This is a genomic window from Acinetobacter haemolyticus (genome assembly GCF_900406815.1).
GTDB classification, from domain to species: Bacteria; Pseudomonadota; Gammaproteobacteria; order Pseudomonadales; family Moraxellaceae; genus Acinetobacter; species Acinetobacter haemolyticus_A.
Genome location: NZ_OVCN01000010.1, coordinates 57672 through 115342 on the forward strand (window position 1 = coordinate 57672; position 57671 = coordinate 115342).

Annotated in this window: 60 protein-coding genes, 4 tRNA genes and 1 pseudogene; 41 read left to right on the top strand and 24 right to left on the bottom strand. The window is 39.4% G+C overall.

Features of this window, described 5'->3' with window-relative positions:
- The first annotated feature begins 30 nt into the window (after nt 1-30).
- The 9 genes from lptC to DK207_RS08680 all read left to right on the top strand — a co-directional run bounded on the left by lptC (nt 31) and on the right by DK207_RS08680 (nt 9173).
- Complete coding sequence (gene lptC / locus DK207_RS08640; RefSeq protein ID WP_109440817.1) at nt 31-579, top strand: LPS export ABC transporter periplasmic protein LptC; 549 nt, start codon at nt 31-33, stop codon at nt 577-579.
- On the top strand, nt 563-1111 hold the full coding sequence (gene lptA, locus DK207_RS08645) for a lipopolysaccharide transport periplasmic protein LptA (protein WP_109440818.1): 549 nt from the start codon (nt 563-565) through the stop codon (nt 1109-1111). The genes lptC and lptA overlap by 17 nt, the downstream gene beginning before the upstream one ends.
- Complete coding sequence (gene lptB / locus DK207_RS08650; RefSeq protein WP_109440819.1) at nt 1111-1857, top strand: LPS export ABC transporter ATP-binding protein; 747 nt, start codon at nt 1111-1113, stop codon at nt 1855-1857. The genes lptA and lptB overlap by 1 nt, the downstream gene beginning before the upstream one ends.
- A 189-nt stretch (nt 1858-2046) precedes the next feature.
- A complete protein-coding gene (locus DK207_RS08655; protein WP_109440820.1) occupies nt 2047-3579 on the top strand; it encodes a TolC family protein in 1533 nt (510 codons plus the stop codon).
- Nucleotides 3576-5699, top strand: a complete 2124-nt coding sequence (locus DK207_RS08660; RefSeq protein WP_109440821.1) for a type I secretion system permease/ATPase — start codon at nt 3576-3578, stop codon at nt 5697-5699. The genes DK207_RS08655 and DK207_RS08660 overlap by 4 nt, the downstream gene beginning before the upstream one ends.
- Nucleotides 5700-5711: 12 nt before the next feature.
- Nucleotides 5712-6914 carry an HlyD family efflux transporter periplasmic adaptor subunit gene (locus tag DK207_RS08665; protein WP_109440822.1) on the top strand — a complete coding sequence of 401 codons (1203 nt, stop codon included), beginning with the start codon at nt 5712-5714 and terminating at the stop codon, nt 6912-6914.
- Nucleotides 6915-7007: 93 nt separating this feature from the next.
- A complete protein-coding gene (locus tag DK207_RS08670; RefSeq protein WP_109440823.1) occupies nt 7008-7607 on the top strand; it encodes an IMPACT family protein in 600 nt (199 codons plus the stop codon).
- Nucleotides 7600-8214: an acyltransferase gene (locus DK207_RS08675; protein ID WP_109440824.1), complete on the top strand. Its 615-nt coding sequence runs from the start codon at nt 7600-7602 to the stop codon at nt 8212-8214. The genes DK207_RS08670 and DK207_RS08675 overlap by 8 nt, the downstream gene beginning before the upstream one ends.
- A 116-nt stretch (nt 8215-8330) precedes the next feature.
- The gene (locus tag DK207_RS08680; protein ID WP_109440825.1) at nt 8331-9173 is read left to right on the top strand and encodes a universal stress protein; all 843 of its coding nucleotides are present in this window, start codon (nt 8331-8333) and stop codon (nt 9171-9173) included.
- 119 nt (nt 9174-9292) lie between these two features.
- Here DK207_RS08680 and DK207_RS08685 read toward each other — a convergent pair whose 3' ends face one another.
- From DK207_RS08685 to mutS, 6 genes are all read right to left on the bottom strand, one after another.
- Nucleotides 9293-9961, bottom strand: a complete 669-nt coding sequence (locus DK207_RS08685; RefSeq protein ID WP_109440885.1) for an O-methyltransferase — start codon at nt 9959-9961, stop codon at nt 9293-9295.
- 134 nt (nt 9962-10095) lie between these two features.
- A complete protein-coding gene (locus tag DK207_RS08690; RefSeq protein ID WP_109440826.1) occupies nt 10096-10803 on the bottom strand; it encodes a D-Ala-D-Ala carboxypeptidase family metallohydrolase in 708 nt (235 codons plus the stop codon).
- A 126-nt stretch (nt 10804-10929) separates the two neighbouring features.
- Nucleotides 10930-11259, bottom strand: a complete 330-nt coding sequence (gene fdxA / locus DK207_RS08695) for a ferredoxin FdxA (protein ID WP_004639922.1) — start codon at nt 11257-11259, stop codon at nt 10930-10932.
- Nucleotides 11260-11507: 248 nt separating this feature from the next.
- The gene (locus DK207_RS08700; RefSeq protein ID WP_109440827.1) at nt 11508-12047 is read right to left on the bottom strand and encodes a GNAT family N-acetyltransferase; all 540 of its coding nucleotides are present in this window, start codon (nt 12045-12047) and stop codon (nt 11508-11510) included.
- A gap of 50 nt (nt 12048-12097) precedes the next feature.
- Entirely contained in the window at nt 12098-12274 is a 177-nt protein-coding gene (locus DK207_RS15765; protein WP_162540214.1) for a hypothetical protein, read from the bottom strand.
- A gap of 144 nt (nt 12275-12418) precedes the next feature.
- Nucleotides 12419-15076 (bottom strand): DNA mismatch repair protein MutS, encoded by a 2658-nt coding sequence (gene mutS, locus DK207_RS08705; RefSeq protein ID WP_109440828.1) that lies wholly within the window; start codon nt 15074-15076, stop codon nt 12419-12421.
- Nucleotides 15077-15692: 616 nt separating this feature from the next.
- Here mutS and DK207_RS08710 point away from each other — a divergent pair.
- Nucleotides 15693-15911, top strand: coding sequence for a hypothetical protein (locus tag DK207_RS08710; protein WP_109440829.1), 219 nt, complete (start codon nt 15693-15695; stop codon nt 15909-15911).
- A 352-nt stretch (nt 15912-16263) separates the two neighbouring features.
- Nucleotides 16264-16491: a hypothetical protein gene (locus tag DK207_RS08715; RefSeq protein WP_109440886.1), complete on the top strand. Its 228-nt coding sequence runs from the start codon at nt 16264-16266 to the stop codon at nt 16489-16491.
- A gap of 161 nt (nt 16492-16652) precedes the next feature.
- On the opposite strand, the gene DK207_RS08720 is transcribed toward DK207_RS08715, so the two are convergent.
- Complete coding sequence (locus DK207_RS08720) at nt 16653-16883, bottom strand: hypothetical protein (protein WP_004639899.1); 231 nt, start codon at nt 16881-16883, stop codon at nt 16653-16655.
- Between the two features lie 293 nt (nt 16884-17176).
- Between DK207_RS08720 and DK207_RS08725 the strand changes: the two genes are divergently transcribed.
- Together DK207_RS08725 and DK207_RS08730 are read left to right on the top strand one after the other, a co-directional pair.
- A complete protein-coding gene (locus DK207_RS08725; RefSeq protein WP_109440830.1) occupies nt 17177-17788 on the top strand; it encodes a LexA family protein in 612 nt (203 codons plus the stop codon).
- Nucleotides 17789-17792: 4 nt separating this feature from the next.
- Nucleotides 17793-19091: a Y-family DNA polymerase gene (locus DK207_RS08730; protein ID WP_109440831.1), complete on the top strand. Its 1299-nt coding sequence runs from the start codon at nt 17793-17795 to the stop codon at nt 19089-19091.
- A gap of 59 nt (nt 19092-19150) precedes the next feature.
- On the opposite strand, the gene DK207_RS08735 is transcribed toward DK207_RS08730, so the two are convergent.
- From DK207_RS08735 to DK207_RS08745, 3 genes are all read right to left on the bottom strand, one after another.
- Nucleotides 19151-19615 (bottom strand): SRPBCC family protein, encoded by a 465-nt coding sequence (locus DK207_RS08735; RefSeq protein ID WP_109440832.1) that lies wholly within the window; start codon nt 19613-19615, stop codon nt 19151-19153.
- Nucleotides 19605-19952 carry an ArsR/SmtB family transcription factor gene (locus DK207_RS08740; RefSeq protein ID WP_017394480.1) on the bottom strand — a complete coding sequence of 116 codons (348 nt, stop codon included), beginning with the start codon at nt 19950-19952 and terminating at the stop codon, nt 19605-19607. The genes DK207_RS08735 and DK207_RS08740 overlap by 11 nt, the downstream gene beginning before the upstream one ends.
- 142 nt (nt 19953-20094) lie before the next feature.
- On the bottom strand, nt 20095-21195 hold the full coding sequence (locus DK207_RS08745) for an MBL fold metallo-hydrolase (RefSeq protein ID WP_109440833.1): 1101 nt from the start codon (nt 21193-21195) through the stop codon (nt 20095-20097).
- Nucleotides 21196-21703: 508 nt separating this feature from the next.
- Between DK207_RS08745 and DK207_RS16085 the strand changes: the two are divergent.
- From DK207_RS16085 to DK207_RS08775, 6 genes and pseudogenes are all read left to right on the top strand, one after another.
- A pseudogene (locus DK207_RS16085) lies at nt 21704-22111 on the top strand (hypothetical protein); the annotation flags it as partial.
- A 17-nt stretch (nt 22112-22128) separates the two neighbouring features.
- The gene (locus DK207_RS08755) at nt 22129-23094 is read left to right on the top strand and encodes a 2-hydroxyacid dehydrogenase (RefSeq protein WP_109440887.1); all 966 of its coding nucleotides are present in this window, start codon (nt 22129-22131) and stop codon (nt 23092-23094) included.
- A 101-nt stretch (nt 23095-23195) separates the two neighbouring features.
- Complete coding sequence (locus DK207_RS08760; protein WP_075315272.1) at nt 23196-23783, top strand: 1-acyl-sn-glycerol-3-phosphate acyltransferase; 588 nt, start codon at nt 23196-23198, stop codon at nt 23781-23783.
- 154 nt (nt 23784-23937) lie between these two features.
- Complete coding sequence (locus tag DK207_RS08765) at nt 23938-25350, top strand: M48 family metalloprotease (RefSeq protein WP_416224666.1); 1413 nt, start codon at nt 23938-23940, stop codon at nt 25348-25350.
- Nucleotides 25351-25392: 42 nt separating this feature from the next.
- Nucleotides 25393-25758 (top strand): GFA family protein, encoded by a 366-nt coding sequence (locus tag DK207_RS08770; RefSeq protein ID WP_109440836.1) that lies wholly within the window; start codon nt 25393-25395, stop codon nt 25756-25758.
- 36 nt (nt 25759-25794) lie between these two features.
- A complete protein-coding gene (locus DK207_RS08775; RefSeq protein ID WP_109440837.1) occupies nt 25795-26154 on the top strand; it encodes a hypothetical protein in 360 nt (119 codons plus the stop codon).
- A gap of 75 nt (nt 26155-26229) precedes the next feature.
- Here DK207_RS08775 and DK207_RS08780 read toward each other — a convergent pair whose 3' ends face one another.
- Together DK207_RS08780 and rpsU are read right to left on the bottom strand one after the other, a co-directional pair.
- Nucleotides 26230-26676 carry a GatB/YqeY domain-containing protein gene (locus DK207_RS08780; RefSeq protein ID WP_004639869.1) on the bottom strand — a complete coding sequence of 149 codons (447 nt, stop codon included), beginning with the start codon at nt 26674-26676 and terminating at the stop codon, nt 26230-26232.
- Between the two features lie 29 nt (nt 26677-26705).
- Nucleotides 26706-26921 carry a 30S ribosomal protein S21 gene (rpsU, locus tag DK207_RS08785; RefSeq protein ID WP_005084707.1) on the bottom strand — a complete coding sequence of 72 codons (216 nt, stop codon included), beginning with the start codon at nt 26919-26921 and terminating at the stop codon, nt 26706-26708.
- A gap of 144 nt (nt 26922-27065) precedes the next feature.
- On the opposite strand from rpsU, the gene tsaD reads away from it, so the two are divergent.
- Together tsaD and DK207_RS08795 are read left to right on the top strand one after the other, a co-directional pair.
- Nucleotides 27066-28073: a tRNA (adenosine(37)-N6)-threonylcarbamoyltransferase complex transferase subunit TsaD gene (tsaD, locus tag DK207_RS08790; protein WP_109440838.1), complete on the top strand. Its 1008-nt coding sequence runs from the start codon at nt 27066-27068 to the stop codon at nt 28071-28073.
- A 197-nt stretch (nt 28074-28270) separates the two neighbouring features.
- Nucleotides 28271-28774, top strand: a complete 504-nt coding sequence (locus DK207_RS08795) for a hypothetical protein (protein WP_109440839.1) — start codon at nt 28271-28273, stop codon at nt 28772-28774.
- A gap of 96 nt (nt 28775-28870) precedes the next feature.
- Here the strand turns inward: DK207_RS08795 and DK207_RS08800 are convergent, their stop codons facing one another.
- The 4 genes from DK207_RS08800 to DK207_RS08815 all read right to left on the bottom strand — a co-directional run bounded on the left by DK207_RS08800 (nt 28871) and on the right by DK207_RS08815 (nt 32639).
- Nucleotides 28871-29794 (bottom strand): DMT family transporter, encoded by a 924-nt coding sequence (locus DK207_RS08800; protein ID WP_109440840.1) that lies wholly within the window; start codon nt 29792-29794, stop codon nt 28871-28873.
- Nucleotides 29791-30369, bottom strand: a complete 579-nt coding sequence (locus DK207_RS08805) for a TetR/AcrR family transcriptional regulator (protein WP_109440841.1) — start codon at nt 30367-30369, stop codon at nt 29791-29793. Before DK207_RS08805 ends, DK207_RS08800 begins: the two co-directional genes overlap by 4 nt.
- Nucleotides 30370-30555: 186 nt before the next feature.
- The gene (locus DK207_RS08810; RefSeq protein ID WP_109440842.1) at nt 30556-31650 is read right to left on the bottom strand and encodes a DUF6670 family protein; all 1095 of its coding nucleotides are present in this window, start codon (nt 31648-31650) and stop codon (nt 30556-30558) included.
- Nucleotides 31651-31748: 98 nt separating this feature from the next.
- Entirely contained in the window at nt 31749-32639 is an 891-nt protein-coding gene (locus DK207_RS08815) for an ATP-binding protein (protein ID WP_109440843.1), read from the bottom strand.
- Nucleotides 32640-32820: 181 nt separating this feature from the next.
- Between DK207_RS08815 and DK207_RS08820 the strand changes: the two genes are divergently transcribed.
- The 6 genes from DK207_RS08820 to DK207_RS08845 all read left to right on the top strand — a co-directional run bounded on the left by DK207_RS08820 (nt 32821) and on the right by DK207_RS08845 (nt 35833).
- Complete coding sequence (locus DK207_RS08820; protein WP_109440844.1) at nt 32821-34329, top strand: DUF3336 domain-containing protein; 1509 nt, start codon at nt 32821-32823, stop codon at nt 34327-34329.
- Nucleotides 34304-35128, top strand: coding sequence for a protein kinase domain-containing protein (locus tag DK207_RS08825; RefSeq protein ID WP_109440845.1), 825 nt, complete (start codon nt 34304-34306; stop codon nt 35126-35128). The genes DK207_RS08820 and DK207_RS08825 overlap by 26 nt, the downstream gene beginning before the upstream one ends.
- A 106-nt stretch (nt 35129-35234) precedes the next feature.
- Nucleotides 35235-35319 (top strand) — tRNA-Leu (locus tag DK207_RS08830).
- Between the two features lie 68 nt (nt 35320-35387).
- A tRNA-Trp gene (locus DK207_RS08835) sits at nt 35388-35461 on the top strand.
- A gap of 149 nt (nt 35462-35610) precedes the next feature.
- Nucleotides 35611-35695, top strand: a tRNA-Leu gene (locus tag DK207_RS08840).
- A gap of 64 nt (nt 35696-35759) precedes the next feature.
- Nucleotides 35760-35833 (top strand) — tRNA-Trp (locus tag DK207_RS08845).
- A 378-nt stretch (nt 35834-36211) separates the two neighbouring features.
- Here DK207_RS08845 and DK207_RS08855 read toward each other — a convergent pair.
- Nucleotides 36212-37024, bottom strand: coding sequence for an IclR family transcriptional regulator (locus DK207_RS08855; RefSeq protein ID WP_109440847.1), 813 nt, complete (start codon nt 37022-37024; stop codon nt 36212-36214).
- 266 nt (nt 37025-37290) lie between these two features.
- Between DK207_RS08855 and DK207_RS08860 the strand changes: the two genes are divergently transcribed.
- The 14 genes from DK207_RS08860 to DK207_RS08925 all read left to right on the top strand — a co-directional run bounded on the left by DK207_RS08860 (nt 37291) and on the right by DK207_RS08925 (nt 50725).
- The gene (locus DK207_RS08860) at nt 37291-37596 is read left to right on the top strand and encodes a non-heme iron oxygenase ferredoxin subunit (RefSeq protein ID WP_005084771.1); all 306 of its coding nucleotides are present in this window, start codon (nt 37291-37293) and stop codon (nt 37594-37596) included.
- Nucleotides 37597-37621: 25 nt separating this feature from the next.
- Entirely contained in the window at nt 37622-37921 is a 300-nt protein-coding gene (locus DK207_RS08865) for a recombinase-like helix-turn-helix domain-containing protein (protein WP_004639801.1), read from the top strand.
- Between the two features lie 17 nt (nt 37922-37938).
- Nucleotides 37939-39006, top strand: a complete 1068-nt coding sequence (locus tag DK207_RS08870) for an aromatic ring-hydroxylating oxygenase subunit alpha (protein WP_109440848.1) — start codon at nt 37939-37941, stop codon at nt 39004-39006.
- On the top strand, nt 38999-39763 hold the full coding sequence (locus tag DK207_RS08875) for an SDR family oxidoreductase (protein WP_109440849.1): 765 nt from the start codon (nt 38999-39001) through the stop codon (nt 39761-39763). The genes DK207_RS08870 and DK207_RS08875 overlap by 8 nt, the downstream gene beginning before the upstream one ends.
- Before the next feature lie 12 nt (nt 39764-39775).
- On the top strand, nt 39776-40708 hold the full coding sequence (locus DK207_RS08880; protein ID WP_109440850.1) for a VOC family protein: 933 nt from the start codon (nt 39776-39778) through the stop codon (nt 40706-40708).
- A gap of 27 nt (nt 40709-40735) precedes the next feature.
- Nucleotides 40736-41947, top strand: a complete 1212-nt coding sequence (locus tag DK207_RS08885; protein ID WP_109440851.1) for an NAD(P)/FAD-dependent oxidoreductase — start codon at nt 40736-40738, stop codon at nt 41945-41947.
- A gap of 41 nt (nt 41948-41988) precedes the next feature.
- Nucleotides 41989-43212 carry an MFS transporter gene (locus DK207_RS08890; protein WP_109440852.1) on the top strand — a complete coding sequence of 408 codons (1224 nt, stop codon included), beginning with the start codon at nt 41989-41991 and terminating at the stop codon, nt 43210-43212.
- A gap of 33 nt (nt 43213-43245) precedes the next feature.
- Complete coding sequence (locus tag DK207_RS08895) at nt 43246-43767, top strand: cupin domain-containing protein (protein ID WP_004639794.1); 522 nt, start codon at nt 43246-43248, stop codon at nt 43765-43767.
- 33 nt (nt 43768-43800) lie between these two features.
- Nucleotides 43801-44613, top strand: a complete 813-nt coding sequence (locus DK207_RS08900; protein WP_109440853.1) for an alpha/beta fold hydrolase — start codon at nt 43801-43803, stop codon at nt 44611-44613.
- A 19-nt stretch (nt 44614-44632) separates the two neighbouring features.
- A complete protein-coding gene (locus tag DK207_RS08905) occupies nt 44633-45427 on the top strand; it encodes an SDR family oxidoreductase (RefSeq protein ID WP_109440854.1) in 795 nt (264 codons plus the stop codon).
- A gap of 9 nt (nt 45428-45436) precedes the next feature.
- The gene (locus DK207_RS08910; RefSeq protein ID WP_109440855.1) at nt 45437-46228 is read left to right on the top strand and encodes an aspartate dehydrogenase; all 792 of its coding nucleotides are present in this window, start codon (nt 45437-45439) and stop codon (nt 46226-46228) included.
- A gap of 11 nt (nt 46229-46239) precedes the next feature.
- Nucleotides 46240-47706, top strand: a complete 1467-nt coding sequence (locus DK207_RS08915) for an aldehyde dehydrogenase (RefSeq protein ID WP_109440856.1) — start codon at nt 46240-46242, stop codon at nt 47704-47706.
- A gap of 39 nt (nt 47707-47745) precedes the next feature.
- The gene (locus DK207_RS08920; protein ID WP_109440857.1) at nt 47746-49386 is read left to right on the top strand and encodes a thiamine pyrophosphate-binding protein; all 1641 of its coding nucleotides are present in this window, start codon (nt 47746-47748) and stop codon (nt 49384-49386) included.
- A gap of 145 nt (nt 49387-49531) precedes the next feature.
- Nucleotides 49532-50725, top strand: a complete 1194-nt coding sequence (locus DK207_RS08925) for a hypothetical protein (RefSeq protein WP_109440888.1) — start codon at nt 49532-49534, stop codon at nt 50723-50725.
- Between the two features lie 68 nt (nt 50726-50793).
- Here DK207_RS08925 and purB read toward each other — a convergent pair whose 3' ends face one another.
- The 7 genes from purB to DK207_RS08965 all read right to left on the bottom strand — a co-directional run bounded on the left by purB (nt 50794) and on the right by DK207_RS08965 (nt 57531).
- Nucleotides 50794-52182 carry an adenylosuccinate lyase gene (gene purB / locus DK207_RS08930; RefSeq protein WP_109440858.1) on the bottom strand — a complete coding sequence of 463 codons (1389 nt, stop codon included), beginning with the start codon at nt 52180-52182 and terminating at the stop codon, nt 50794-50796.
- A 54-nt stretch (nt 52183-52236) separates the two neighbouring features.
- Complete coding sequence (gene hflD / locus DK207_RS08935; RefSeq protein WP_109440859.1) at nt 52237-52968, bottom strand: high frequency lysogenization protein HflD; 732 nt, start codon at nt 52966-52968, stop codon at nt 52237-52239.
- Nucleotides 52969-52986: 18 nt separating this feature from the next.
- The gene (mnmA, locus tag DK207_RS08940; protein ID WP_109440860.1) at nt 52987-54120 is read right to left on the bottom strand and encodes a tRNA 2-thiouridine(34) synthase MnmA; all 1134 of its coding nucleotides are present in this window, start codon (nt 54118-54120) and stop codon (nt 52987-52989) included.
- Nucleotides 54121-54124: 4 nt separating this feature from the next.
- A complete protein-coding gene (locus tag DK207_RS08945) occupies nt 54125-54613 on the bottom strand; it encodes an NUDIX hydrolase (protein ID WP_109440861.1) in 489 nt (162 codons plus the stop codon).
- 578 nt (nt 54614-55191) lie between these two features.
- Nucleotides 55192-55737: a gamma carbonic anhydrase family protein gene (locus tag DK207_RS08955; RefSeq protein WP_109440862.1), complete on the bottom strand. Its 546-nt coding sequence runs from the start codon at nt 55735-55737 to the stop codon at nt 55192-55194.
- Nucleotides 55738-55834: 97 nt separating this feature from the next.
- Nucleotides 55835-56983, bottom strand: a complete 1149-nt coding sequence (gene dacC / locus DK207_RS08960) for a D-alanyl-D-alanine carboxypeptidase PBP5/6 (RefSeq protein WP_109440863.1) — start codon at nt 56981-56983, stop codon at nt 55835-55837.
- A gap of 152 nt (nt 56984-57135) precedes the next feature.
- Nucleotides 57136-57531, bottom strand: coding sequence for an MCR_0457 family protein (locus tag DK207_RS08965; RefSeq protein ID WP_109440864.1), 396 nt, complete (start codon nt 57529-57531; stop codon nt 57136-57138).
- Nucleotides 57532-57671: the final 140 nt, after the last annotated feature.

Genomic DNA, 57671 nt, shown 5'->3' on the forward strand with positions numbered 1-57671 from the left:
CGATATGCTCAAGGTTAGGTAACCCTGTTTATGGATACCAAAGTTTTATATGTTATCGCTATAGCCGTTGCAAGTGTCAGCGGTGGTTTTTATTATTTTAGCGGTAAAGCAAAGAAGTTAGATGTGGATGCTGCTAAGAATATGACTTATTCGGCGCACGGCGTTCATTTAACTCAAACGGATGAGCAAGGAAACTTGTATGTCCGTGCTGAAATTAAACAATTACAGCAAGATATGCAGCAAAAAACCTCTCAGATTGATCAACTGAATGCCGTCATGTACAAGCAGGGTAAAGCTGATGCGACTTTTTCGGCTCGACAGGCCAATGGCTATGACGATAACCATAAAATCGTATTGGCAGGTGATGTGGTTGTAACCAATTTGACTGATCAAGGTAACATGGAGTTTCGAACAGATGAAATTACAGGTTATCCAAAAACTAGAGAGTTAGAAACACAACATCAAGTGATTGTTCAATCGCCATCGTCTGAGTTTATCAGTCAAGGTTTAAAGGCAAATTTGAACGATGGACAATATGAGTTTTTTAAAGTTCGAGGAAAGTATGCGCCAAACTCTTAATTTTAATAATCGCTTTACTTCCTTAAAGCAATTCGCATGTATGGCAGCCATCGCTTTATCTTCAGCTTCAAGCTTTGCTTTGCCTTCTGATCGTAATCAACAACTGACTTTGGTTGCGGATCGTGCGACTTATAATGATAAAACAGGTATTACCACCTATACGGGTAATGTTGTGATTGAACAAGGCACGATGAAGTTGCAAGCCGATTCAATCGTGGCAACATTAAATAGCAAAAGAGAAATCCAAACAATTACTGCCAAAGGTCAACTTGCTAAATTTCAACAGCAAATCGATGCGAAGCGTGGTTTGGCACGTGGTGAAGCTCAACAGATCGTTTATAACGCTGACACTGGTATCCTTACTTTAACGGGTCGTGCGTATTTGTATCAGGATGGCTCTAGTATTCGTGGTGAGAGTCTAAAATATAGTATGAATAAAGGTGACGTGGAAGCTCAAGGTTCTTCATCTAATCGAGTGCAAATTATTATTCCACCATCAAGTTCAAAAAGTTTTCCAGGGGCGCGTGATTAATGGAACAATCGCTGCAACAACCACAAACCTTATGTATTAAGCATTTAGCGAAAAACTATAGTAAACGTTGGGTGGTAAAAGATGTGTCTTTTACCATGCAGAGTGGACAAATCGTTGGATTATTAGGTCCGAATGGTGCTGGTAAAACGACAAGCTTTTATATGGTTGTTGGTTTAGTACGAATGGATAAAGGTGAGATACATTTAGACGATCTCGATTTATCTGATCTAGCCATGCATGAGCGCGCACGTAAAGGTATTGGATATTTACCACAGGAAGCTTCGATCTTTAGAAAGCTAACTATTGCTGAAAATATTATGGCAATCTTGGAAACCCGAAAGGACCTGAATAAACAGCAACGTCAGCAACGTTTAAATGAGTTGTTGAGTGATTTTAAAATCAATCATATTAAAGACTCATTGGGTATGAGCGTGTCGGGTGGTGAGCGTCGTCGTGCTGAAATTGCGCGAGCATTAGCTGCGGATCCAAAATTTATGTTATTGGATGAACCATTTGCAGGGGTCGATCCAATTTCTGTGGGTGATATTAAAGATATTATTCAAACATTGAAAGATCGTGGAATTGGTGTGCTAATTACAGATCACAATGTTCGTGAGACTCTAGCAATTTGTGAGAAAGCTTATATCGTAAGCGAAGGCTCTGTGATTGCAGAAGGAACACCACAGGAAATCTTAGACAATGAACAGGTACGTAAGGTTTACCTAGGTGATGATTTTGTGGTTTAAGTCAGCACAAATGTGTATGAAAAGAACCTGAAAAGGGTTCTTTTTTTCATAAAATCCAATTAAAAGTGTGATCTAATTTACAAAAAATAAACATTTATAACTGGCTGAATTTCCACCTAAAACGTGGTGTTTACTACAAGAATAAGAGTAGAATGGTTTTGCTTTAGGCGATAATTACATGACAAGAATATGAGCATTAATAAAGATATAGATGAGGGAACACGTAGAGCTTGTATGGATTTCAAGTGGCTATTTTGTGTAGCAACTTTATCTGTGCCAGTGACGCATGCCTCAACCCCGAGTGAACAGTACCATTCTTTAAAGAATAACTTATCTCAATTACTCTCACCTAAGGGTAATGATGAGTTCAAAACAGCAAATATGCAAAAGTTGAGTAACTTTTCGGTTAATTCAACTGTAACTGAATTACCTGTTGTTGGAGCTGCACGTCCTATGGACACCTCGGCACCAGCGGTCGTATGGCAGAATCAAAATAAGACTTTAAAGGATGCAATACAACTTGCGGTTCAGCGCAATCCTGAAATTTCTCAAACCTTAGCAACACTCGCTGCTCAAAATGCCAACATTGATGTCGCAAAAGCAGGCTATTACCCTCAGATATCAGGTGGTGTAAATACAGGAGACTTGACTCGAAAAGGTGAAAGAGGGCGGCAAGTTTTAGCTTTGAATGCGACCCAGATGCTTTATGACTTTGGAAAAGTTAAATCTGGTGTATCCACTGAAGAAGCTAAACTTTTGATGGAACAGGCCAATGTGCTAGTTAAGATTGATGATGTTTCATTGGATGTGGCACAAACGATTATCAATATTCAACGCCAACAAAGGTTGATGAGAATTGCAAATCAGCAAATTGCTGGAATTAAACGTATCCAAGAAATGGCAAACTTGCGTGCCAATGCGGGTATTAGTAGCCAAGCAGATCCTGTGCAAGCTCAATCATATGTGCAATCAGCTCAATCCGCCTTAATTGCGCAACAGTCGATTTTAAGTCAATTGCAACAGCGATTATATACATTGTTGGGTTTTGACGCTCGCAGTGTGCAATGGGCAATTCCACAGGATTTTGTTCAACAATCAGATTTATATGTCGAGCCTGAGTTTAATACGATTCCTCAAATGATCGCTGCATATGCGGGGATTGAGGTAGCAAAGAACCAAAAGCGACAAACTCTGGTGAGTAATTATCCCACTTTATCGGTAAAGGGTGAAGTCAGCCAAGCCTTACACGGCCGAAATCCGAATAATGATAAGAGGGGTGGTTTTGATAGTGCGATCATGTTGGAGGCAAGCAGCCAGTTTTATCAAGGCGGTGCCACCACTTCAAGATTACGTGCTGCGAGTTTTGCAGAAGAAGCAGCAAAAGCTCAAGTAAATGCGGTATATTTAAGAGTATTGGATCAGATCAGAACCAGTCGAGAACAAATCGAGAGTAAGCAGCGTCAATTGCAGGTATTAGCGGGACAACAAGCTACGACTGTACGGACCAAAGAGCTTTATCAAGAACAATATAAATTGGGAACTCGTACACTTGTCGATTTATTAAATGCTGAGCAAGCTATTCATAGTGCAAATTCAGAAGTAGAAATAGCACGTTATGATATTTATAGCAGCATTGCCCAATATATTGCCGCCACAGGGCGTTCTCGCCAAGCCTATGACCTGAATAATATAAAAATTCAAGGTTTCGAGGTACAACCATAATGACAAAAGTAGATTATCAACCTTGGTTACAGGCAATACTGACGATTGCGAAACATTACCGTATTGAACCCTCTGAAGAGCGGGTGCGATTGCAATTGGATTGGAACCAGAATCAAAATCTTGATGAAGTTTTGACCTTGATTGGTCGCCAAGTCGGTTTAAGTATACGACGAGTAAAATTTAGCAATGATGTTATCAATCCTTGGCGTTTGCCTGTTCTTGTTGAACTGGCTGATGGACAAGTGGGCGTAATTGATAAAGCAGATGGTACCGGGCATGTCAGTATTCAACTGAGTGGCGATCAAGGATTAGCACAAAAATTTGCAGTCGGTGCTTTAAAACATATTGTTAAAAATGTATTTATTTTACGGCCAGAAAAGTCAGTCCCTGATGCCCGTATCGATGAATATATTAAGCCTTATCAGCCAAGCTGGTTTTGGTCGATTGTTTTAAGTGATTGGAAGCGTTATATCGACATTATGTTTGCATCCATGATTGCAAACGTATTGGCCTTGGCAACGATTGTGTTTTCGATGCAAGTCTATGACCGTGTCGTTCCTTCGCAGTCGATACCTACGCTTTGGGTGTTGGCTGGCGGTGTGTTGATTGCAGCGATTTTTGAGTTTGTACTTCGTATTTCACGAGTTTATATCTCAGATATTATTGGAAAACGTGCCGATCTGCGTATATCGGATCGCGTGTTTGGTCATGCGCTTAGAATTAAAAATAGTGAACGTTCAAAATCAACAGGTACTTTCATCTCTCAAATCCGTGAGTTAGAAGGTGTTCGTGAGCTTGTGACGTCGACGACCTTAGGGGCAATTGCAGATCTTCCATTCTTCTTCTTATTTTTATTTATCTTCGCAATCATTGGTGGAAACTTATTCTGGGTAATGTTGGCAATTGTACCTTTAATGATTTTACCAGGAATCTTGGTACAGAAAAAATTAGCTAAGCTTGCACAAGAAGGTATGCGTGAATCTTCAATCCGAAATGCCATTTTGGTTGAGGCTGTACAGGGAATTGAAGATATTAAACTGTTACGTGCAGAGTCTCGTTTCCAAAACCAATGGAATCACATGAATGAAGTTTCTGCAGATATTAGTATGCAGCAACGTAAAATTGTTGGTGTGCTCACGGCCTGGACCCAAAAGCTACAAGGGCTTACCTATGCGATTGTGGTTTTAGTGGGATGTTTTGCGGTTATGGAAGGCGAAATGACGACAGGTGCACTAGTCGCATGTTCTATTTTGTCCTCACGTATGTTGGCACCTATTTCTCAAATCACAGGCATTTTGGGACGTTTTCAACAAGCAAAAGTTGCCAAACAAAGCTTGGATGAGTTGATGCAGCGTCCAGTAGATCAAGCGGATCATGCCCATCTTGTACATAAAGAAGTATTACATGGGGATTATGAGCTTAAAAATGTGGTATTCCAATATGGGGAAGATGATCCACGCCCAAGTTTGATGATTCAACATTTAAAAATTCGTGCAGGTGAACGTATCGCGATCTTGGGACGAAATGGTGCCGGTAAGTCGACTTTATTACAAATCTTGTCTGCAATGCAGATGCCAAACTCTGGTTCAGTGCATCTAGATGAGTTGGATATCAGCTTGATTGATCCAGCAGATGTACGTCGTGATATGGGGTTATTAAATCAAAATGCGCACTTATTTTATGGAACAATCCGTGAAAACTTGACCTTGGGTGCACCCTTGGCTCGTGATGAAGACATTTTAAAAGCCTTAAAAGTCACAGGTGCATTAAGTTTTGTGCATGAAAAGAAAGAAGGATTGGATCATTTAGTGTTAGAAGGTGGCGTTGGTTTCTCAGGGGGACAACGACAAGCCTTGCTATTAGCACGTTTACTTATTCGTCAGCCAAATATCTTACTACTGGATGAGCCAACAGCCGCCATTGATGATGTCGCAGAAAAACAATTGATTGATCATTTAAGAAGTTGGCTGGGCTATCGTACTCTCATTGTAGCAACACATCGACGTGCGGTACTGGAGTTAGTTGACCGTATCATTGTCATGAATGATGGAAAAATCGTCATGGATGGGCCGGCGGATAAAGTATTACAACAAACAGCTGCGAAACAAAAAACAGTTTAAAGAGGAAAATTCATGAGTGATCAAGAAAAAACTAGCAGCCGTCCCATGAATGTGACTTATAAGGAGCCAAAATTACCGAGTTCATCCATCATTGTATGGTTGATTGGGATTGGTTTAGTGATATTGCTCATTTGGGCATGGCTATTTAGTTTAGAAGAAGTGTCAACAGGTACGGGTAAAGTTATTCCTTCTTCGAAAGAACAAATCATTCAATCACTTGAGGGGGGGATTTTAACTAAGCTTGATGTCAAGGAAGGGGATATTGTCGAAAGCGGACAAATCTTAGCACAGTTAGATCCAACGCGTTTTGCTTCAAATGTAGGTGAATCACAATCCTTGCTAATGTCAGCTATGGCAACAGCAGCACGTTTGCGTGCGGAAGTAAATGGTACAGCGCTTACTTTCCCTGAGGAGGTACTAAAAGAACCTAAATTGGTGAAAGAAGAAACAGCGCTTTATTATTCACGTCGTGCAAATTTAGAAGAATCAATTGAAGAATCAATTTCTGGTAATCAACAAGCACTGAGATTAGTGCAACAAGAATTGGCGATGACTGAACCTCTGGTTGCTAAGGGTGCTGCAAGTGAGGTTGAAGTGCTTCGATTAAGACGAGAAGCCAATGACTTACAAAATCGAATCAATGACATTCGAAACCAATACTATGTGAAAGCCCGTGAAGAACTTTCAAAGGCGAATACAGATATTCAGACCCAACAACAAGTCGTCAAAGGTCGAAGTGACAGCTTACAGCGTGCAGTTTTCAAAGCGCCTGTTCGTGGTATTGTGAAAGAAATTGATGTAACAACTTTAGGTGGCGTCGTACCGCAAAATGGTAAGCTTATGACCATTGTGCCTCTAGAAGATAAGTTATTGATCGAAGCGCGTATTTCTCCTAGAGATATTGCTTTTATTCGCCCAAACCAAGAGGCTTTAGTTAAAATTACAGCTTATGATTATGCGATTTATGGTGGCCTAGAAGGTAAAGTGACAGTGATTTCGCCAGATACGATACGTGATGAAGTAAAGCAAGACCAATTCTATTATCGTGTTTATATTCGTACTGATTCTGATCGTTTGTATAACAAAGCAGGAAAAGAATTTAGTATTACACCAGGTATGGTTGCAACTGTTGATATTCGTACTGGACAAAAAACGGTATTGGATTATCTGTTGAAACCCTTTAATAAGGCGAAAGAAGCATTACGCGAACGTTAATTTACTTTCTCTGTCCGAAACCTCGCTTAGGCGAGGTTTTTTATTTACAGGAGAAGCAGTTATAATTACGTTTTGAATTTGTATTCTAGTTTTATGTCTTTCACCCTTGCCACTTCGGTAACTTTTGAAGAAGAAATTAAAAAAAGTCGTTTTCAAGCGATTGCTGCAATTGTTGAAAATGAACAACAAGTTAAAAACTTTTTGGAAGAGAATAAAGATCTATCTACGACGCATCAATGTTGGGCATGGAAGATCGGGCACAATGTCCGATTTAATGATGATGGTGAGCCTTCTGGAACCGCAGGACGACCGATTCTTGCCACCATTGAAGGAAATGATTTAACCAATGTGATTGTATTGGTCAATCGTTGGTATGGTGGTATTAAGTTAGGTACAGGTGGTTTGGTTCGTGCATATGGTGGTTGTGCTGGTCAATGCCTGATGCTGGCTGAAAAGATTGAGCTGATTCAGAAAAAGCAGATTCAATTTACTTGTTGGTTTAATGAGTGGGCAATTATTCAATATGAATTAATTCAGCAACAGATTGAATATCATGAAAGTTATAATGAAACAGGTGTATCGATTGAAGCGCGTTTGCAAATCCACCAAATCGATGCTTTAAACATTAAACTTCAGGATATTACGCGTGGACGTGAGCAATTAAAAATAATAGAGGAACACAATGATGCATGATCCTTTATTAAAATACCGAGAGCAGCATAAACAACGCTTAAATTATATGCCATGGTTATATTGGACATTGAAGCCGAAACATCGCGAATGGGCAGAGGCATGGCAAGCGGAATATCAGGCTTATTTAATGGAGATGGAAACAGTTGAAATCGGAAAAAACTGTTTCATTTCTCCTTTAGCGCATATTTTTGCTGAACCTGGAAGAAAAATTAGTATCGGTGATAATACCTTTATTGCAGCAGATTGTACTTTGCATGGTCCTTTAGAGATTGGCAATGAAGTGGCGATCAATCACCACTGTATCTTGGATGGGGGGCGTGCCGGAATTAAATTACATGATCAGGTTAGAATTGCAGCTTACAGTCATTTATATGCATTTGATCATGGTATGGATTTGGATCGGGCCATCTACCAACAACCTGTTACTTCGAGAGGCATTGAGATCGGTCGGGATGTATGGTTAGGCGCACATGTGGGAATTAAAGATGGAATAAAAATAGGTCACCATGCCGTAATCGGAATGAATAGCATGGTCACTAAAGATATTGAGGATTTTGCGGTTGTAGCAGGGAATCCAGCAAAATTAATTCGCTATCGAACTGAATAAAAAGCATTAAATATCGTGTGAGATTCGATACATAAATTTAACCTATCATACTTTTTTCTGTGTTAAGTTAAAAATAAGTAAAAGACCTAAGGTGCTAAACCTAAAGAGAGGCGAACATGAAGCGCGTAATCGCATGTATTGATTCTTCACCCTGTATTGATGCGGTTGCTGAAGCTGCAGTATGGGTTGCAAAGCAAACACAAAGAGAATTGGTACTGTTGCAAATCTTGGATTATTATCCTGCAAGCTATCATTTAGGTGAAATCAGTGGTGTCATTGGTTTTGAGAGCAACGCAATGCTGCTCAAGGAACTGGCTGAATTAGAACAGAAACAAAGCGAATTGGCTCTGGATTATAGTAATAATTTACTGAATCATATTTCTGATTTAATTGAGAAACAATATGGTCTAACCAGCAGTAAGATTCAGGAAAAAGGTGATTTTCTTGAACAAAGCTTTAACCTATTGAATGAAAACGATGTGGTGATTATTGGGCGTGTGGGGGAGCGTGCGGCAGAGAAGAATAAGCCGATTGGAAGCAATGTCGAAAATTTCATTCGAGGTGCAAACTGTACTGTGATCACAGTAGGTGAACATTTTGAACCGCCAAAACGCTTTATTTTTGCTTATGAATATTCACCTACTTGCCAAAAAATGTTGCAACGGATTGCGCAGAGTGATTTATTAAAACAATTGCAATGTCATTTGCTCTATGTTGGTGATCATCCTGAAATGTTAGCTGAGCCTGAGAAGTATTTAACTGATGCAGGTTTAGAAGTCATGTCGATCTATCGTTATGGCGATGTTGCACAAAATATTTTGGAATATCAAAGAGAACATAACATACAGTTAATTGTCTTAGGTGCGTTTAGCCATAGTAAAATTCATCAATTTTTCTTAGGTAGTATTACGACAACGATTTTCCGTAATGCCAATGTTCCCTTACTTGTCGCTAAGTGATTCATTTTACTCCATATAGTTATCCGCAAATACTGTGGATAACTATATGGAAAAGCACTATGGATAAAGATAATTTATTGATATTTAAAAGTTAAATTGGTTAGGTTGTTTTTTAATCTCTATTTTACGATGGCAATGGCAAAGCCATCATGTCCTTTAGAACCGACAGTTTGCAATGCCGTGCATGATAAAAGTTTCGGATGATTTTTAAGCGCAGCAAAGGTTTCACGAATGCCTTCAATACTTGGTTTTTTGTTGTTTTGATCCAAGATATCGCCTGCGCGAATCACATTATCAAGAACAAGAATCGTACCGGAATGAGACAATTGTAAGCTAAGTTCTAAGTATTCTGGGTAGCTTTGTTTATCTGCATCAATAAAAATAAGATCAAATGGTTCACTATTTTCAGAGATGAGTTGAGTCATCACATCAGCGCCACGACCTTTTTTAAGTTCAATATTGGTGGGCATATTAGCAAAATCGATATTTTCTTGCGCAATAATCACATGGGTATCTCGACCTTCGACTGTCAATAAATAACCATCTTCAGGTAAGGCTTTTGCTAGCCAAATCGTACTATATGCAGCAAAAGTTCCAAGCTCCAGTACGCGTTTGCATTGATTCATTTGAATCAACATCTGTAAAAACATACCTTGATTAGGGGCAACAGCCAAATGATTAGAAAATCCTTGTGTATCCGTATTATCTAATGCGTGTTGAAGTCTTGGATCTGTGGGAATTAAATGCGAATTGATATAGTCATCAATGTCAGTCCACAACTGTTGCATAATCAGTTTTACCTTTGAATCTGTTAGCTGCATTTTAAACATTTATATTCAGAGTGCAATTTGATTGCTAAATAATTCTGAGCAATTCGCATGAAAAAGAGATCATATGATCTCTTGAACTCTAAGATTTTAAGTTAGAGGTTACACATGGAGCTATTTCGGCTCAGATCTGGTCCCCATGTTCGATAGCCTTGAGTATCAATATGAATTTGACCTGAGCGATATAGTCCGATCCCTAGATTTAGACTTGGACCATGTTGTACCCAAAATTGACAGAGCTTAAATTTCGTCTGTTCAATATAGGCATAATCCTGTGGCTGAGGATATTGAGGACCAATACGGAAATCGATTGCGGAATTAAACAAGTGTCGTGATGAACTTGCTCCACCAGCACATTCGTTGAGGGGGAGGTCACGATAGACGGAGGTCACCTCAAAATCAGTTAAGATTTTCGCTGAGATGAGATATTTGAAAACACGTAATGTAGAGAGAGAATTTCCCCATAATTCACGATTTGGGACAGCATATTCTGAGCGACCACATTTTTGCCAATCACGTGCAGTACGTAATAATTCAAAGCTTGGAATAATATGTGCGACTTGATTTCGAGCTAGGTATTGTTCATATTCGCGAACACGTGCGTAATTGTCGCCTTGTGCTAGCCACTGACGATAAGATGCAGGTTCGACTTTATCAGGAACGGGACGTGTTAAAGTGACTTGTTCCTGAGGAATATAAATTCTTTTAGCTTGATTTACTTGTGTTTTTGAACTCACACAACCGACCATCATCACAGGGACGATAAAGAATGATAGAAAACCCTGTAATTTTTTTCGCAACATATACGGCAATTCACAATCTATAGGCTTATTATTTTAATGCAAAATAGCCCATATATAATGGAGCAATTGCAAAGAAATGTGTGCTTCGAGTATTAAAAAAGACCAGATTAACTGGTCTTTTTTAAATTATTTTTCTAGATATTGCAATTTGTTTGGTTTGCCATTCCATTCTTCACGATCAGCAGGTTGTTCGCCAATTTGAGTAATGTTGTTACCTGCCCATTTTTCAGATAACTCAGCATTGAGTTCGATAAAGACTTCTTGACCTTCAGGTAATTCATCTTCAGAGAAAATTGCATTTGCAGGGCATTCTGGTTCACATAATGCACAATCAATACATTCATCTGGATTGATTACAAGGAAATTTGGACCTTCATAGAAACAGTCTACAGGACATACTTCCACACAATCTTGATACTTACATTTAATACAATTTTCAGTGACAACAAAGGTCATGGCGACAGCTACCTAAAAATACGGTTTTTGTTTGGAATAGGCTATTGTAGGCAAAAATAGGGGAAACAAACAATTGCTTTTATTGATATTGTTTATTTATACATGTGAAAAATATAGTAACTGATTGATAAATTTAAAGATGTTGTGCTGGTGCATTGATTTTAAAGACATAATATACAGAAGTATTGATGATGAATTGGTTTATCTTTTGCTTTAAGGGTTAATAAAGAATTATTTTTGATCAATGCTTATATTGAATAAATAAGGTGAATATCTTCTGGTTCTAATTCCCATAGATGATGATCAGGTTGTGGTAATAATTTGGCACCATGTCTGAGGTAAAAGTCCACAGTACGTTTACTTGGTGTTGCTGAAATATAGAGTTGTTTTGCACCCAACCGTTTCGCTGACGTTATAGCAGCATACATCAATTGTGCTCCAATTCCTTGACCTTGGTGATCTGCATCGACATAAAAATATTGCAATAATTTTGCGTCTGGATAATCTACGATCGTTTGGTTGGAAACAACTTGTACGCCAACTAACTGGTGATCTGAGTTAAATGCTCCGATACATAATCCACCTTGTTGGTCGATTTGTTTTAACAATGGTGGATCATTCTCTAGATGATAAGCATCCCAATTTTCAACATCATAAAAACAATCAATTAAATCTAAATCTTGCGCATGTTGAACGTACATTTGAGTGATCAATTCACGGCGGTTAATCTGCTGCCAAATTAAATTAAGTTCTGAAATGTGAAGTTCTCTAAGCACAATATTAAGCATTTGTTCCTTCGATTGATGTCTTCGTCTATTTTATAGATCATATAAGAAAATTAATGACCAGATTTATTTTTCTTCTTTAGTCCTCCACCATCTTGTTTATTCACAGTCGCCCACGCAATGCGTTCAGCATCTTCTTGTGAACGCCCTTGTTCTAATTCACTTTCTTCTATGTGCTTAGCCTGTCTTTTTTGTTTAGCGGTATAAGCAGATTTATCTCCACGAGGCATAATCTTTTACTCCACATTTGTTATTCACTTTCTAAGTCTAAGTGATAACGCAGGCATAGATTAAAGTGGGTGAGCAATTGTCAAATTTAAGAAAAAATATGTAAGCAAGCTCTAATCTATCAGATTAGAGCTTGCGCGGAGTATTTAACTTTCAAGTGTTTGAGAAGTCTTAGATAATGCTTTGAGCTGATATAATTGCTCAAGAGCCTGTCGTGGCGTGAGATCATCTACATCAATCTTTTGTAACAATTCTAGTGCGGGTGAAAGCACTTCAACTTCAACAATTTTTTCAACGACTTGAGTTTCTATCTCATGCTCAATTGAGCTAAACAAATCATTCTGAACCGTGTTTTGTAAATGTTGATATTGCTGTTTTTCCAGAATTTTCAGTCTTTTTTGGGCTTCTTTAATGACGTTTGCTGGAATACCTGCCAGTTTTGCCACCTGTAAGCCATGACTTTGACTTGCTGGTCCTTGTTGAACTTTGTGAAGTAGGATGAGATTGCCATTTAGCTCTTGTGCGGTTACATGATAATTATCAATCCCCGTTTCGCTACTCAGTTCAGTCAGTTCAAAATAATGCGTGGCGAAAAGGCATAAACATTTCACCCGTTTAGTCAAATCGAGAACACATGCCCAAGCCAAAGACAATCCATCATAGGTACTGGTTCCGCGTCCAACCTCATCCATCAGGACTAATGATTGACTGGTGGCATGATGTAAGATTTGTGAGGTTTCGGTCATTTCAACCATAAAAGTCGATTTACCCGTTGATAGATCATCAGCTGAACCGATACGAGTAAAAATTCGATCAATTGAACCCAATTTTGCTGATTTTGCAGGAACGTAACTTCCACAGTATGCCAAAAGACTAATTAACGCCGTTTGACGCATAAAGGTTGATTTACCTCCCATGTTTGGCCCTGTGATAATCGCCATACGATGTTGAGGGTCAAGAAAGGTATCATTTGGTGTAAATGGTGCTTTGTTTAAAGCCTCTACGACAGGATGACGTCCCGCTTGAATTTTAATACAGCTCTCAGGTGTAAACTCTGGTCTTGCCCAATTATTTAATCTGGCTTGATGAGCAAAATTAGCCAATACATCAATATGAGCAATGGCCGCACTCATCATTTGCAGTTGAGCAATATTTTGACGGAGTTCATCCAATAATGATTCGAATAAAAGTTTCTCACGGGCGAGGGCACGCGATTCACTCGATAACACTTTATCTTCAAAGCTTTTTAGTTCTGGTGTGATATAGCGTTCGGCATTTTTCAATGTTTGACGACGGATATAATCGGCAGGTGCCTGTTCTGCTTGAGCACGACTAAGTTCGATATAGTAGCCACTCACGCGGTTGTAGCCGATTTTTAGCGTATTAATGCCTGTGCGTTCGCGTTCTTTAATTTCTAAATCAATTAAGAATTGTCCTGCATGATCACGAATTTTACGCAATTCATCCAGTTCATCATCATAGCCTTCTGCAATTACATTGCCATCACGTAATAATACAGGAGGACTTTCTACAATTGCCGCCATCAAGTGTTCATGTAGATTTTTAAAATCTCCAAGTTCTTGATCAAGCTGAAGAAGTAACTTAGATTGCTGGGTTTTTAGAACAGGGGCTAAGGCATGGCGTAAAAATGGAACTTGTGCGCAGGCTTGACGAAGCTGAACCAAATCTCTAGGGCGTGCACTGCCTAACGCAACACGACTGAGGACACGTTCAATATCTCCAATCTCTTTCAATACTAAACGGACTGGAGATTCATGGTAGCCTTTGAGCAATTGTTCTGTTGCATCCAAACGTGCGTCAAGAATTGCAGTATCACGAATGGGTTGCATAAGTGTGCGACTGAGTAAACGTCCGCCCATGGCAGTTTGACAGTCATTGATCAATTGAAATAAAGAGGTTCCATGTTCGAACAAAGGTTCAATAATTTCTAAATTGCGACGTGTGATCGGGTCGAGTGCAATAAAGTCAGTACTTTGTTCTATTTGAATTGAACGGATATGAGGCAGAGCTGTTTTCTGAGTTTCTTTCGCATAGTGAATCAATGCGGCGGCAGCGGCTTTGGAGAGCGGCAATGAATCCAAACCAAAACCAGACAAGGTCGAAACCGAGAACTGGTCACATAAAGTTTTTTGGGCATTATTTAGGTTGAAATCAACATTTGGGCGTTTGGTAATCGGGCAATCTAGATTTTTCTTAATATGTTCAATAATATTTTGATCAATTAAATCTTCATCAATCAAAATTTCACTTGGCATTAAACGAGCCAGTTCAATTGCAAGTTGTTCAGGTTTATAGTCTTGTTGTTGTACTTTAAATATACCCGCACTGAGATCGAGCAAAGCAAGCCCGATTTGATTTTGTTGGATGCAAAGCGCTACAAGATTTGAGGATTGATAACTTCCAAGTAAAGCATCGTCAGTGAGTGTACCAGGCGTTAGAACACGTACAACTTTTCGTTCAACAGGACCTTTACCTGTAACTTCGCCAACCTGTTCACAAATCGCAACAGTGCGGCCCGCTTTGACTAAACGTGCCAGATATCCTTCTGCTGAGTGATAGGGCACACCAGCCATTGGAATAGGTTGACCATTGGCTTTGCCACGATGCGTCAGTGTGATATCTAAAAGTTTGGCTGCTTGATGGGCATCTTCAAAAAACAATTCATAGAAGTCACCCATACGATAAAACAATAGCGCATGTGAATATTCCATCTTGACCTTGAGGTATTGCTGCATCATCGGCGTGTGGGATGAAAGATCAGCCATAACTGTGTCACTATTCATGCGTACTAAATCCTTAAAAGTGAAACGTAATATAGGTGTATGAAATTTTTGGTTTCTCATAAACGTGAATAAATTTTATGTGCATCTGAATGAAAACAACAAAAAAATTATACGTTTTAGTGTACCTGTTTTATGTCAAAAAACTCTTTAACAGTGTATGAGAAATGAGGTCACTTTCTCATGTGGGACATCTTAGCAAATCGCTTTGGATTCACAAAAAGGAATCCTAATATAGCTGAGGAAATAAGCAGCAAAAGGATAGATGAGATGAAAACTATTTAGAAAATAGCGGCATAATTGAAACGTTTGCCTGTATTTTTAAAACAATTTCTCATAAAGTGTACAGAAGAGTTTTTCATTTAAAATATTGATTAATATTAATTTTAATTGTTTTTACATTTTTAGTTACAAGGCTTTTGTCGACAAACTTACTGTATATTTGTCATATTTTGCTAGCAAAAACTTAGCGCATCATTTTTTATTGATAGCGATGTGCTCTTATAACGCATAACTGCTTTTACGGTAACATTCTTACTTTGCCATACATTTTGCGGCAATTACACCATTTAAACTCAGTGCAGTTATGTTTTTTTAATTTAAAAAAGGAAGTGTTTCAATGAATAACATACAAATTAAAGTGAAGGACCAATTTGAAACCGAAAATATCGCCGTTGCGTTTATCAAAAAAGTGAATGAACAAGATATTCCTTTATTCAAACGCATAGAACATATTGAAATTGAAGGGGAAATCTTGAAACCAAATATGGAATTACTTTTCGAAAATCAGAAAGATGGACGTATTTATCAATTTGTTGATGTGGTTGAGATAAATTAATTTCTGATACATTCAAAATCCCATCTGTATAAGGATGGGATATTTCCAAAATTTTGAAAAATCTCTTTTAAAAGCTGAAGAGAACTCGGTAGAACCTAAAGACTTTTAATTACGTAACTCATAGGTTTGACTGAATCATTTTGAAATCTTTCTCTATTCTTTGTAACACGATAGCTAAATAAAGATACAAGATATTTTATTTTAAATTAATAAAATTCAAAAACTTATATTGTGTAGCAATAAAAATATAATACATATAACTCTTGTTACAACGCTAGAGTCGACAAGCCATCGAAATTTTTACATAGTTCTATACAGATAAAATTGGGTATTGGGAGAATTAAAAATGAACATGAATAAGGTCACGGTAAGGGTAAAAGATCAAGAAGAAAATGAATCAATTGTGACCGCACAATTGAATGAAATTGAGGATCATGACGTACCTTTTTTCAAAAGAGTAGAGCATATTGAAATAGAAGGTCGTACGATCTTTCCCAATATAGATTTACTGTTTGAAGATGAGTTTGATGGAAAAATTTATAAACTGGTTGCTTTAGTAAATGACAAAAGACTAGCGTAATGATGGGATGAAGTATTGGGTTCCAGCATTTTTTTAAAAATGCCCACTGATATGTCTAAGATCAGTGGGCTTTAATTTTTATTCAACTCAATTGATTCGTTATTGTTGTCGTTATGAATTATTTAGAAACTCGTATTAAGGGAGTATTACACTACTATAGCCTAAGTAATTGGGTTCAGTCCTTTCACAATGTCCTTAAACTCCGAACCATTTAGCCAAAAAGATTTCTTTAAAAATAGCGTCGTCATAATACTTTCAGCAGCTTCACTATTTTCGTTCTCACAGAATATTCCATAGCTATTACCGAGAACAGTATTGTTCTCAATTAGACGAATAAAAAAAGCATGTTGTTCGTCAGCATAACCAAGAATAGCATCGCGTTGATTGTTCATTTTTCATGTCTCCACATCAAAAATATTTGCATAAAAGCTTACTATTTAGAGATCAAATATATTCGTGAATTAGATCAATAACTTAATGGGTATGATACGAATGCAAGATATTAAGTTATTCATTTAAAACAGTAATTTAATTTGTTCAACATCCTTGTCTCGTTTGAACAAGCTAAAATCTGATCTATGAAATTCATTGTTATGCAAAATTAATTTTTCGTCAACTTGAATTTGTAACTTTTTCAAGTTAAATTATTTAAGAGCAATTTTAACTTGGGTGAGGGGGGGAAGTTATGTCCAAAAAGACTGAATCTGAGCATGGTGGAGCCAGAGCCAATGCTGGACGAAAAGCCCAATTCAGTGAACCGACCAAAGTGATTCGTGTGCCTGAATCTCAGGTTGATTTCATCAAAAATTGGTTACTAAATAATGTCAAAACTGGTGTACGGAATGATTTGACGTCGACAATGAAAATCCAAAACGTGCAAGCCAAGAATGATCGAATTTATCATATTCCACTGGCAACTGAACGTGTTGCAGCAGGTTTTCCATCACCAGCTCAAGATCATGTTGAGCAAGCTTTGGATTTAAATGAGTTTTTAATTCGAAATGAAAACTCAACATTTATTGTAAAAGCCAACTCACTGTCAATGTTAGATGCTGGAATTGATATTGATGATCCTTTGGTTGTGGATCGAAGTATTCCTGCCAAGTCAGGTGATATTGTGATTGCTCTGATTGATAACGACTTTACTGTAAAACGTTTAATGATCGATCATCATTTCAATCCTCCAAAAGTTTGGCTAAAAGCAGAAAATCCTGATTATCAAAATATTTATATTACTGAAGGACAGGAATTGGTGATTTGGGGCGTTGTAACCTATAACTTGAAACCGATGAGATAATCTCATGCCATTACCACAACGTATTTTTGCTTTGATCGATGTAAATAATGCTTATGTTAGTTGTGAGCGTGTTTTTAATCCAAAGCTAGAAAATCGTCCTGTGGTGGTTTTGTCGAATAATGATGGTTGTGTTGTTTCTCGCTCGTATGAGGCGAAACAATTGGGTATTCGAATGGCAGTACCATTTTTCCAGATTGAAGAGATTATTCGCCAGCACCATGTCACTGTATTTTCAAGTAATTATGCTTTATATGCAGAAATGTCTCGGCGATTTATGAATATCTTGGGAAGTTTTGTTGATCCTTGTGAACAGGAAGTCTATTCAATAGATGAGTGCTTTTTAGAACTTACAGCCTATCAACATCATTATGATCTAAGTGAATACGCATTTCAGATTCTCTCTACTGTTAAAAATTGGTTAGGCTTACCCTGTTGTATCGGGATTGGCTATTCCAAAACACAAGCAAAGCTCGCAAATCATTTGGCAAAAACGCATGCCAGTTTTAAGGGGATTTGTAATCTGGTCGATGAGGATCCTTGCATCATTGAAGATTTGCTATTGCATACTTCTGTGGGAGAGGTATGGGGAGTGGGAAGAAAAATCCGTCAGCGTCTGGAAAAAATGAATATCTGCACTGTCATGGATTTGCTGCAAGCTGATTCGAAAAGGATGGGAAAGCATTTTTCGGTGGTATTGGAAAATACGGTCAAAGAACTTCAGGGAATCGCATGTTTAGAAATCGAAGATGTCATTTCTGATCGTCAGCAGATTCTAAGTAGTCGTTCATTTGGACAACCGATTGAAGATAAAAGTAGTCTTAGTGGTGCGCTTACTGAATTTACTTTGCGCGCGGTCGAGCGACTTCGAAAACAAAATTTATTGTGTAAAGCGGTGGGTGTAAGTATCCGTACTAACCGATTCAATAAAGATGCTTATTATCGGCCTTTTACGGTGGTGTATTTGGTCGATTATAGTGATGACCGTTTAGTGATTATGAAAGCTGTACAACAGGGCTTAGATCGAATTTATCAGGCGGGGCATCGCTATAAAAAAGCAGAGGTGATTTTGTTAGATATTATTCCTCAACATCGTCATGCTGTTGATTTGTTCTATAACACAGAAGAAATGCTAACCCGACAAAATCTTTCGGTTGCATTTGATGAAATTAATGAGCGATTTGGGCGAGATGTCATGACCTTTGGACGATTGATTGGTCCACAAGGACGAGCTTGGGGAATGACCCAAAACCATAAATCACCAAGTTATCTAACAAAGTGGGAAGATGTTTTAAGAGTTGGTTAAATGGCCTAAAAGTAAAAAAGACAGGTCGAAGCCTGTCTTGTAATGATGGTATAAAGCAACTATAAACTTTTTGCATATGCTTCGAGTTGATCGACCACAGTACCCCAACCACTGAAAAAGCCCATGTCTTCATGTTGTTGTCGAGCCGCGGGTGTGCGGTGACGTGCAATCGCTGTATATTTAGTTGAACCATTACCAAGGTCTTCAAACAAAATAATCGCCGTCATAAACGGATTTTCACTTGGTTTCCAATCTTCAGTATAAGCATCAGTAAACACTAATTTTTCATGTTCAATAATTTCTAAAAATACGCCGTGATTCGGGATTTGATTACCACCGACATCAAATAGCGTATTAAATTTTCCTCCAACTCTTAAATCAATTTCACAAGATACTATCGAGTGAGGTTTAGGAATAAAGAAATGTTTAATATGTTCTGGCGTTGTCCAGCATTCCCAGAGTAATTCACGTGGTACATTGACGGTTCGCTCTAGTTTTAGATCTGTTTGAGGGTCAAGGTTCATTTTTTCTTTTCCTTTGTAAATTGAGTGCGTAGTCTTCTAATTGATTTAAGCGTGTTTCCCACATGGTTTGTTGTTGATGTAACCAGTGTTGCACAGGATTTAAGGCATTTGGGCTAAGTGCATATGTTCTGACTCTGCCATTTTTTAGGGTTGTGATGAGTCCAGCTTCTTCTAGTTTTCTCAAGTGTTTCAGAAAAGAAGGCAGTGCCATCGCATGTTCTTCTGCTAATGATGTCGTGGTTGCGTCACCATGAGACAGACGAGTCAAGATAGCTCTGCGTGTTGGGTCACTTAAAGCATTAAATAAAAGATCGAGTTGCGAATCATACTTAGCCATATAGCTAAGTATTAGCTCAAAAAAAACACAAGTCAAGAAAAACTTATCCAAAAGGCTAAGTTTCCCAGTAACTCAGTTGTAGTACATACTCATAAATAAAAAATGATGGTTTGATATTCAATGCTCAAACTCGTTAGTGAGCTCACCGAATATTTTCCCACCATTGTTTAAAGCGCTGATGATCGTTATCGAGTTCAACTAACTCACCAATCATCGGTGTCGCAAGTCGATACTTTCTCGATTTTGAATATTCTGTAATTCTAGTAATTGGCTCATACCACGGATGTTTGGCTAAACTAAACTTGGAATGATGTACAGGTATCATATTACGTGCATTCAATTCCTCAGTGGCTTGAGCAACCTCATTCGGGTGACAATGTACCGCATGCCAAGCGGCATCATATTGTCCATTTTCCATCAATGCCCAATCGAAAGGCCCATATTTTTCACCGATTTCGACAAAGTGTTTGTTATAGCCACCATCGCCTGTGTAAAAAATCTTTTTATTTGGTGATTGAATAATAAATGAAATCCATAGATTTTTGCCGCCATCGAAAGCACGTCTTGAGTCGTGATGAGTGGTCTCGGTGATGATAGTAATACCATCGTCAAACTCAATGCGATCTCCCCAATCTTTTTCAATCAGTATATCTTTGGGATAACCCCAATATTCAAAATGTTCACCAACACCGAGCCCCGTGATCACATATTTAACTTTGTTCTTTAATTGCAAAATGGTTTTATAATCCAAATGATCATAGTGATCATGTGAAATCAGTAAATAATCAATATCAGGTAATTCATCGACGGTATAGATATCAGTTCCTCGATAAGCACGAGTTCCCCAAGGCAGAGGCGAGACTTTGCCACTCATGACTGGGTCAATTAAAAACGTTTTACCGTGGAGCTGCATAAAAACAGAAGAATGCCCGAACCAGATGATGACATCCTGTTGAGGATTGAGTGTCCGTAAGTTGGTTTTAATTGAAGGAATAATATCTTTGGGACGACGATGTGGAATGGTTTTAATAAAGGTTCTATATAGTTCAATGAAGGTATGGGAGCAATCTGTCATGCCTAGTTTTTCGGTGAGATTGCGAAATTGACCTTGTCGATAGTTAGGAGAGTTTTGAATACGTTGTAGTCGTTCCCCAGAGGGGAGTTTTCCAAAAAGAGGATGTCGTGTATAGAGAAAGCAGATGAAAATGAGTAGGGCTAGAGCGAGAGCAAAAACCATAAGCATAAATCGCATTACCTTTTTATTTGAGCATTCGATAGCCAATATTAATAAAAAGTAAAAGCGACAAAATGATGAAATCTTAGTGAAAAATCGATGAGTGAAAATATCACGAGGATGATATATCTTGATTTTTATTATGATGATGCAAAGCTATAAGTAAGTCAGCAGTGTCATGATTGAGCAAAACGAAGTCATTAGCAGGAAGTGGTTTATGCTAGACTATGTCGGGATTACAGTATTTATCACTGTGAATAAATGAGTAAATAAGATGATTGGGCAGCAGAGAAACATATTAGCGGCGATGGGAATTGACATTTGGATTCCTAGAGACGTTGTATGTCAAAAAAATACTGCGCCAAGTCTATGGCGAGATCAAATCGTTGATCAACCTACTCAATACATTGAACCAATATCGAACAGCGCTCACATTATTCAAGATGCTCCAGTTGTATCAGTGGAAACTCAGCCAGCGACAGTCCGAGAGATCCCGCAACATGTTGAGCTTGACGAAAAAACAGTTGTTAAAGACTCGGTTATAGAAAAAGAGCAAATTGTCATTTCTGCACCAGTCCAAGCTTTTGAGTTGCAGATGTATGTTCTAGAAAATTGCGCTATTTTATTGGAAAGTAGTCAGTTAAATGATGCACAACGACAATTATGGCAAAATATTCAAAAAGCTCGTCTGGGGCAGTATGCTGAACTGAAATGGCCATTTCCTCTGGCTGCATTTCAGGAAAGTCGTGGACTTTCGTCTTATATTCAAGGCTTTTTAGATGCAACAGCAAACAATAAAAAAATTCTTTGCCTTGGCCAGCTCGATTTTATTCAACATACCAATATATTGCATCTTGCAAGTTTAGAGGAAATGATTGCTCAACCTTTATTAAAAAGACGGTTATGGCAGCTGATGCAGTCGTAGGAAATGGAAAGCTCAGAATGAAGAAAGTCGTTGTATTTAGTCAAATTGATCAAGACGTTTTAGCGCGCTTACAACAAAGTTATCAGGTTGTGGTTCTCAACCCTAAACTAGGGGATATTAACGAGCAAATCCGTACTGAAGTCGTTGACGCAGATGCCATGATTGGTGCAGGACGTTTACTCAATGAAAGTAATTTAGCGCCTGCACAAAAACTAAAAATCATTTCGACTGTTTCAGTTGGCTATGACAACTATGATGTTGAGTACCTAAATCAAAGAAAAATTTGGCTTGCGAATACGCCACATGTATTGACTGAAACAACAGCGGATTTAGCTTTTAGTCTGCTACTCAGTGCAGCGCGTAAGATTCCACACTTAGATAGTTGGACCAAGCAAGGACAATGGAAACGAACAGTACCAACGGATCAATTTGGTGTGGATGTTTTCGGTAAAACCCTCGGTATTATTGGATTAGGTCATATTGGTGCAGCCATTGCACGTCGCGGTTTTTATGGTTTCAATATGAACATCTTGTATCATAACCGCCGTGAAAAAATCGAAGTTGCTCAAGCCGTTAATGCGCAATATCGAGAATTAGATCAATTATTACAACAATCTGATTTTGTCGTGGTTGCTGTGGATCTAAATAATGAGTCAAAAGCACTGATGGGTGAAGCACAATTTGATCTCATGCAAAAACATGCGGTGTTCGTGAATATTGCACGTGGTTCAGTGGTTGATGAAGATGCACTTATTCAGGCATTGCAACAAAATAAAATCTTTGCAGCAGGTTTGGATGTCTATGCAAAAGAACCTTTGCAAGACTCCCCATTGTTTGAGCTTGCAAATGTAGTCACTGCACCACATATCGGTTCAGCTACTTTGGAAACACGCCAAAAGATGGTGAATCTCGCTTATCAAAACCTGATTGATGCTTTAGAAGATCGCGTACCCCGTTATTTAGTCAATCCAAAATTTGAATAATTGCTTACAACTTGATTGCTGATTAATTGTACTCAACTATCTTTTTAGTCTGATTAATATTGATACACTTGCGCCCTTTGTGATTTGGTCTTGGGGTGCGTGTGTTCGAGAAATTAGCTGAGCAGAGTTTAGGCTTAATGGGGTGGGAAATTGACAATCATTGGGATTTGGATATTGATCAATGTGTCATGATTGCAGCACCACATACCAGTAATTGGGATGCGTTATATGCCCGTTTAGCGCTTAAAGCGTTAGGAGTGAATGTTCGTCTAACGATTAAAGATAGTTATATGAAATTTCCTTTTGGCCCATTTGTACGCGCAATGGGAGGGATTGGAATTGATCGCAGTGTGAAACAACAAGATCAACAGCGACCTAGTATGGTTCAGCTCATGAGTGATTTGTTTAAAACCCATCCTAAACTTGTGATGCTCGTCACTCCAGAAGGAACTCGTGCTAAACAAGAACAATGGAAAACAGGGTTTTACCATGTGGCTGTGGCAGCAGGTGTGCCAATTGCACTGGCTTATATGGACTATGCCAAGAAAAAAACAGGGGTTGGAAAAATTGTCTATCCCTCAGGTGACTATGAAAAAGATATGTCAGAAATCATGGCATTTTATGAAAATATTCACGCAAAATTTCCAGAGAAATTTAGTGTAGACCAACGCTATACATCCAGCAAATAATCTACATTTGATTGTTCGGATATAAAAGAAGACAGGAAAGCTGTCTTCTATAACACTTTGTTGCAAATTCTTCTCATTTTCGATGTTATATTAATTTTCTCCATTAGAATCATAGAGAAACCACTTGAGATCGCTGCTACTCGCATGTGGCTTAATTGCCACCACTCAAATTAGCCACACTCAGATTTTCTTGCCATCTCAAACAACGGGACAAACAGAAGTGCCTGATATTGGCAGCGGCGTTGGTTTGCTTGATCAACAAAAAGAAAAATTTATTGGTGAAAAAGTATATCGACAAGTGCATCGTCAAATGCCAACCATTCAAGATGCTTGGTTAGAAGATCAATTTCTACAGGTTTTCTCAGGGATTCTTAGTCAAACTCAACTTGGGCAACCAATTGGTCTTATCGTTATTAAAGATCCTCAAATTAATGCTTTCGCTGTACCAGGTGGATTATTTGCCCTGAACACGGGTTTGATTACATCAGCAAAAAATTTAGATGAAATCGCGGGTGTTATGGCGCACGAAATTGCCCATGTTACTCAACGTCATTATAGTCGCTCACAAGAAGCATTTAAGGGGCAGGGACTACTTGCTCTCGCTGGTATTCTTGTTGGTGCAGCGATTGCATCACAAGCAGATGGTGATGTTGGATCTGCTGTGATGATGGGAACGCAAGCTGCATTGATCGATAAACAACTCAGCTATAGTCGTAATCAGGAGCGTGAGGCAGATCGTATTGGTATGCAATTTATGTATGCCGCAGGATATAACCCACAAAGCATGGCAGATTATTTTGAAACCATGCATCGCGCGACCAGTCGAGTGAGTTTTTTACCAGACTTCTGGTTGACCCACCCATTAACCACCGAACGTATGAGTGAAGCTCGTTTACGTGCCAATCAATTACCCCGGGTTAAACCTAAAATTTATGATCTCGATTTTGAAATACTGAAATGGTATACCACCGTTACGTCTAATCAAGCCAACGAAATTCAGTTATTAGCATTAGCAAGTCAAAAAAATACTGCAGCTCAACTGGCACTGAGTAAATTTTATCTTGAACAAGGTGATTATACCCAAGCTCAGGCAAATCTTGATTTGGTCAAAAATAGATTAAAGTCACACGTATTGGTGCCTTTGATCCAAACTGATATTTATCTAGGTCAAAATAAATTAGCACAAGCACATGATGCGATTAGTTCAATTCAAAAAACCATGCCTGAAAATAGAGCTTTGTCCTATAAGTTTGCTGAAGTATTGATTCGACAGGGGCAGGTAGCACAAGCGCAAAGTTTAGTGCAGCGCTTCATCCATAAAAATCAGAGAGATATTCAAGGTTGGGCACTATTGCAACGTGCTGCAAATTTAGATAAAGAGTTACCATTACAAGCTGTCAATGTCTTATGTTATCGTGCAGAGGTTGAGTATTGGTCTGGTTATGAAGAGAATGCGATTAAGTCATTGCTTCATGCGCAACGATTGGCAAAAGGTAATATGGCAATGTCTGCAAAAATTGATGCACGCTTAAAACAAATGCAAGATGACCGCCGTAGAAAAATTTAATTCTAATTAGAAAAAGTGTAAAGATTTAAGGAGGGGAAAAGCATGGTTAAAGGACAATGCCTATGTGGGGCTGTGCAATATCAATATCATGCAGAGATCGAAAATAGTATCTTGTGTTATTGCCAACACTGTCAGCAAGCACAAGGTGCATTTGCGGGTTGGAATAGCCCACTTGATCAAAGTAAGTTTGAGTTTGTGAAGGGGCGAGATCAACTTAAAGAATATTTCCATACACCCAATAAAGCACGCGTTTTTTGTCAGCAATGTGGTAGTCCAATTTATTCGTATCGTACTGACTTGCCCAATGTGATCCGATTGCGTCTAGGCACTGTGACTGAGGGGCATATCCCAGCGCCGACAGAAGAATTTTTTACCGAGCATAAGCCAAAATTTATTGAAGTAAGATAATATGGCAGGCTTGAGCGTTAAAGAAGTTAGAAATTGATGAAGAAAATTATTGTTTTTATTTGTGCAGTTGGTTTTATGGGGATTTGTTCAGCGGCTTCAGTTGAACAATATGTACGTACAGTAGAAAAAATAACGACAACTTATGCGCAAGATATGCGGAACTTTCTGCGTAGTTTAGATCCACAACTTTCACATTTTACGCCTGCACAACAGGCTAAATACTGTGCCATTGTGAATCAATATGTTCAAGACTCTTATGCAGCAATTGAAAAGAATAGATCACAATTACCGAGAGAGTATGCCAGTATGACCAAGCAAAATGTGATTGAGCAAGTCACTGAGTCAAAGGAAATGCAAATGCTGAAAAAATATAATATTCAGTGTGAATTTAAATAATCGAAAAACTTTGGGTTCATTGTTGCAATGAATCCAATTTTACAAAATAGGGAATATAAATGAGGGTTAAGCAGATTAGCTTAATTTTGCTTTGATTTTAGCAGATACTTGTGAAGGATCGGCACGCCCGGCTATGATCGGACGTAGAGAATTCATCACCTTACCCATATCTTTCATGCTAGTAGCTTCTTGAGCAGCAATCGTTTGCTCAATGATAGAATCAAGTTCTTCCTCAGTCATAGCTGCTGGTAGAAATTGAGAAATAACCTCAACTTCGGCTTGTTCTTTACTAGCTAAATCATCTCGACCAGCGCCAGAAAAGGCTTTGATCGATTCTTTACGTTGTTTAATTTGCTTTTCAATGACCGCAAGAACCTGAGCATCGTCAAGCTCAATGCGCTCATCGACTTCGATTTGCTTAATTGCTGCTTGTAGACCGCGAATGACCGTTACTGTTGCCATATCTTTGGCACGCATTGAATTTTTTAATACGTCAGTAATTTGGTTTTTTAAAGTCGTCATAGTCTTTTCAGCAGTCAATCACAAATTAATTAGTAAAGGCGAGTAGTACGTACAGATTCGCGAGACAATTTCTTTTGGTAACGCTTAACTGCAGCAGCTTTTTTACGCTTACGTTCTTGAGTTGGTTTCTCATAGAATTCGCGCTTACGAACGTCAGCTAAAACACCCGCTTTTTCGCATGAACGCTTGAAACGACGGATAGCTACGTCTACTGGTTCGCCTTCTTTCAACTTAACTTGTGGCATGTAAAATCCTCTAAGATTATGGATAAGATCTAACGCACAATGCACTAGATCGCAAGTGAAGGTCAGTATTTTACTCATTTACAACTCAGATCACAAGTCTATAATAGCTTCGATATTATTTTTGATCGTTGTAAAGGCAGTTTAATGATAGTTTTGGGCTTAGAAACTTCGTGTGATGAAACTGGGTTAGCACTCTATGATAGCGAACTCGGCTTGCGTGGACAGGTTCTCTATAGCCAAATTAAACTTCATGCAGAATATGGGGGTGTTGTTCCTGAATTGGCATCACGTGATCATGTTCGTAAAATGATTCCTCTAATGAATCAACTGCTTGAACAAAGTGGTGTGCAAAAACACGAAATTGATGCAGTTGCTTATACACGTGGTCCTGGCTTAATGGGTGCCTTGATGACAGGTGCGTTATTTGGACGTACTTTGGCTTTTGCTTTAAATAAACCTGCCATCGGTGTACATCATATGGAAGGTCATATGCTTGCTCCATTACTTTCAGAAACACCACCAGAATTTCCTTTTGTTGCCTTATTGGTTTCAGGCGGACATACACAATTGATGGCGGCTTATGGCATCGGTCAATATGAGTTACTGGGTGAGTCGATTGATGATGCCGCAGGTGAGGCTTTCGATAAAGTCGCAAAAATGATGAAGCTTCCTTACCCAGGTGGACCCAATATTGCCAAGTTGGCTTTAAATGGTGATGCTCAGGCTTTTGATTTTCCTCGCCCAATTTTACATCAAGGTCTGGATTTTTCATTTAGTGGTTTAAAAACCGCGGTTTCTGTCCAGCTTAAGAAACTTGGTGAAGAAAATCGTGATGCCGATATTGCTGCCTCTTTCCAAGAAGCAGTGGTTGATACCCTAACTAAAAAATCAGTAAAAGCTTTAAAACAAACAGGTTTAAAGCGATTAGTGATTGCTGGAGGGGTGAGTGCCAATGTGCGATTACGTGAACAATTGGAAGCTTCCCTGAAAAAGATTAAAGCTCAAGTTTATTATGCAGAGCCTGCACTATGTACCGATAATGGTGCAATGATTGCTTTTGCAGGCTATCAGCGTTTAAAAGCGGGACAGCAAGATGGTTTAGCTGTAACCACGACGCCACGTTGGCCGATGACTGAGTTGAAACCAACCTAAATTAAACGCATTCCTTTGATCGGTTGTGAGGCGATAAGTAAATCAGAGAGATCTCTGGATTTACTGAACTATTCTTATTTTTAAAAGTCAGATTCTTGATTGATATCAATAGCGGGTTTGTTCTTAACGCTATCGTATTAAAGTATTGAATATATTATTTATTTTGATGAGTTAAAACTCATTGCGGAGTATAGACGTTGAAAATTTCTTATATTTTTACCTGTGGCCGATTAGAATCTTTATTTAAGATTCTATGCCTCACTCAAAAAGGTGAGGAGACGGTTGCATCAAAAGAAAAAGTAATAGAACAGTATAGAAAAGATATCGCTTTAGGGCGTCCATTTGAAGAAACTGAACTTTATCAATTGATTGAACAAAGTGAAGAGAAAATTGTCATCAATCGTTTAAGCAATATTCTTCGAGAAAAACCAGTTCAGCAGAAGAAAGACTTTGATGCAGACGAATATAGAACGGGCGCATGGTCTGAGTTTAATGATTATAAGTTAGCTGTACGATTTTCTAATGCAAAAACTGAGTTAAGTGAAAAACACTTTGAAAAGACAGGTGAATACATGACCAGTCGTGGCATTGCGAAATTAACGGGTTTCAATCCAGCGAATATCAAAAATATGTTGCAGCATAAAAGAAGTGTGGTGAGAAAAATGCTGACGATCTTAGAGAAATTAGCAAAAGAGTATTGATACCCCAATCTCACCATGAATGCAGAAAATTTTTTCTGCATTCATTTTTAAATTTAGCTTTCGATACTTATAAAATTGTAGCCTATTTGCGCAAGCCTAATTGGAATTGGGTTGAGGTGCTTTGGAAAGCACGGCTAAACATACAAAAATCAAAATCATACCTATCCAACCAATCGGTGCTAATCGCTCGCCCACCAGCAATACTGCAAACAGTGCTGCAACAAGCGGTTCAAATAAAGTAAGCGTGGTTGCGGTGCTGGCAGAAATTGTTTTTAAAGCATAGCCAAATAACAGATAACCGAGAAACATCGGAATAAGCATCATATAGCCGACAACATAGAGGTTAATCGGTTCATCAAATAGATTAGATCCTGTAAAAAACAATGTAGGCAATAAAATTAAAGCACCAAATCCAAAGATTAATCCCATGGAGGCTTTAGAGTCGACGCCACGATCAATCATTTTCTTGGCAGCCCATGAATATAAAGAATAGGTAAGTGCTGCAATCAATCCAAGAATAATCCCAAGGGCTTTCTGATCAGCAGCAATACTTTGGGCTGATCCTTGTGAGTGTGATTCACCAATGGACAAAAGTAATACACCGATAACGCCAAAAATGAAGCTGATAAACCATTGCTTTGAAAGTGATTTTTTATCAAAAAACTTTTCTAGAAGTGCTGTGAATAAAGGCGCTGAACCGATCGAAATGACTGTGCCTATGGTAATGCCAGCCATTCGCATCGATGAATAAAAAGCCAATGGATAAATAGCGACAGAAATTACGCCAACTAAGAGTATGGGTAAATAGCTACGGATCTGGGGTAAATGACCGAGAATATTTCTATGTGCCAGTAAGGCTTGTAACAGTCCACCTCCACCCATTGCAATCGCTCCAATCGCTAAAGGACTCAAGTTGGGTGCATAAGATGCAGCCGTACCTGTCGTTCCCCATAAAATTGAAGCGACTAAAACTGCGATAAATCCATAATGTGGACTGAGGTTTAATGCTGCACTTTTCAATTTGAAATCTCTTGTTCTAATAGGGTCTGAGCCATTTGTCTGGCAGCAAAAACTTTTGTGCTTGAACTTTCCAATCCTGCCAGGACGATAGAACCCTCTAGAAGAAAAGAAAGTAAAAGAGAAAGCTGTTTGACTTTTTCATCATTGGCAATAAATTGGCTTAGATGCTGTGCCACGATACTTTCAACTTCATCTTTATGTCTTTTCACAGCTAAACGTTCTGGACTGTGAGCAGGAAATTCTGCTGCGGCATTGAGTAGTCCACAACCACGAAAACCATTTTCGTAAGCAAATTCAGCATGATCTTGATAGGCATCAAAAACAGCAAGTACTCCTTCGATAGGTGATTGGATCGTTGCTTTTCTTTTTTCGTATAAATCTAACCATTCCTGATGACGAGCTTCGATATAGTAAGTCACCAGTTCGGATTTGGTTTTGAAATTGTTATACAGCGACATTTTTGCGACATTGGCATTCTCAATGATGCTATTGATCCCTGTATTGTTAATCCCATCGTTATAAAACAATACAGAGGCTGTATCTAAGATTTTTTGTTTGGCAGATTTTGTACTCATAAAAATATCTATTAGGTATACCGATCTACCTAATAATAAGTTGAACTTACTGAGTTATCAAGCGTGAATTTTTAAACAGGTCGTAATATTTTCTAGATATGAAATGGGGTGATGAATAAGAGTTGATAAGTCTTTGAATAATTTCAAAGACTTATTGCTTTGTGTAAGCTTGTAATGGACTTAAACTTAAAATGAACTCTGATTCTCAACATCAATATATTCGATGTAGCCACGTCCTTGAACGGATCGATTCAAATATTCACCCTTAAAGGTGTAGGCACTGGCATAGCCAATGCCATGTCCATAACGAAATGGACTATCAATTTCTGCAAAGATTTCTAAGACTTTTTTATCAGTTGTGTCTTTTACCGACCAAAAGAATAAATGAGGTAAACGCATTTTCTTACCAGTGGGTGAGACATAATCATCGACTTGATGAGAGATAACCTTAAATTCAACATTGGTATAGATTTCTGCTGGTCGATCAGTATGTCTAATATGTAGAGAATAAGCAGCAGGCTTTCCTAAAATATCTGCTTTGGTTAACAACAATTGTGTTGTCTCATTTAGATTAATAATTTGATAGGTAAAGAAATCAAGCGGTAGCTTATAGGCTTCAGGCAATAGTTTTTTAATAACACCATGTGCACCTGTCGCACGCGCATATTCATAGGTACATAAACCTTCTGCTACAGTCGTTTCACCTTGATATTCAAGTTGACCTTTGAATTTAGCTAAAAGACTAAAATGATCATAAATTGGGGTTTTGATAAACCATGAGACTTGATCAGTAACATCTAAATCAAACTCAAAATGTAGACCATGATAATCACCTTGAAGATGAATATGAGGTAAAGCCCCTGTAATCGAAATTTCTTCACCCAATTCAATCTGAGTGCCATTTTCTTGAATCTTGGTTTCATCTGAAATGACATAAGCTTTTAAAAGGTGTTTATCCAAAGCCGCTGTACTTGAAAAAAAAGTTGCCGTGTTTCTTGGCTCACCTAAAGTAATATCATCATGGTCAAACGCCAGTGCACCAGGCGTTCCCAACAATATCATAATATTTAAATAACGATGGGGTTCAGGAAGGAGCGGAAAGAAAACTCCATAATGTGTCCACGTGTAGAACTTCTCGTTGGTTCTTGGAAGAATAATTTCTGGTGTAGAAAAAGGAATCGTTGAATATTTTACAGCTTGGTCCAAAGTACCTTGCGCGAGTAATAAGCTTTTACCCAAAATCTTACTGGTCAGGGAAGTGGGTGGCAGTTGTTTTCTCATCTTTATTCCTATACTCATTCTAGCTGAGACTTAGGTTAAGAAAAACAACTGCCAATGCTAAGCGGAAATAAGGACAGCGCTACAGCTTTTCAGGACATTTATTGATTGGTTTTGTTGGACAATTTTTCTAGATTTTGCGAGCCGATCCAGTGTTTTGAGAACTGATAGGCTGCGCGTCCAGAACGTTGACCACGTGCTTGACACCACTTTAAACTTTCACCACGCACGGTATCGTTGTATTCCAAACCTGCTTTAATAATGTAATGCTCAACAATTTCTAAGTATAGTTGCTGATCCATTGGATAGAATGACAGCCACATACCGAAACGGTCAGAAAGCGAGATTTTTTCTTCAATTGCTTCTTGTGGATGTAACTCCGTATATTGAGGTACATCGACTTTACGCACAGGAGTATTTTCATGCATAAATTCAGGCAACAAATGACGGCGATTACTGGTGGCGTAAATAATAAAATTGCTTGAACCAGATTGTAGGGAGCCATCTAAAACGCTTTTCAAACTACGATAGTTTTCATCTTCTGCGTTAAATGCCAAATCATCACAATAGACGATAAATTTTTCAGGGCGATCTTCAATCAGTTTTTGGATCTTAGGAAGATCTGATAAATCATCGCGCTCAATCTCAATCAAGCGTAAACCTTGAGCTGAGTATTCTGTCAACAAGGCACGAACGATTGAGGATTTACCCGTACCCCGAGAACCTGTTAGCAAAATGTCATTTGCAGGAAAACCATTTAGGAACTGTAGCGTATTTTGAATGATCTTATCTTTTTGGCGTTCAATTCCTTTGAGATCTTCTAAATACATTTTTTTAGGTTGTTGTACGGCAACCAATTGTTGATTTTCCCATCGAAAGGCGATTGCAGAAAAATCAGTGGGCTGTTTTGGTGCAGGGAGAACTTGTTGAAGCTGTGTTAAAACACTCGACAATGATTGAAGAATAGAATCAGGTAAATTAAGGATCGCCATAATAAATATAAACTAAACTTAGTAATCAATGATTAAGGATACTAACATTGCTTTCGTTGAAAAAAAGGAAATATCATCATAAATATTGCAATACATCGATTTAACCCTTGATTGTTACGACAGCTTTTTGCATTGTATAGGTGCAAGATTCAAAAAATACGATTAAAAATTGGGATCATCAATGTCACATCTGCTTTTAGAAAGAAGAAATACATACCAAACATATCAAGTAGGTGTGTTGCAAGAGCGTTTAAGACATACAAGTAGTTATGAAGAATGGAAAGAGGTTGCTTTAAGTTTAGATCAGGAAATGGGCACTGAAGCATGGAAATATGATAACGAATCACCTTATTTCGATGCTGAAATTCTGTCTAAACGACATAATCTATTAAGAAAATATCGAATCCAGCATCGTACCTTAGATTTAATGTATGTGTTACGGGAAGGTTTATCTTATGATTTTGCCAATATCGGGCATCCGATGTTGTTTGCTGAAACCTATATTGGTACAAAAAAAATTATCGAAAATTATGTGGAAGAAGTGAGTGAGTGCTTCCGTTATTTGTCATCAAGTGAATGTATAACCTTTCAACTTAAAGAAAAAATCCAATTTTTTGAAGAATGCCAAAAAGCTTATGGACAACCTGCACTGATGCTCTCCGGTGGAGCAACTTTAGGTTTATTTCATACAGGTGTTTGTAAAGCGTTATTAGAGCGAGATTTGCTCCCGAAAGTTATCTCTGGCTCGAGTGCAGGGGCAATCATGACTGGAATGCTCGGGGTATCTTCAGCAGATGAAATTCCAGAGTTGTTGACTGGAGAGCACTTTTTTCATAAAGCATTTCGTTTTAGAAAAATTATAGAGTTGATCAAGGGAAATGGTGGCATTGCTGATGTGATGTACTTAAAAAAATTCTTGGTTCAAAACTTAGGGGATGTGACTTTTGCTGAGGCTTATGAGCGTTCAGGACTACATATCAATATTGCTGTCGCCCCGTACAATACGGCACAAAATCCCCGTATTTTAAATGCTTTGACCGCTCCACATGTTTTAGTGTGGAGTGCTGTACTTGCATCATGTGCGGTTCCAGTCCTATTTCCACCAGTTCATTTAACCAGTAAGCGTTATGATGGACAGCATACGCCTTATATGTCAAATACCAAGTGGGTGGATGGCAGTATGCGAAGTGATTTTCCTCAAGAAAAAATGGCAAGGCTCTATAATATTAATTACACCATCGCAAGTCAGGTCAATCCTCATATCGTACCGTTTATGCAGAGTGATACGAAACGGTTCCGTCGAGATGTATTAAATTGGCCAGAGCGGATTATCCGCCGTCAGGGCAAGGCCATCGCATTAGAAGTGATGGATCTGACTCGTAACTATGTAGGAGATATTTTCCCTATTCGTCGCGCCTTAGATCACGGTTATGGCATATTGGGACAGCGTTATTATGGCGATGTTAATATTATTGCCAAATACGGTTTAAGACATTATAGCTATATGCTACAAAATCCACGTCCGAAATTATTTCAGATCTTGCAGCAGGAAGGTGAGCGTGCGACCTGGCCTAAAATTACCTCAATAGAAACTCATGCACGGATTGGTAAAACGATTGAACATTGTTTAACATCACTGCGAAAGCAGGAAGAAAAGCAGCAAAATGAGTTCTACTACGTGGATCTTTGATTCAAATATCCAACTGGATGAATTAAAGCTCCGCACCAAAAGCCAAAGTTATGCTTATGGGCGACGACTATATACTTTTCAAATAGGCGCGGACGCTTATTGGCTTAAATTCCATCTGGCAAATACGAATCAGATGTTATACGCCGCTTTTCAACATGAGCTGAGTTTTTATCAATCTTTCTCGAAGAATAAAGTTTCTTTTCTTATAGATCATCAGATCATTGCCTTTGAACAGCAAGGCCCAGCTCTTCGTGATTTAGGCGAGGGGAATGGGTTGGTCTTGTTGGATTCAGTCTCTTTTTTTACTGATTTGAGCACTTTCAAAACACTTGAAACGATTAAACAAATGATCCAGCAAGCTTTAAATTCACTTGGTGAATTACATCAAATAGGATGGATTCATGGGGATCTAAAGGTTGAACATTTTCGATTATATAAAAATACATGTCGATTGATTGATTTTGAGCAAAGTGTGCCATTGGATCATCAAATTCACAATTTGAGTGCAACACCGCATTATATGGCACCTGAGCTATTTCATGGAAAAAATAAATCGGTACAAAGTGATCTATATGCATTCGGGATTATTTTATATGAATGGTTGACCCAAACTAAACTACGGGAAAATACCTATCACGATTGGGCGGTGTTGCATTGCCAACGGATGAAAATCCACGTTCCTAAACAATTTGAACCATTTTTGCCCTTGTTAGAGGGTTTAACTCAAAAACATTCTGAGCAACGCTTGTGTTCTGTTTTAGATGCACAAGATGTATTAAATGAGATTAATTTGCTGTAAAAATAAACATAAATAATTGATTTGAATATTATATGTTCATTTAAATGAGTTTTTTCTCAGAAAGACTTGTCATAAAGTCGGTTTCTCACTAATATGCATAGCCATCGGGGGCGTGGCGAAATTGGTAGACGCACTGGATTTAGGTTCCAGCGCCGCAAGGTGTAAGAGTTCGAGTCTCTTCGCCCCCACCAAATTTAAAAAGCAAGAGTATCTTGCTTTTTTTATGGTTAAATCAGAAATGAATTGATCATACTGTTATAGAGGATTGGTGTAATGGTAGCATGACGGTCTCCAAAACCGTTCGTCAAGGTTCGAGTCCTTGATCCTCTGCCAAATATAAAAGGAACTTTATTTAAAGTTCCTTTTTTTATTTCCGTATTTTTTCATTTGTATAGGAAAAAAACATTAGCCTCGAGATGCCTGGTTTTTTTATAAAAAGGACTTGTCAGCAGAAAGGTTTATCACTAATATACACATGCATCGGGGGCGTGGCGAAATTGGTAGACGCACTGGATTTAGGTTCCAGCGCCGCAAGGTGTAAGAGTTCGAGTCTCTTCGCCCCCACCAAATTTTAAAAAGTAAGGATTTACTTTTTATGATTAAGTCAGAAATGAGTTAATCTAATCGTTATAGAGGATTGGTGTAATGGTAGCATGACGGTCTCCAAAACCGTTCGTCAAGGTTCGAGTCCTTGATCCTCTGCCAAATATAAAAAACCCTTGTGTATCAACAAGGGTTTTTTTATTGTCCATATTTTGTACAAAACCATCTGATCCATAAATCCAAGAGCTATGTATAAAAGTAAGAATAGGTCTTTTATTACTTTTAAATTATTTTTATTGAAAATAAAAATCTTATTTATCAAACGACTATTCTTTATTAGTCCTTAAAATCACCTGAAAGATAAAATTAAATCCTCAATTTCAGTTTCATTTAAGCTCAACAAATTAAGCTATGCATAGTCGAGATAAATGATCTCACGGAACATCCTTCGCCACATTCCTCAGATGTGGCTTTTTTTTGCCTCATTCCGTATGGGGTAATACAAAATATCAATTCTTTTAACTGAGAATGCACTCAAATTTAATAAATAAATTTAGAAATTTTATCTGCCATCTGAATGACCAAATCTGCAATTTCATTTTTAAAGTAATGCTCATCATAGGTGCCGAGTGGGCAGCTAACAGATAAAACAGCACTCATTTTTCCAGTCGATTGTTTGAAAATAGGGGCAGCACAAGCAGCCATATCATGGTTGTAATGTCCCCAACTGACCATTGATCGTTGAGTTTTAACAAATCCTAGACGTTGAAGTAACTCTTTCAGATTTTTAGGGGTGAGTTCAGAAAAAGTTTCCCACTGATTGAAGTTTTTGTAGCGATCACGAATTTCATTTTCACTTAAGTCAGCGAGCATCATTTGCCCAATCACAGTGGCATGAGCAGGCCAGCGTGTGCCTAAACCAATATTACTGGTGAATGTTCCATGAGATTGCACATTGTTGATAAATACAATGTGTGTACCTTCTAAAATGGATAAATGTACAGCAAGTTTGGTTTGATCACGCAACTCTTTCATTAAAGGGGTGGCAAGATCCAATAGAGATTGTTTCGACAAACTATTAAAACCAAGCTCCATCACTTTTGAGTCAAGTGCATAGGTTTTTTGCGATGCTTTTCTAAGAAATCCACACGACTCTAAAGTGTAGATCAGACGGAATGCGCTAGAACGATTTACGTCTAAGATTTCCGCAATTTCCGTGATGGTCATTTCTTGGGTCTGCTGATTAAAGACTTGCAAAATTGCCAAGCCACGTACCAAGCCCGGCACTAAATAACGGTCGTCATTTTTTATGAGTTCAGATTCTTGAGAGTCTGTTTCAACACTTAAATTCATCGAATAAATATTCCTGTAAAAAAGGCTAACTACTAAATTTCATTTTCTTAATGATTCCATTGTAACTGTAAAATAGATATGGAATCTAGTTTTATATATAAAACATAATTTTTTAAGTAAAACGTAAAATAATGTGTAATAAAAATCAAGTTACTGAAATTTAATGTTTTATATAGTTTGACAAAAAAATAAGCATAGGAGTATTCTTAATTAAAGTTTGTTATATCAAATAATGTTTTATATATAAAACAAATGAGGATGCAAGGATGAGTTGGATCTCAGTTTGTCAGCAAGATGACGTAACCGAAGACGAGCCAAAAGCCATAGAAGTTGACGGTAAGAAAATTGGCGTATTTTTCATCGATGAAAAATATTTTGCTATCGAGAATGTTTGCCCACATGCCTACGCATTATTAACAGAAGGCTTTATTGAAGATCAGACCGTTGAATGTCCTTTGCATGAGGCGATTTTTGATATTCAAACAGGTGAGCTAAAGAGTGGACCAGGATGTCGTGATCTATGCACTTATCCTGTACGTGTTGAAGGGCAAGAAGTTCAAATTCAACTCTAGGTCTTAATGAGAAGGAAGGAATCGCGTGAAAACATTTAATGAGAAGTTAGCTAACTGGATCCATGCAGTGCCAGCAACCGAAGCAGGAATTAACAATATCCAAGTTCCAGGACAGCCAGAATTATTAATTTGGCAAACTCGTTATAAAGAACCAACGGTTTATGAGCAAGACTTTGTACAACATTTAATCAAAGCATTTTCAGCGGGTGTAACTGAGCTGAATGATCTCGTACAGACTTTAAATCAGCAAGGTTTCCGTTGTGAGTCTGGTGAGCTTTGGACTTCTGAAAGTTTTTCAGAAGAAATGCAACGTTTAGGTTATTGATTCAAGGAAGAACGATTATGAACGCAGCAGTATCAGCTACGCCGAGTGTTGAAGAATATCTAGATTTAGGTTTACGTGATCAATGGCATCCAGTGCTTGCAAGTTGGGAAGTCGCTGCCAATCCAGTCGGTATCACACGTTTGGGTGAGAACATTGTGGTTTGGCGTGATGACCAAGGTCAAGTACATGCTTTAGAGGACCGTTGTCCGCATCGTGGCGCACGTCTATCGTTAGGTTGGAATTTGGGTAATCGTGTGGCTTGTTGGTATCACGGGGTTGAAGTTCGCCATGACGGTGTGGTTGAAGATGTACCAGCTGTACATGAGTGTCCGATGAAAGGCACAAAATGTATTAAAAGTTATGCTGTGATCGAAGCGCATGGTGCGATTTTTCTTTGGTTTGGGATCGACCCAAATGAAGAACCTAAAGTGCTTGAGTTTCCTGAACAATTGGCAAGTGAAGAATGGAGTGCATTCCTTTGCCAAGCAGATTGGAAAGTGAATCATCAATATGCGATCGATAATGTCATGGATCCAATGCATGGTAGCTATTTGCATTGTACTTCGCACTCAATGGCAGAAGGTGACCGTACTGCAGAAATGAAACATCGTTCAACTGAGCATGGTTTTGTTTTCGAGAAAGAAGGTCAAGTTGGTGTCAATTTTGACTGGGTTGAATATGCCAACACGGGTGCAAGTTGGTTACGACTTTCGATTCCTTATCGCAAAGACTTTGGACCAGGTGGTGAGTTCTGGATCGTGGGTTATGCCACCCCGATTGATGCCAAGAATACCCGCGTATTTTTCTGGCGCTGTCGTAAAGTGAGTGGTTGGCAACGTAATGTGTGGCGCTTCCTCTACCGTAATCACTTAGAAAAATTGCATTGGGATGTATTAGAGCAAGATCGCATCATTTTAGAAAATCTTGCACCGAATGCACGTCAACAAGAATTCCTCTATCAACATGATGTCGGTTTGTCTCGTTTACGTCGTTTAATGAAAAAAGAAGCAGAAAAGCAATTAAAGAAAATTGCAGCTTTGAATACTTCAAACCGTATTGAAATGCAGGAAGAAGCGCATGGCTAATGTTGCGTTGTTACAAGGCAAAAAAGTCCTTGTCACAGGTGCGGCAAGAGGCTTGGGGCGAGACTTTGCACAAGCGATTGCTGAATCAGGTGCCCAAGTTGTCATGGCAGATATCCTAACCGATCTTGTGCAGACAGAAGCTGCAACATTACGCAGCCAAGGTTTAAAAGTACAGGCTGTTACGATTGACTTGGCAAATGCTGATTCTATTCAAGAAGCAGTCCAGCATGCAGTTCAGTATATGGAAGGTTTGGATGGTGTAGTGAATTGTGCAGCGCTCGCAACCAATGTTGGCGGCAAAAGCTTAATGGACTATGACGCTGATCTTTGGGATCGTGTCATGAATATTAATGTCAAAGGCACGTGGTTGGTTACAAAGGCATGTGTGCCTTATCTAAAACAGTCTGAGGCTGGCAAGGTGATTAATGTTGCTTCGGATACGGCACTTTGGGGTGCACCAAATTTGATGGCGTATGTGGCGAGTAAAGGCGCTTTGCTGGCTATGACACGTTCGATGGCACGAGAGTTGGGACAGTTCAATATTTGTATCAATACGCTTTCACCAGGATTAACGCTGGTAGAAGCAACAGAATACGTACCACAAGAACGTCATGATTTATATGTGAATGGTCGCGCGATTCAACGTCAGCAGTTGCCCCAGGATTTGAACGGAACAGCACTGTATTTATTGTCGGATTTGTCCTCGTTTGTGACGGGGCAAAATATTCCAGTAAATGGTGGTTTTGTCTTTAATTAAGGAGTTTATCTCATGATTACAGGGATTGAGATTTTAAAGTTTGGGGTTGAGGACAGAGCTGCTTCCAATAAGTTTTTAGCAGATTTTGGCTTAACCCAAAGTAGTTCGGATATCGAAGGTGCTGATCTTTATCAAACGCAAAATGGTAGCAAAATTTATTTGTTTGATTGTGATGATACGCGTCTACCTCAAGCCATCGAATCAGGCTCAACCTTGCGTGAAGTAACATGGGGGGTTGATGACGCTGAACAGGATTTAGCAGATTTAGCAAAGCGTTTGGCTGATGTTGATGGATATCAAGCCACGGCTGAAATGGTGCAATGCGTAGATCCAAATGGAATGACGATTCGTTTTCAACAAAGCTTTACTGCCGAATTGCCTGCGCTAACAACTGAAGGTATTAATCAATATGGCAGTGTGAATCGTATTAATGCTGCTAGTCCTGTCTATGAAAAGGGGCAGCCTGTAGCAATTGGCCATGTGGTGTTCTTTACTCCAGATTTAGAAAAAACTGAGAAATTCTATATTGAAAAACTAGGTTTCTATCTCTCTGATGCTTATCGAAATCGCGGTGCATTTTTACGCTGTCGTGGCAAGGGTTATCACCATGATTTATTCCTATTATCGATTCCAAATAAGCCAGCTGGCCTGAATCACGTTGCTTTTGTGGTACGTGATATTCATGAGGTGATTGGTGGCGGATTGAATATGAATCGTTCTGAATGGTCAACCTTTATTGGTCCTGGTCGGCACCCAATTTCTTCAGCGTATTTTTGGTATGTTAATTCACCGCTTGGGGGTGCATTTGAGTATTACACCAATGATGATTATTTGACTGAAGAGTGGCAGCCACGTGTCGAAGAGCATTGCTTAGAACTGTTTACTGAATGGGCGATTGAAGGTGGGTTGGATGACCATACTCGTCGTCAATTCAAACCTGTCTAAGCGTGCATCAAGCAGGGAGTTGAGACTATGGAAAGAATTGTAATTGTTGGGGCAGGTCAAGCCGCAGGTTGGGCGGTGAGTACGTTACGTCAGAATGGATACGTGGGTGAAATCCATGTGGTATCCAATGAAGAGCAGGTGTTCTACGAGCGTCCGCCACTTTCTAAACAAGTGCTTTCTAAAGAAGCCAGTTATGAAAGCTTAAATTTGTTTTCACCTGAACAGGTGCAGGAATTTAACATTCAATGGCATAAACCCGATGTAGCAACCCAAGTTGATCGTCAACAGAAACACGTAGTTTTAGAAAGCGGTCAAATATTGCCTTATGACAAGTTATTGATCGCGACGGGTAGTCGTGCTCGTGTACCCGTCAACACATGGCAATTTATTCCAAACGTCGTGACACTACGCAATGTACAAGACTGTGAGCGTCTTGCTGAGATTTTACAGCACGCACAAAAATTAGCAGTTGTAGGTGGTGGTTGGATTGGTTTGGAAATTGCGGCAACTGCACGTAAGCAGGGCAAAGAGGTTCATGTTTTTGAATATGGTGATCGTCTTTGCGCACGTAGTGTCAGTCCTGATGTATCTGAATTCTTAAAAGTGATGCATGAGCAACAAGGTACCCAAATTCATTTAAATAGTAAAAACCTACATTTGATTGAAGCAGGTCAGCATAAAGTTGAAGTGGTAAATCATCCAAATGTGAGTGAACTATTTGATTGTGTTGTGGTTGGTGCAGGTGCAGATATTGCAAAAGAGCTTGGGGTAGGTGCAGGCCTAGACGTGAAAGACGGCATTGTGGTGAATTGTTTGGGACAAACCTCTGACCAGGATATTTATGCTGCTGGTGATGTGGCCATTCATCCAACACTAGGTTATTGCATCCAGTCATGGGCAAATGCACAAAACCAAGCGATTGCCGCAGCTAAATCCATGCTGGGTATAGAAACTGAATATACGGATATTCCGTGGTTATGGTCGGATCAATATCACTGCAATATTCAAATATTAGGGACTTACCAACCAGACAGAACCAAACAGACTGTGGTTCGTAGAAGTACGGATGATCAGTGTAGTTACCTGTATCTCGATGATCAAAATTGTTTAATCAATATGATCGCAATCAATGATTCAAAATTGGTCAAATTGGCAAAACGTTGGATGCAGTCCAAGACCGTATTAGACCCAAAACTATTAGCAGACCCAGAATTTAATGTCATGAAATTAAAACCATAAACATTTAATTCCGGTTCATGACTCAATCGAAGGAATGAAGTATGAGTAATGAAGAAAAAAGTGGATTTAAGCATTGGGTGCCAGCTTTTGTCCTAATGGTGTGCGTTGTACTTGCATTTTTTGACAAGATTAGTATTGCGGTTTTATTTGCTGATCCACATTTCCAAGATGCAATGCAAATTGCGGAGAATAAAGCCAAGTTAGGATGGTTAATGACCAGTTTCTTGCTGGCATATGGCTTTTCATCTGTATTTCTCAGTTTCCTAGGTGATATTTTCGACCCAAAGAAAATGCTGTTTTGGAGTGTTGCATCTTGGGGTGTGCTGATGCTTTGCATGGGCTTTACCACCAGTTATGCAGGAATGTTGTTTTTACGCGTTTTACTGGGTTTGGCTGAAGGTCCATTGTTTGCACTCGCATATACCATTGTTAAACAGACCTATACCGATCGTCAGCAAGCACGTGCGTCAACGATGTTTTTATTAGGCACGCCGATTGGTGCTTTTCTAGGCTTCCCGATTACAGCTGCTGTATTAGCAAAATATGATTGGCATACCACCTTCTTTGTGATGGCTGCGCTCACACTTGTTGCCTTAGTCGCCATTGTCATTGGTTTACGTGGTCTACAACTTAAGAAAACCATTGATCTGGAATCGACCAGCAAACGCATCAATTTCAAAGGTCATATTCTGAATACCAAAGTCTTATTACAAAACCGTTCATTCTGGTTGGTATGTATTTTCAATATCGCTTTGATGACGTATTTGTGGGGATTAAACAGTTGGGTTCCTTCTTATTTAATCCAAGACAAAGGCTTTAATCTTAAAGAGTTTGGTATTTATTCAAGTTTTCCATTCATTGCGATGTTAATTGGTGAAATTGTTGGCGCATTCTTGTCTGACAAGACCGGACGCCGCGCGATCCAAGTTTTTGGTGGCTTATTGGTGGCAGGTATTTTCATGTACGTCATGGTGATTATGACCAATCCATTTTTAGTCATCGCAGCCATGTCTTTGAGTGCAATGGCGTGGGGTTTTGGTGTCGCAGCAGTCTTTGCATTACTTGCACGAGTGACGACAGCTGATGTCGGTGCAACAGCAGGCGGGATTTTCAATGGAATGGGTAATTTTGCCAGTGCAATTGCCCCAGTTCTTATCGGTTACATCGTGATGCAAACAAACAGTTTTAATTTAGGAATTACCTTCTTAGCAGCAGTCGCCGTTATTGGGTCATTCTTCTTGGTTCCTTTATTGAAACGTTATTAATCAAACTATTCATCAAAAACTTAGGAGTTAAACATGTCTACTCAACAATTTGAATCATGGAAACAGCCTGAAGGCGCTAGTTTAGAAGATTGGTTAAACACACGTATCGCGCGTTTCGAAACACGTAAATATGATTTCGATGCGTTGAAATTCCAAGCGGATTACGACCCGAAATATCGCCGTGCGCAAATGCGTTATATGGGGACAGGTGCAACAGGTGTGGTTAATGATGGCAACACGGTTCCAGCTGAAAACTTTACCTTTTCAACCATGGTATTACCTGCTCAATGTGAAGGTCCTTTGCATATTCATCACGATGTTGAAGAAGTGTTTTTCATGTTACGTGGCGAGATTGATCTGTTCATTGAGCATAACGGTGAAAAATTTCAAACCAAATTGAAAGAGCGTGATCTGATTTCAATTCCGCCAGGTATTTATCGTGGCTTGTTTAACCCTGGTCAGGAAGATGCCTTGATGTGTGTGATGTTGGGTGCTGGAAAACCAACTATTCCAAACTATCCACCTGAGCATCCATTGTCTCAAATCAAACGTTAATCAACGCGATTAACTGTAAAAAGGAATGAAGTAATGACTTTGATTGACACATTAGCCAAATACCCAGTGAAAACCATTGAGATCGATGGTCAGCTGCAAGCCTATCGCGAAGCTGGACAAGGCCAAACGCTGATTCTTTTACATGGTATTAGCTCTGGTTCTGCATCATGGGTCAATCAGCTTAATGTCCTTAGTCATCACTTTCATGTCATTGCTTGGGATGCACCGGGTTATGGCTTATCTGAGGGTTTAAATACGGAACAGCCAAATGCAACCGATTATGCTCAGCGTGTGCTGGCGATCATGGATGCATTGGCGATTTCTAAAGCCATCATTGTAGGTCATTCATTAGGTGCATTACAGGCAAGTGCTTTTGCCCATCTTTATCCTGAACGCGTTGAAACCTTAATCATTGCCAATGCAGCACAGGGTTATCAACGCTCGGATGAAGACACCAAAGCACAGGTTTATCAGAAACGCCCAAATCTATTGAAAAGTTTGGGCAATGCGGGGATGGCGGCAAGCCGTGGTCCACATTTAATTTATAAACAAGACCCTCAAGCACTGGCATTGGTTGGTGAAGTGATGGGGCAGCTCACTTTAGACGGTTTTACGCGAGCATCGTATTTGTTGGCGTATGACGAGATTAGAAATTATTTAACAGATATCAAAGTTCCATGTGTGGTGATTGCTGGTGACAAGGATGAAATCACGCCTGCTCAAGCCATCATGGAGCTGGCGATGGAAATGCAATTGAGCCGATGTCATCTCATTACAGATGCAGGTCATCTGAGTTATGTCGATCAACCTGATCAGTTTAACGACATTGTTTTATCGGCAAATTAATTAAACGAGAGATATGGATATGAGCTTCCAAGTTGAAGGAAAAGTAGCAGTTGTAACAGGTGGCTCGTCAGGCATTGGTTTGGCTGCTGTAGAAATTTTAGTTGCAGAAGGTGCAAAGGTCGCATGGTGTGGTCGAGATGAAGCGCGTTTAGCTGCATCAAAACTTTATATTTTAGAGAAATATCCACATGCCAATATTTACACCAGTATCTGCAATGTTTTGGACAAAGAAGACGTAAAACGATTTGCACGAGATGTAAAACAAAACTTAGGCAATGTCGATATGTTGATCAATAACGCGGGTCAAGGTCGTGTGTCGAATTTTGAAAATACTCAAGACGAAGATTGGATGAAAGAGATTGAGCTGAAGTATTTCAGCGTATTACATCCCGTTCGCGCATTTTTAGACGATTTAAAACAGTCTGCATGTGGCTCAATCACCAATGTGAACTCATTGTTAGCCCTGCAACCTGAACCGCATATGATCGCAACCTCATCTGCACGTGCGGCATTGCTGAATCTTACTCATTCACTGGCACATGAATTTACTCAATATGGTGTCCGTGTGAACTCAATCCTTTTGGGTATGGTGGAGTCGGCACAGTGGAAACGCCGTTTTGAAACACGTTCTGATCCGAATGCAACATGGGAACAGTGGACAGGCAATATTGCTAAAAATCGTGGAATCCCAATGCAACGTTTAGGTAAGCCAGAAGAACCTGCACGTGCCTTGGTCTTTCTCGCATCGCCTTTAGCTTCCTATACCACAGGTTCAACACTCGATGTCTCTGGTGGATTTAATAAACATTTATAAGGTGTGCACATGAAACAGTTGATGATGATTGGTTTTGGCGCAATGGCAGCAGAAGTGTATGCCCATATGCCGCAAGACTTACAACTTAAATGGATTGTGGTACCAGCACGGAGTGTTGAAAAAGTTCAGGCGCAAGTTGCTCCTGACGTGCAAGTGATTAGCTCGATTGATGAATGTCAGGGTACACCTGATTACGTGATTGAAGTTGCGGGTCAGGCTGCGGTGAAAGAGCATGCGCAAAAGGTTTTGGAAAAGGGTTGGACCATCGGGTTGATATCGGTTGGAACTTTGGCGGATAACGAGTTTTTGATTCAGTTAAAAAATACCGCGGAGCAACATGATGCCCATTTACATCTTTTGGCAGGGGCAATAGCCGGAATTGATGGAATCTCAGCGGCGAAAGAAGGTGGCTTGGAAAAGGTCACTTACAAAGGCTGTAAGAGTCCAAAAAGTTGGCGCGGGAGCTATGCAGAGCAATTGGTTGATTTAGATCAGGTGAGTGAAGCAACTGTATTTTTCCGTGGTACAGCGCGTGAAGCTGCATTGAAGTTTCCAGCCAATGCCAATGTTGCAGCGACGATTGCACTTGCAGGTTTAGGTATGGATGAAACCATGGTGGAACTCACGGTTGATCCAAACATCAATAAAAACAAGCACACCATCGTGGCAGAAGGTGTATTTGGTGAAATGACGATTGAATTGGTCGGTGTGCCTTTGGCGAGTAATCCGAAAACCTCGACATTGGCTGCACTCAGTGTGATTCGTGCCTGTCGCAATAGCGTTCAAGCAATTCAGATTTAAAGGATTTGATCATGGTAAAGGAAATTTATATCGCTGGTGAATGGCGATTAGGTCGAGGAGACACGATTCAAAGTCTGTTTCCAGCAGATCAATCTGTGAATGCTGAGATTTCAACGGCGAGTTTGGATGATGTCAATGAAGCGATTGAAAAGGCTGATTTGACATGGCGCAAGGCGGAGTGGCGCAACAGTCTGCCGCATGAACGTGCGCGCATTTTGTATAAAGTAGCCGACATTATTGAAGCGCGTGTGGATGAGCTATCAAAGCTGCAAACTCGTGATAACGGTAAACCTTTGGCTGAAACGCGTGCCTTGACTATGAGTGCAGCAGCAACAGCACGATATGTGGCAGCAGCTTGCGAGACACTAAACGATGAATTAACCACACAACGTGCACCAGATTTTATGACCATGAGTGTGCATGAACCTGTTGGTGTTGTGGCAGCGATTACACCGTGGAACTCACCAATTGCCAGTGAAGTACAGAAGTTAGCACCTGCATTAGCTGGTGGTAATGCAGTCATTTTAAAACCAGCTGAAGTGACTTCTTTGATCGCGCTTGAATTAGCAAAAATCTTTGAAGAAGCCGGTTTGCCTAAAGGTTTATTGAGCGTGCTTGTTGGACGTGGCTCGGTCATTGGTGACGCAATCGTAAAACACCCATTGGTACGCAAAATTTCATTTACAGGTGGAACGAGTACAGGTCGTCATTTAGCACATATTGCCGCAGATAAATTGATCACCACATCTTTAGAACTTGGCGGAAAATCACCAACGATCGTGATGCAAGATGCTGATATTGAGCTTGCAGCAAAAGGTGTGGCTTACGGCATTTTCAGTTCAGCGGGACAAGCATGTATTGCAGGATCACGTTTATTTGTGCATCGCAGTATTTATGATCAATTCTTAACACGTCTAGTTGAAATTACCAAAGGCTTGCGCGTTGGACATCCTGAAACCGCAGGTGTGCATTTGGGTTCTTTGATCAATCCGAAGCATTTAGCTTCTGTGGATGCTTATGTTCAATTAGCCAAAAAAGAAGGTGGTCAAGTTCTTGTAGGCGGTGAGGCATTGACTGAAGGTGATTTGGCAAAAGGTAGTTTCTACTTACCAACCATTATCACAGGTCTCAATAACTCAGCTCAAACCTGTCAGGAAGAAATCTTTGGTCCTGTGTTGGTGGTGATGAAATATGACGATGAAGCAGATTTGATAGCCCAAGCCAATGACAGTTGTTTTGGTTTGGCCGCAGGTATTTGGACTGAAAACTATCGTAAAGCTTGGCAACTTGCACGTGCTTTGGAAGTAGGAACAGTCTGGATTAATACCTACAAAAAATTCTCGATTTCTGCACCTTTTGGTGGTTTCAAAGAAAGTGGAATTGGACGTGAAAAAGGGCGTTTAGGCATCTTGGCGTATATGCAACAAAAAAGCATTTATATGGGATTAAGCGAGCAGCCAAATCCTTGGTGCGATTAATAAATTCATGGAAAGAAAAAGTTTTTGAGGAATAAGACAATGACAGAACGTGTAAATGTCGGCGAAGCAATCGCTCGGGTTTTAGAGGCGCACCAAGTTGATAGTATCTACGGTGTTATTTCAATTCACAATTTACCAATTGCTGATGCAGTCGGTCGTCGTGAAAAAATTCGCTTCGTCGCGGCACGTGGTGAAGCAGGTGCGGTGACGATGGCTGATGGTCATTCACGCTTTAAAGGTTTAGGTGTTGCTTTAACCAGTACCGGTGCAGGTGCAGGGAATGCAGTGGGTTCATTGATTGAAGCGATGAATGCTGGCAGTCCAGTGTTGCATTTAACAGGTCAAGTTGAACGTGAATATTTAGATCGTGATGCAAGTTTCATTCATGAAACCAAAGATCAACTCACATTCTTACGTGCATCGAGCAAAGCTGCTTTTCGTATTACCAGCCCTGACAATGCGGTGGGTGTGATTCGTGAAGCGATTCGTGTGGCAACTACAGTACCCATGGGGCCTGTCAGTGTTGAGCTACCGATTGATGTTCAAGCAGCTGAAATTGATTTACCACTGAATTTAGGTCCAGTCAAAGCACTTGAATTGCCACAAGCAGAACAAGTTGAAGTGGATTTAATCGTTGACGAAATCAAGAAAGCCAAACGTCCAATTTTCTGGATTGGTGGTGGTACGCTCAATAGTGTCGATGAAGTCAAAGCGATCGCTGACTTGGGTATTCCAGTGGTGTCTTCAACCCATGCGCGTGGTGTATTGGCAGATGATCATCCACGTAGCCTAGGTGCATTCCACAACTCAGCAGGCGTTGAGCAACTTTTAAAAGAAGCCGATTTATTGGTTGTTGTCGGTTCTCGTTTGCGTAGTAATGAAACCAAAACCTATTCAGTACAATTCCCTGAAAATATTATTCAGGTCGATGCTAATCCTGTTGCCCAACAACGTAATTACAAAATCCGTAACTTTATCTGTGGTGATGCCAAAGATGTGTTGCAACGTGTTCTCACAGGTTTAGCAGGCGTATCTAAAATAAATGCTGAATATGATGCAGCAGTTGTCGACGCGAAACAGGCAGCAATCAATGCTTTACGTACACAGCTTGATCAATATGCTTTGATCTGTGATCACCTTCGTACAGCTTTACCACAAGATGGCATCTTTGTTCGTGATATCACCATGTCAGGCAGTACGTGGGGCAGTCGTTTATTCCCAGTACAAGCACCAAACCAAAATATTCACTCTTTAGCAGGGGCGATTGGTCTCGGTTTAGCAACAGCAATTGGAGCTTCAATTGCCAATCCAGACAAAAAAGTGATCGGTTTAGTTGGTGATGGTGGTTTGATGTTGGGTATTGGTGAGATTGCGACGATGGCGCAAGAAAATACCAATATGGTGCTGATGATCATGAATGATGGTGGTTATGGGGTTATGCGCGGTATTCAAAATAATTACTTCGGTGGTCGTCAGTATTTCAACGAATTACACACACCTGATTACCAGGCCTTGGGTGAGGCGATGGGCGTGAAAAGCTGGAAAGTCGGCAGTGCAGATGAGTTTAAAACAGTGATTCAGCAAGCAGTTGATTTCCAAGGGCCAAGCGTCATTGAACTAGATATGCATTCAATTGGTCCACTCAACTTTGCAGGTCCTCCACAAAAGAAATTGTATTAATTCATCTCAGCATTGCGAGATAGGGGTGCTGAGAAACGATTTGTGGGCAAAATTTTTTGTCTACAAATCTAATAAAACTATGTTTTACAGGTAAAACAAAAACAGAGCCAACAGGATGGTTGGTACCAAAGCGAAGGAATATGATATGAAAAAGACAGTGATGGTCGCGATGCTTGCTGCATGTTATTTGGGTACAGCACCTCATGCATTTGCACAAAGTTCAGCACTAGAATGGAAAAGTGAAGATGGGACGGATTCTGTCAAACTGGGTGGTGTAGTGCGTTTGAATCAACGTTATGAAAATTGGGAGGGGCCAAATGGTGGTTTTGGAAAACTCTATTTTGATATTTTCCGAGTTGATCTGAAAGGCAAGTTTGATGATGCCTATTTCAATGCCAGCTACCTTTTCCAAGATCAAGAGAAGCGTTCAATTGAAAAAGCTTATGTGGGATATCATTTAGATGAACATAACAGCATAGAAGCAGGTTTTGTTTATAAACCTTTTGCAATTTATCCCTATCCGCAAAATGGATGGACTTATCATATTCCATTCTTTTTGGGTTATGGGAATAACATCGCTCCAGGTTTGAACTGGAATTTTAACAATAAAGATTGGGATGTGAAGTTAGGTTATTATCCTGAGATGCTAGCAACTAATCTTCGATATTCACCTGAAAGTGCGACTTATGATGATTTGGCTGAAAATGCATTTCCAACACAAAAATCCTATCAAAATGAAAAGCTTCATCAAGTGAATACACGGATTGTTCGTAAGTTAGAAACAGAATTTGGTAAGCAAGAAATTGGTGTATCAGGCGCAATTGCTCAATTGCATAATAAAATCACTGATGACAACGGCAAATATTATGCAGTGGGTTTGCATACTGATAATAATTACAAACGTTTCAATGTCCAAAGCTCAGTGATTCATTATCAATATGATGCAAAAAATCCAGATGGTATAAATGATGATATGACCTTGATGGGGGCAAATGGTTTAACGCCAGCATATTTCATTGCTTCCGAAGGAACTATTGCGAGTTTAAACCTCGCATACACATTACCTGTGCAAGATATGGGCAAACTCAAAGCAATCCGTTTTTACAATGATTATAGTTATTTAGATAAAAAACGTGAGGATTGGTCTGACTCGCAGATGAATACTACGGGGATGATGTTTATTGCTTCACCTTTCATGGTATGGGCGGATTACACTTGGGGGAAAAACTCGAATATTATCGGTGGAGCTACCAATGCTACAGGTTTTACGTCTACGGTTTCGCCAAATAGTGATAAATGGCTTTATCGCATCAATTTGAATATTGGTTTTAGTTTTTAAACTTCCTAAGTATAGAAAAATAAAAAAGCAAAGCCGAGGCTTTGCTTTTTTATGAATGAGTTGTCAGCTTAGATTTTGCTGATCAAATCATTGATTTGTTTTGCTTGTTCAGCAGCATTACCTGTATAAGTTGCAGGTGTAAGCTCTGCTAAACGAGCACGCTCATCGGCTGGAACTTGAAGAAGTTCATCACCATTTACAAAGTTCACCATCATGTCACGTGTCATTGCTTGACCACGAGTAAGAGCTTTTAATTTTTCGTAAGGTTTTTCAACGTTATAACGACGCATAACCGTTTGGATCGGCTCAGCAAGAACTTCTTGTGCTTGGTCTAAATCTTCATTTAAACGATTCGCATTGAGTTCAAGTTTGCCAATACCTTTTAAGCAAGCATCAAAAGCAATCAAGCTTTGCGCAAAACCAACACCCATGTTACGAAGAACAGTTGAGTCAGTTAAATCACGCTGCCAACGAGAAATTGGGAGTTTTTCGCCTAAGTGACCCAATACCGCATTTGCGATACCTAAGTTACCTTCTGAGTTTTCGAAGTCAATTGGGTTTACTTTATGAGGCATCGTTGATGAACCAACTTCACCGTCTTTTAATTTTTGCTTGAAGTAACCCAGTGAGATATAACCCCAAACATCACGGTTAAAGTCGATCAAGATGGTATTGTAACGACGCAATGCATCGAATAATTCAGCCATGTAATCATGTGGCTCGATTTGTGTGGTGTATGGGTTAAATGCTAAACCTAAAGACTCAACAAATGCTTGCGCATGTGCTGCCCAATCAATTTCTGGATATGCAGAAAGGTGAGCGTTATAGTTACCTACAGCACCATTGATTTTGCCCAATAATTCAACATTTTCAAATTGCTTGATTTGGCGCGCTAAACGATATGCAACGTTTGCCATTTCTTTACCCAAAGTTGTTGGGCTAGCAGTTTGACCATGAGTACGAGATAACATTGGCTGTTCAGCATGTGTGGTTGCCAAAGCAGAGATTGCATTCAGAATTTGCTTCATGCTTGCAACTAAAACTTCACGACCATTTTTAAGCATCAATGCATGAGACAAGTTGTTGATGTCTTCAGAAGTACATGCAAAATGTATAAACTCACCTGCATTTTTTAACTCGTCGATGTTAGCAATTTTTTCTTTAAGAAAATACTCAACTGCTTTTACATCATGATTAGTGGTACGTTCAATCTCTTTGATACGATTTGCATCTTCTTCAGAGAAATCAGCAACAATGGCATCTAAAGCGGCATTGGTTTCAGCCGAGAAAGCAGGAACTTCAATGATTTCTGCACGATTTGCAAGTGCTTGTAACCAACGCACTTCAACAGTGACACGAGCGTGGATTAAACCAAACTCAGACAAAAAAGGGCGTAGTGCATCGCATTTGCTTGCATAACGGCCATCAAGTGGTGAGAGTGCGGTTAAAGCATTCATACAGATTCCTTAATTTTGGAATAAACATAAAAATAAATTCGTAGAAGCATCGGTTTAAACCACCTGATACTGTAAACGAGCGAGAGCTTGAATATCGTTCAACAACTTACGTTTTCTAAAAACCATCGTCCATGAACTGCCACCGAGTTGTCGCCATAAGTGGGCCAATTGTATGCCTGTAAATAAGCTAGCTCGGATTCGATTGGTATGATTGATATCTTTAAACGCTTCAGCATTGCCACGAACAAGAATACGTGGATTGATTTGCCCAGCAGTTTCAACATACGTTTGTGCCAAACTGGCAATCACACTTGGATGTAAATAGTTGTTATCGAAAAAAGACAACTGTTTTAAAATTTTTTGTTGAGCTTTTTCAATAATTTTAACGTATTCGGGATTGCTATAGACCTTTTTTTCCAACTGCAACAATGCCATCGCATAAGACATTGGCAGTTTAGTATTACTAAGTTTAGGAATTCGAGATTTTGGTGCAGTATTAAAAGGCTGGGTAATACAGCCTTCTAGAGTTTTTAATCCTAAGGAAATATCTGCAAGCTGGTTAAAAAAATCTAAGGTCTGTTTTGCATTGTTATTTGTTGGGCGGATATTTAGGCTGGCTTTGACAAGGAGTTCAAAATAGAAATTACCACTTTCCCCAATACTTTGTTGACCAGACATTGCCGTCATGTGAGTCAATTGGGTTGCCTGAAAAACTGCAGCCAATGCCAAAGCACGGTTTTGTTGAACATTCAACGCTTGGTTGGGCTGAAATGGGAACTCCGCCATGCTACGCTTCCAATATCCTTAGATAAAATCGGGTTGAGGTGCATCGGTATGGTGAATCACGCCACCACCTAAGCAGACCTCTCCTGAGTAAAACACCACACTTTGCCCAGGAGTAACGGCTCGTTGTGGCTCATCAAATTCAACACGAATACCATTTTCGTTTTGATCATCACGGTAAATTGTACACGCTTGATCAGGTTGTCGATAACGTGTTTTGGCAGTGCATCGGAAACCTGCTGTTGGAATTTCCTGTTCACCTGCAACCCAGTCAATCGATTCACTCCAAAGCTGCTTACTTTGCATGAGTGGATGTTCATGACCTTGTCCAATTACCAGTCGGTTATTGGCAATATCTTTGTGTAATACGAACCACGCACCTTCTTGTGCACCCTTCATACCACCAATTCCGATACCACCGCGCTGACCCAGCGTATAGTACATTAAGCCGTGATGTTCACCAACTTCTTTGCCATTGTCTAAGACAATTTTTCCAGCTTGAGCAGGGAGGTATTGTTTTAAGAAATCACTAAAACGACGCTCACCAATAAAACAGATCCCCGTCGAATCTTTTTTCTTGGCTGTTGCTAAATCTAGTTCTTCAGCGATTTTTCGAACTTGAGGCTTTTCAATTTCGCCGACAGGGAACAACGTCTTGTTGATTTCACGGCCATGCACTGCATGTAAGAAATAGGTCTGATCTTTATTATTATCAACGCCGCGTAGTAATGGCGCGTAAGTTTCACCACGTGAATTTTGCATACTTGCACCACGACGCGCGTAATGACCAGTTGCAATGAAGTCTGCACCCAATGTCATCGCATGATCTAAGAATGCACGGAATTTGATTTCTTTATTACAGAGAATATCTGGGTTAGGCGTGCGACCAGCGGCATATTCTGCCAAGAAATGCTCGAATACACGATCCCAGTATTCCATTGCAAAATTTGCTGTATGCAGTTTGATCCCGATTTTATCTGCTACTGCTTGCGCATCCGCCAAGTCTTCAAGTGCTGTGCAGTATTCCGTACCATCATCTTCTTCCCAGTTTTTCATGAAAAGACCTTCAACTTGATATCCTTGTTGAAGTAAAAGCGCGGCAGAAACAGAGGAGTCTACACCACCAGACATACCGACGATGACACGTTGTTGCATCTAATTAAGCATCCAAATGAGAAGTGAATGAGGGAGAAAAAGGGTGCTCATAAATAAGCGATAAAGGATATTTCTTGCCAGCGAGGGCATCTTGAACAGCTTTTAAAACCAATGGGCTACGTGCACGAGCTGTTTCTTGTAGCTCATCCAAGTTCATCCATACTGCACTGACAATACCTGTATCCAGTTGCGCATTTTCTTCAACTGAAGTGACATGTGCTAAAAAGCAAAAACGGTAATAGGTACGATCTGGAAACATTGGAGGTGTATAGGTATAGATACCGAGCAAGTGATTTATTTCGACATGATGACCTGTTTCTTCTAAGGTCTCACGGATCGCTGCCTCAATAATGGTTTCACCGCATTCGACATGACCTGCTGGTTGATTAAACACGGTATGTACATAGCCCTCACTGTGTTCTTCAACAAACAAAAAACGTCCGTCTTTTTCGACTACAGTGGCGACTGTGACATGAGGTGTCCAAGCGGTCATAGAAAGCACCATGATTTTAAAAAACGTATTCTACAAAATTTGGGGGAAGATGGCTAGGTTAAAGCTTTTTCTTGTGACTTGTATGCTTTTAATAAAAAATAACCTGAAAACAGACCAATTACGAACCCAAAGCCAAATAAGGGACTAAGCATTAAAATTTCAGTATAAAGATTTGGATAATCGCCCATTCCGAATAAAGCTGAATAAAATAAAGGAATAATACAGGTAGAGTTGTTGATAGCCCACCGAGTACACCACTGATTAAAACTATTCTAAAGTGACTTTTTACTTTGGGGAAAATGATATAGTTCATCAAAAAAGAATAGATGATGGATTGAATACCACAAAACAGAAGTATGAATAAGTACATACCTATTGCACTAGTGATGATAAACCATATTGCTTCAATTACAGTGATACTGAAAATATAATGAGTAAAAACATGTTTTCCAGAGTAAATTTCACTAATAGTAGAAAATAATATGATGACTAAAAATATGAGTGAAACAACAAACGAAGGTAAAATAAAACCCAAATATAAGAGTTTTTTAGATACTTTGACCATTATTATCTCTTAATTATGCGGTTACTTGATTTTTATAATCATTCTTCACTTTTATATAATTCTGCGCCGAATAAGGTAAAAATGCTTTTTCTTTATCTGTGAGAGGGCGGACTTGCTGTACTGGACTACCCACATACAGATAACCGCTTTTTAAGACTTTACGTGGCGGCACTAAACTACCAGCACCAATCATCACATCATCTTCAATAATCACGTCATCTAAAACAACAGTATTAATTCCGATCAAAACGCGATTACCAATGGTACAACCATGTAAAGTCACATGATGTCCAACAGTCACATCTTCACCAATCACCAGCGGTGAACCGTTTGGTTTAGATTGATTTTTATGGCTAACATGCAACATACAGTGATCTTGCACATTACTATTTTTGCCAATCTGAATCGAGTTCACATCGCCACGAATGACCGCAAATGGCCAGACTGAAACATTCTCAGCTAATTTGACATCACCAACGACGACAGACATGTCATCAATATAACAACTTGAATCAATATCAGGTGTTTGGTCTAAATAAGAGCGAATATTTTTAGTCATGTGATCAACCAAGATAAACGATAGTGGAATTATAAAGTAAAAAAGCATTCAGACTAAACAGCCTGAATGCTTAAATTAACTATTCAGAAGTCAGGGCTTAGAAAAAGCTACTAAAGAATAGCTTGATACGATCGACCATGCGTGCAAAGAAGCCAGCTTCTTCAACAGGTTTGAGTGCAACCAAAGGTTTCTCAGCGATGACTTTGCCATCAAGACTTGCAACCAATTTCCCGATCACTTGACCTTGTGCTAAAGGTGCATTGAGCTGAGGTTGAACCACAAGTTGTGTTTTGATTTTATCGGCTTGACCTTTCGGCATCGTCACATTGAAGTTTTCAGCTAGCCCAATCTGTACTTCATCTTCTTTACCAAACCAAACTTTTGCTTTGGCAATTGCTTGATTCGCTGGTTGGACATTTGCAGTTTCAAAGTTTGCAAAGCCCCAAGCTAATAATGCACGTGTCTGGTTTGCACGTTCATTCATGCTTGGTGTACCAAAGATCACAGAGATCAAACGCATAGGTCCACGTTTACTTGAAGTGGTTAAGCAGAAACCTGCTTCACTGGTGTGACCTGTTTTTAAACCATCAACACTTGGGTCTGTATAGAGCAAAGCGTTACGGTTACCTTGTTTGATGCCATTAAAAGTAAATTCTTTTTCAGAATAAATTGGGTAATATTTCGAACTATCTTTAATAATATGCTGTGCCAAGATAGCCATATCCTTCGCAGTCGAATAATGACTTTCAGCAGGCATACCTGTTGAGTTCACGAAGTTGGTATTGGTCATGCCAAGACGTTTGGCTTCTTGGTTCATCATGTGGGCAAAAGTACCTTCATTGCCCGCGATGTGCTCAGCCATTGCTTTTGATGCATCATTACCAGATTGAACGATAATACCGCGTAGCATTTCCAATACGGTCGCAGTGCCATTCAATGGAACATACATACAAGATTCAGCGCTGCTGCCACGGCACCATGCTGATTCATTCATGCGGACATGTTCGTCTTCTGTTAATTTGCCTTGTAATAATTTTTGTTCAATGATGAAACTGGTCATCATCTTCGTCATAGATGCAGGTGCAAGTTTTTCATCTTCATTTTTTGCAGCGAGAATCTGTCCAGTTTCATAATCCATTAGTACATAGGATTTATTATTTAATTCTGGTGGAGCAGATAGGACAGTCGCTGCATATGAAAAGCTTGGCAAAAGTAATAATGCAGCAAGAGCGCTTTTTCGAGTCATTCTAGGTAGTTCCAATATCTTATATGGTGCAGATGAGCCTAGCATTTTAGGGCAAAGCAAAGCCGACTTCTATGGGGGAAGTCGGCTTTTTCACACAGTATTGTAACTAAGACTTATGGCGTGTTGATTCCAGATAAGTTGTTATCAATATTTCACTTATAGTTTCGAACATCTTCGCAAATTTGGCGATTTTGTGCTTGTGAAGCTGCACCTGCATCTTTGCGAGCTTCAACAAGGAACTTTTGGAAATCTTTAGCCTTAGCTCGTGTATCTAATGCATCCACAGCTTTAGATTCTTTCGGTAAATATTCTTTAGCTAAGCGTTCATAGCCTTGGTTGAATTTTTTATCGACATCAATCAGTTTTGGACAAATTTCTGATAGTACATAGATTGCCGCAAGCTCTTCTTGCGTTGTACTTTGTACAGTCGAAGTGACATCAATATTTTCTGACTCTTGTTTTGCATTTGCTGCAAAAGTAGTTGATGCGAATGCACTTGATGCGACGAGCAAAGACAAACTTAGTGTTTTTAAAACATTTTTCTTCATAACAAGCTAAACTCAAATCAGGCCTTACATAATTTGCATAACTTAGCATAGACGAAAAATAAAATTGTATACTTGCTGTAGGAACAATGAAGGAAATGTGATTTCAAATCGTGAGAGGCGATGAGCGCTGGATGACGAGA

Coding starts and splice junctions, on each gene's coding strand:
- lptC (WP_109440817.1), top strand. CDS start 31: ATGGATACCAAAGTTTTATATGTTATCGCTATAGCCGTTGCAAGTGTC.
- lptA (WP_109440818.1), top strand. CDS start 563: ATGCGCCAAACTCTTAATTTTAATAATCGCTTTACTTCCTTAAAGCAA.
- lptB (WP_109440819.1), top strand. CDS start 1,111: ATGGAACAATCGCTGCAACAACCACAAACCTTATGTATTAAGCATTTA.
- DK207_RS08655 (WP_109440820.1), top strand. CDS start 2,047: ATGAGCATTAATAAAGATATAGATGAGGGAACACGTAGAGCTTGTATG.
- DK207_RS08665 (WP_109440822.1), top strand. CDS start 5,712: ATGAGTGATCAAGAAAAAACTAGCAGCCGTCCCATGAATGTGACTTAT.
- DK207_RS08670 (WP_109440823.1), top strand. CDS start 7,008: ATGTCTTTCACCCTTGCCACTTCGGTAACTTTTGAAGAAGAAATTAAA.
- DK207_RS08675 (WP_109440824.1), top strand. CDS start 7,600: ATGCATGATCCTTTATTAAAATACCGAGAGCAGCATAAACAACGCTTA.
- DK207_RS08680 (WP_109440825.1), top strand. CDS start 8,331: ATGAAGCGCGTAATCGCATGTATTGATTCTTCACCCTGTATTGATGCG.
- DK207_RS08685 (WP_109440885.1), bottom strand. CDS start 9,961: ATGCAACAGTTGTGGACTGACATTGATGACTATATCAATTCGCATTTA.
- DK207_RS08690 (WP_109440826.1), bottom strand. CDS start 10,803: ATGTTGCGAAAAAAATTACAGGGTTTTCTATCATTCTTTATCGTCCCT.
- fdxA (WP_004639922.1), bottom strand. CDS start 11,259: ATGACCTTTGTTGTCACTGAAAATTGTATTAAATGTAAGTATCAAGAT.
- DK207_RS08700 (WP_109440827.1), bottom strand. CDS start 12,047: ATGCTTAATATTGTGCTTAGAGAACTTCACATTTCAGAACTTAATTTA.
- DK207_RS15765 (WP_162540214.1), bottom strand. CDS start 12,274: ATGCCTCGTGGAGATAAATCTGCTTATACCGCTAAACAAAAAAGACAG.
- mutS (WP_109440828.1), bottom strand. CDS start 15,076: ATGAATAGTGACACAGTTATGGCTGATCTTTCATCCCACACGCCGATG.
- DK207_RS08710 (WP_109440829.1), top strand. CDS start 15,693: ATGAATAACATACAAATTAAAGTGAAGGACCAATTTGAAACCGAAAAT.
- DK207_RS08715 (WP_109440886.1), top strand. CDS start 16,264: ATGAATAAGGTCACGGTAAGGGTAAAAGATCAAGAAGAAAATGAATCA.
- DK207_RS08720 (WP_004639899.1), bottom strand. CDS start 16,883: ATGAACAATCAACGCGATGCTATTCTTGGTTATGCTGACGAACAACAT.
- DK207_RS08725 (WP_109440830.1), top strand. CDS start 17,177: ATGTCCAAAAAGACTGAATCTGAGCATGGTGGAGCCAGAGCCAATGCT.
- DK207_RS08730 (WP_109440831.1), top strand. CDS start 17,793: ATGCCATTACCACAACGTATTTTTGCTTTGATCGATGTAAATAATGCT.
- DK207_RS08735 (WP_109440832.1), bottom strand. CDS start 19,615: ATGAACCTTGACCCTCAAACAGATCTAAAACTAGAGCGAACCGTCAAT.
- DK207_RS08740 (WP_017394480.1), bottom strand. CDS start 19,952: ATGGCTAAGTATGATTCGCAACTCGATCTTTTATTTAATGCTTTAAGT.
- DK207_RS08745 (WP_109440833.1), bottom strand. CDS start 21,195: ATGCTTATGGTTTTTGCTCTCGCTCTAGCCCTACTCATTTTCATCTGC.
- DK207_RS08755 (WP_109440887.1), top strand. CDS start 22,129: ATGAAGAAAGTCGTTGTATTTAGTCAAATTGATCAAGACGTTTTAGCG.
- DK207_RS08770 (WP_109440836.1), top strand. CDS start 25,393: ATGGTTAAAGGACAATGCCTATGTGGGGCTGTGCAATATCAATATCAT.
- DK207_RS08775 (WP_109440837.1), top strand. CDS start 25,795: ATGAAGAAAATTATTGTTTTTATTTGTGCAGTTGGTTTTATGGGGATT.
- DK207_RS08780 (WP_004639869.1), bottom strand. CDS start 26,676: ATGACGACTTTAAAAAACCAAATTACTGACGTATTAAAAAATTCAATG.
- rpsU (WP_005084707.1), bottom strand. CDS start 26,921: ATGCCACAAGTTAAGTTGAAAGAAGGCGAACCAGTAGACGTAGCTATC.
- tsaD (WP_109440838.1), top strand. CDS start 27,066: ATGATAGTTTTGGGCTTAGAAACTTCGTGTGATGAAACTGGGTTAGCA.
- DK207_RS08805 (WP_109440841.1), bottom strand. CDS start 30,369: ATGAGTACAAAATCTGCCAAACAAAAAATCTTAGATACAGCCTCTGTA.
- DK207_RS08810 (WP_109440842.1), bottom strand. CDS start 31,650: ATGAGAAAACAACTGCCACCCACTTCCCTGACCAGTAAGATTTTGGGT.
- DK207_RS08815 (WP_109440843.1), bottom strand. CDS start 32,639: ATGGCGATCCTTAATTTACCTGATTCTATTCTTCAATCATTGTCGAGT.
- DK207_RS08820 (WP_109440844.1), top strand. CDS start 32,821: ATGTCACATCTGCTTTTAGAAAGAAGAAATACATACCAAACATATCAA.
- DK207_RS08825 (WP_109440845.1), top strand. CDS start 34,304: ATGAGTTCTACTACGTGGATCTTTGATTCAAATATCCAACTGGATGAA.
- DK207_RS08855 (WP_109440847.1), bottom strand. CDS start 37,024: ATGAATTTAAGTGTTGAAACAGACTCTCAAGAATCTGAACTCATAAAA.
- DK207_RS08860 (WP_005084771.1), top strand. CDS start 37,291: ATGAGTTGGATCTCAGTTTGTCAGCAAGATGACGTAACCGAAGACGAG.
- DK207_RS08870 (WP_109440848.1), top strand. CDS start 37,939: ATGAACGCAGCAGTATCAGCTACGCCGAGTGTTGAAGAATATCTAGAT.
- DK207_RS08875 (WP_109440849.1), top strand. CDS start 38,999: ATGGCTAATGTTGCGTTGTTACAAGGCAAAAAAGTCCTTGTCACAGGT.
- DK207_RS08880 (WP_109440850.1), top strand. CDS start 39,776: ATGATTACAGGGATTGAGATTTTAAAGTTTGGGGTTGAGGACAGAGCT.
- DK207_RS08885 (WP_109440851.1), top strand. CDS start 40,736: ATGGAAAGAATTGTAATTGTTGGGGCAGGTCAAGCCGCAGGTTGGGCG.
- DK207_RS08890 (WP_109440852.1), top strand. CDS start 41,989: ATGAGTAATGAAGAAAAAAGTGGATTTAAGCATTGGGTGCCAGCTTTT.
- DK207_RS08895 (WP_004639794.1), top strand. CDS start 43,246: ATGTCTACTCAACAATTTGAATCATGGAAACAGCCTGAAGGCGCTAGT.
- DK207_RS08900 (WP_109440853.1), top strand. CDS start 43,801: ATGACTTTGATTGACACATTAGCCAAATACCCAGTGAAAACCATTGAG.
- DK207_RS08905 (WP_109440854.1), top strand. CDS start 44,633: ATGAGCTTCCAAGTTGAAGGAAAAGTAGCAGTTGTAACAGGTGGCTCG.
- DK207_RS08910 (WP_109440855.1), top strand. CDS start 45,437: ATGAAACAGTTGATGATGATTGGTTTTGGCGCAATGGCAGCAGAAGTG.
- DK207_RS08915 (WP_109440856.1), top strand. CDS start 46,240: ATGGTAAAGGAAATTTATATCGCTGGTGAATGGCGATTAGGTCGAGGA.
- DK207_RS08920 (WP_109440857.1), top strand. CDS start 47,746: ATGACAGAACGTGTAAATGTCGGCGAAGCAATCGCTCGGGTTTTAGAG.
- DK207_RS08925 (WP_109440888.1), top strand. CDS start 49,532: ATGAAAAAGACAGTGATGGTCGCGATGCTTGCTGCATGTTATTTGGGT.
- purB (WP_109440858.1), bottom strand. CDS start 52,182: ATGAATGCTTTAACCGCACTCTCACCACTTGATGGCCGTTATGCAAGC.
- hflD (WP_109440859.1), bottom strand. CDS start 52,968: ATGGCGGAGTTCCCATTTCAGCCCAACCAAGCGTTGAATGTTCAACAA.
- mnmA (WP_109440860.1), bottom strand. CDS start 54,120: ATGCAACAACGTGTCATCGTCGGTATGTCTGGTGGTGTAGACTCCTCT.
- DK207_RS08945 (WP_109440861.1), bottom strand. CDS start 54,613: ATGACCGCTTGGACACCTCATGTCACAGTCGCCACTGTAGTCGAAAAA.
- DK207_RS08955 (WP_109440862.1), bottom strand. CDS start 55,737: ATGACTAAAAATATTCGCTCTTATTTAGACCAAACACCTGATATTGAT.
- dacC (WP_109440863.1), bottom strand. CDS start 56,983: ATGACTCGAAAAAGCGCTCTTGCTGCATTATTACTTTTGCCAAGCTTT.
- DK207_RS08965 (WP_109440864.1), bottom strand. CDS start 57,531: ATGAAGAAAAATGTTTTAAAAACACTAAGTTTGTCTTTGCTCGTCGCA.